A 57,671-nucleotide genomic window follows, 5' to 3' on the forward strand; every position below is an offset into this window, starting at 1 on the left:
CTTGGGCTTCATCAAGCAGCGCATCAATATCGTCGCCTGCCAGCTCATCGCTTTCTTCTTCCAGCTCCGGCGTATCGTCTTGGGCTTCATCAAGCAGCGCATCAATATCGTCGCCTGCCAGCTCATCGCTTTGTTCTTCCAGCTCCGGCGTATCGTCTTGAGCTTCGTCTAGCAAAGAATCAATGTCATCGGCATCAACCAGGTTTTCGCTATCGAAATTGCCGTCAAATTCTGGCTCATCATCGAGGTTACCTTCGAGAATATCATCGATATCATCATTGGAGGCAGTATCATCCCCCCCTTCTTGCTCGTCGGCTAACTCTTCACTTAACGCAGCAAGGGCATCGTCGCTAACATCAATCTCTTCATCCTGCGATTCATTAAATAAGTCATCGAGATCATCATCGCTGAGTATATCGCCATCATCTTTTTCTTCGCTATCAACATCCAATGCCACTTCATCGCTTGAATCATCGTCGAAGTTTTGTTGCATAAAGTCGTCATCGTCGTTGTCATCATCAAACGAGATGTCTTCGTTGAGCAGGCTGTCGAGCTCATCTTGATCCAGCGAGTCATTGCCTTCTTCAAAATCGTCATCCAATGAATCAAAGGTGATGTCATCGTCCTCAGGCAAGATGTCGTCATCCAGCTGTACGCTGCCACCGAGTGGGTCTTCATCGTTACTGTCACTGATATCGAGTGGGTCGGGTTCGGATGCCGCTGCTGCACCGGCTGTGGCTGCGGCGGCCGCAGGCGCTGCAGGTGATTGTGGTAAGAAATCGTCGTCATCCGCGTCTGCTTTCGTGATGTTTTTTCTGCGTAAAAACATCACTAAGCCAGCAATGGCCAGCAAGGCGGGTAAGGTTGCCAGCAGTGCAATACCAAGTGGGGAGGTAAAAAACGAGGATAAGCTGCCTTCTTGCTCCGCTTCGGCTTTCGCCGCCTGCTGCTGAGCAATCATTTCATTTTGCAGGTCAATAACAGACTTCAGTTGCTGTTGTATTTCACTGTCTCGGCCCAATTGCGTTCGCACCGACTGCAGCTCGTTGGTGATGTCTCCTAGTTGCTGCTTCAGCTTAGTATTTTCAGAGAGGATCTCTTCAACATTGCGTACTGATGACTTGAATTGTTTCTGCAAGTCTAGCAAGCGCATGTCTTGTTCCATTTTCAGCGAGCGTAACTGGTTGGTTAAGTCTTCTCTGGCTTGCTCAACATCCTCTTTACGAGCCTGGGTGACGCGTTTCTCTGCGGCATTAATGTCGCTGGCTTGAAGCTGGCCGTTACGTTTCATTTCCCATAACTTGTCGTCTTGGTCGGACTTTTGTTTAGCCAGCTCAGGGTTAACGCTGCGTATTTCTGCCAGCGTAGGAATTTGTAGATAAGCGCCATCGCGCATGTGGTTTAGGTTTTTGTCTAAGAAGGCGGTGGGGTTTTTATCGTACAACGCCTTCATCACCTGATAAATGGTGACAGAAGAACCATCGGGGCGAACCTTTTGGGCAATACGCCATAAGGTATCGGTTGGTTTTATTGGACCAATTGAGCGACCCTGCGCGCCATAATCAACCCCTTTCGGGCCCTTTAACACCGTCCCCTCTTCGGAGTGAAGTGGTGTGGCAACCAATGCAAAGACAAAGATACTAAATAAGGCTAAACCGCGCATGCCGATCCTTTACTCATATGTTCAACACTCGTTAAACGACATTTATTATTATGGCTCTGAAGCAAGCTCTATTCCAAATGCAAACTATAAACCAGATATGCCGGAATATCCATTGCAACGTATTGAAAGTTAAGATTGTTATAATGCTTTGTTCTGAGAGGGTAAAAGTAGAAAAGTGATTGTGTAGTCAAGTAATTGACAAAACGGCAAAGTTCTTGGCAGAAGTTTGCCGTTTTCCAGGTTTAATGGTCGCGAGCGTTACAAATATTGAGCAATTAATGCTTCAGCTATTTGCACGCTGTTAGTGGCTGCACCTTTTCTGGTGTTATCCGACACCACCCAAAGGTTCAATCCCATAGGGTGAGAAATATCTTGCCTTACGCGGCCAACATACACAGTATCGTTACCGCTGGCGTCCGTTACCGGCGTTGGGAAGTCTGTGTCATCTGCAATCAACTCAACACCTGGAGCATCTGCAAGCAGTTGCTTTACGTGCTCTAAGTCAAATGGCATGCGCGTTTCTAGGTGAATGGCTTCCGCATGACCAAAGAACACCGGCACTCTTACCGCAGTAGGGTTAACCAACACGCTAGAATCACCTAAGATTTTTTGCGTTTCCCACACCATCTTCATTTCTTCTTTGGTGTAACCATTGTCTTGGAACGCATCAATTTGCGGGATCACGTTAAAGGCGATCTGCTTAGCAAAAATATCGTTTTCCATCGGTCTGGCGTTCATTAAGTTTGCCGTTTGTTTTGCCAGCTCATCCACCGCTTCTTTACCGGCACCCGATACCGCTTGATAGGTAGAAACATTAATGCGGTCAATACCATAGGCATCATAAATTGGCTTAAGCGCCACCATCATTTGAATGGTAGAACAGTTAGGGTTGGCAATAATGTTACGGTTTCTGAAATCCGCCAAGCTAGATTCATTGACTTCAGGCACCACTAATGGCACATCAAAGTCGTATCTAAAGTGGGAAGTATTATCAATCACCACACAGCCAGCCTCAGCAGCAATTGGCGCGTACTTTTCAGACACCGAACCGCCCGCAGAAAACAGGCCAATGTGGGCATTAGCAAAGTCAAACTCTGCCACATCGAGTACCGTTACTTTTTCACCCATATAGTCAATTTCTTCACCGGCACTGCGGCTACTTGCTAATGGATAAAGGTTATCGACCGGGAACTTACGTTCAGCTAATAACTCAATAATTTGCTTGCCAACTAAACCCGTTGCGCCAAGCACCGCCACATTAAACTTTTGCGACATTGTGTTTCCCCATTCTTGGTTACTTTCTTGACTCTGCCAACCTTGTTACTTGGAAAATCCTAAGTCAGCCAATGCTTGGCTAATCGGTGAGTCACTGTTGATCGTTATGGTACTAAATTCTCGTCGCACTGGATACGTTTTACGAAGCTTATCGAAGCCATATTGAGCCAAATTGGCTTTCATAATGCCATCATCGCGGCGAATATCGTAAACCATGTGCACTAAGTTCGTGATGTCTTGCTCGTTGGCGGTTTGTTCTAGCTGGCAGCGGCTAATACTGGGTTTAGGTAAAAAGTCCGTGATTGACTTGTGCGCGGCCACTCCTAGGGTATTACACAGCGCTTCATAGAGCATTTGGGTGCCGCGTGCTTTGCCTTCTAGAGTGTGGCCGGCAATATGCACCGAGGCAAAGCGGGTGTATTGCAGTAGCGGCTCTAAAATATGCGGTTCGTTTTCCCACACATCGAGAATAAGCTCGAGTTGTTGCCCAGACTCCATCGCCTGTAAAAGCGCGTTATTGTCAATCACATCACCGCGGCTGGCATTAATGATCACCATGCCCGGCTTCAGCGCGGCAATACGCTCGGCATTTAACAGATGGACGGTTTTGCAATCGCCGTTTTTCACCAATGGCACATGAAAAGAGACAATATCCGCTTGTGCCAAAGCCTCATCTAACTCGACATGGTTATCCAAGCTACCATTTTTATGACGCACAGGGTCGCACAGCACAACGTTCAGCCCCAATGCGCTTACTTTATCGCGTAATCGAGAGCCAATATTGCCCACCCCAACAATGGCGATGGTTTTACCGCGTAAGCGAGTATTGGTTTGTTGGGCGTACGCCAATAGGCCACTAATAACATATTCTGCTACGGCAATCGCATTGCAACCTGGAGCGTTACTATAGGCAATCCCCTGTTGCTGGAGAAATTCAGTATCAAAATGATCCATGCCAATGGTGGCGGTACCCACAAACTTTAACTGCTTGGCTTGGCTGAGCAATGTTGAGTTGACCTGAGTGACTGAGCGGGTAAGCAAAACATCTGCTCCAGCCACATCCGCAGCATTAATTGCACGGCCATCAAACCGCTCCACTTCCCCCATGTCGGCAAAAAATGCCTCCACTAGAGGCATATTTTGATCTGCTAAAATACGCATATTAGTTCCTAAACACTTCACCTAATTAAAGTTTATCATGGCAAAGCAGAGGACTAATAATAAAAGCGTTTGCTACTGGCAGATTTTTCACAGCCAAAGGCGATACCAAAAAACATCACACAAGCAACAAACACCGCAGCGCCTTTAAGACTGAGCCACCCACTGGCATCCATCAAAGGACAAAACATCATCGCCAAGACATTAATAGCACAAAGAAGAAGCGCCGTGCGGGTAAAGGCACGATAACCCAATACCGCCGCCACTAGACCGGAAAAGAGGTTGATAACCACAGCCTCAGGCAACGCATAAAAACACGCCACCATGGCTACAAAAGCAATAAAAATTACACCATAGATCATACTTAGCTGCATCTTGTTTCTCCTTAAACTGAGGCAACGTAAACGGTGGCCTTAGGCAGTAAGCCAGCATAACTGAATACGGTAATACAGACACTCCTTGCCTAGACCGCTTATACCAATTCACTTGGTTACTTGGCCTGTTTGGGCAAGCAATGAATGCAGATTGGTATTATGTCTTTCAAACACACTTTCAAGCATAGAAACAGCGCCATTATTTGCAAGTAGATTGCAGCAGTAAATGGTGGCAATAAAGTTTGACGCCAAGTCGATTATTACGCGTTTTGCTTGCTACGCTGGTTACTCAAAAGCACAGTTGCCAGCTACACTAATATGAAACCCTGCTGGTTATTTGCGCAGCAGCAACAAAAATGATCCGACTTAATGAGCCAGACTTATCATAAGTAAGCCGTTATGCACTCTTTTGACCTGTGGTTAAAGGTAAATATTTTGTCATAAAACAATGCAAATAATTTACCGCAAACGCTTCAAGATGCTTGAAATAACAGCGTCAACAAGCTAGTCTAACCAGGTGGTCAGACCTCTTATAAGGAAGAAAAACATGACACTAATATTCATTCTTGCTTTGTTAGCTTTGCTCAGTGCAGCCAGCTACCATCGCGCAAGCTGGAATACTGCTCTTGGCATTGCAGCTGCAACCATGCTGGTAGGTACCTTTGCGGGTGCTTTTGGCATTATCTCTTGGCTGATCTTTTTGGTCATCGCCATTCCTCTTTCTGTAACCAACATACGTCAGCAATACATTGTTGCCCCGGCATTTAAAGCGTTTAAAAAAGTTACGCCAACCATGTCAGAAACAGAGAAGTCGGCCATCGATGCTGGTACCACTTGGTGGGAAGCCGATTTGTTCTGTGGTAACCCAAACTGGGATAAGCTTCATCAATTTCCAAAGCCTCGCTTAAGTGTCGAAGAGCAAGCGTTTCTTGATGGCCCAGTAGAAGAAGTCTGTGCCATGTTAGATGATTGGGAAGCGACCCATGAGCTTACTGACTTGCCTCAAGAAGTATGGCAATACTTAAAAGACAACAAGTTCTTTGCCATGATCATTAAAAAGCAATATGGTGGTCTGGAATTCTCAGCTTACGCGCAATCGTGTGTGCTGCAAAAGCTAACCAGTAAATCAACCCTGCTTTCTTCTATCGTTGGGGTGCCAAACTCGTTAGGCCCAGGCGAATTACTGCAGCATTATGGTACTGAAGAACAAAAAGATCATTACTTACCTCGCCTTGCAAATGGCGACGAAATCCCATGTTTTGCTCTAACTTCACCAGAAGCTGGGTCGGATGCGTCTTCTATTCCTGATTTTGGAGTGGTGTGTAAAGGTCAGTGGCAAGGCGAAGAAGTGTTAGGTATTAACCTAACGTGGAACAAGCGCTACATTACTTTAGCCCCAGTTGCTACGGTACTTGGCTTGGCGTTTAAGCTACGCGATCCAGATGGCCTTTTAGGTGATAAAGAAGAGCTCGGCATTACCTGTGCGTTGATCCCTACCGACACCGATGGGGTTAAAATTGGCCGCCGCCACTTCCCACTAAACGTGCCATTCCAAAATGGCCCTACTCAAGGTGAAAACGTATTTGTACCACTGGATTTTATCATCGGTGGTGAAAAAATGGCCGGTCAAGGCTGGCGTATGCTGGTTGAGTGTTTGTCTGTGGGCCGTGTTATTACCTTACCGTCAAACTCTGCCGGTGGCATTAAGTCTTTGGCCATTGCCAGTGGTGCCTATAGCCGTATTCGTCGTCAGTTCAAATTACCGATTGGTAAAATGGAAGGGGTTGAAGAAGCACTTTCTAAACTCGGTGGTTACGCCTACAGCTCAGACGCTGCGGTGACTATGTCTACAGGCGCCGTGGATTTAGGTGAAAAACCTTCAGTGGTGTCGGCCATTTTGAAATACCACCTTACTGAACAAATGCGCGCTTCCACCATTCATGCGATGGATATTCACGGCGGTAAAGGTATTTGTTTAGGCCCTAATAACTACGTTGGCCGTGGTTACCAAGGTGCACCAATTGCCATCACGGTAGAAGGTGCCAACATCCTTACCCGTAATATGATTATTTACGGTCAAGGTGCAATTCGTTGTCACCCATTTGTACTGGCTGAGCTAGAGGCGTGTTCGATTGCCGATAAGCAAGAAGCATTGGATAGCTTCGACAAGTCGCTGATGGGTCATATTGGCTTTACCATTTCAAACTTGGTCAGAACTAAGTGGCTAGCACTGACTGGCGCACGCTTCACCAAAGTGCCATTCAACGACGAAACCGCGGTCTTCTATCGTAATGCAGCGCGCTACAGTGCTTCATTAGCACTGATGTCAGATATTTGCATGGCGGTATTTGGTGGCTCACTAAAACGTAAAGAGCGTATCTCTGCTCGTCTTGGTGACTTACTAAGCTACTTGTATTTGGTTTCTGCAACGCTGAAGCGCTACAACGATGAAGGTCGCCGTAAAGAAGACTTACCGTTTGTGCAGTGGTCATGTCAGGAGCACTTGTATCTATGTCAACGTGCACTGGCTGACTTAATTAACAATATGCCATCTGCAGCATTGCGCGGCCTGTTAAAAGTGTTGCTGTTCCCATTTGGTCGTCCAGTACGTAAGCCTACGGATAAGCTAGAGCATAAAATTGCCAAAATGCTACAAACACCAAATGACTCACGTGAGCGCTTAGCAGCCAATATCTATCTTAAAGATGAGCCGCTTTGCTTACTTGGTAAACAAGAGCAAACACTGAAAGACATTCTTGAGGTGGAGCCTTTGTTTGAAAAAGTCTGCCGTGGTACAGGTAAAAAGCTGCCATTTATGCGTCTTGATGAAGTCGCTGCGATGGGGCTAGAAGCCGGTGTGCTTAGTGATGAAGAAGCCGCGAAATTGAGTGCGGTTGAAGCTAAGCGTTTAGCGGTTATTAATGTCGATGACTTTGACCCAGAAGAGTTGCTCGCAGGCAAAGCTCGCAGCAAAGAGTCAAGCAAAGCCGATGCGGCATAACAGTTTTGCAGCCAGCTGACCAACGGTCACTGGCGCATAATACCATTGTGCTTAATTAAGTGGCCTACTTTGAGGCGAGAAAATCTTGTCGATAGCAAGACAAAAATTTTGCTATTTAGTTATTCTAAATAAAAAATTTTTAACGCAGCTAGCGTCAGATTTAATCCCTCAAATTGTTCAAGTATTAAGTCATAATGGTATCAGCGTGGATATAAAGGTCAGATAACTCTGACCTTTTTTCTTTTGGGCAGACTGCAAATGATGCAGGGGTTGGGATTAAAACTGATAGCGTACTTTAAAAGTTAATAAGTCTTGCAGCGGCTGCTGCCAGAGATCCACGGCTCCTCCAAACCAGTCTCGATTTCCTACTTGTTGTCCAGTGGCAACTATGTCTTTGCCACCTCGTTGGTATACTAAGAAAATATCGGAATAAGCGCCCATGCGGTAACGTAACTTCAACTGACTGGCAAGACGGCGGTCGTCAAAGCTGGTATCGACGGCAATAGGGTTTAAGCCGCTGTCAGTGACCTCATAGACTGAGTGGCTTACCGCTTCTAATACGGTCCACTGTAAGGTGGCGCTCAGCTCAAGTCGTTCAGTAATGCGGCCATTGATTTCCAATTTATTGGCAAACTCTTGACGATCATATTCACTAATAACGTTGTGGCGGTTTGCCACTAACCAGCCATCGCCATCGCGATAAAAATTACTGAGTTTCAAGTTCCAGTTATAATGTGGCATCCACGTTAAATCTAAAGCGTATTGTTGCGCTTGGCCCGATAGCCCTTCTTGGTCAAACTCCACACTGGCAGCCCAGCTAAAACTGCCAATATATGGGCTTTGATAAAACACCCGCGACTGCCAGCGCTCTGGGGTGGCAAAGGCCTGAGTTTGCCAGCCTAGATTATCCTCAATACCGCGAATATGACGCTCAAGCCGAAGATTCAGCTGACCACCGTTGTACAAAAGTAACTGGGCTAAGTAATCTTGCTTATTAAATCGGGTAAGACCTGACTGATTCTGCTCACGGCGCCACGTTAATGACTGCTTTAAACGCGTTACCCAAGCGCCTTGGCCATGACTGGCGTACTCGCCATAAAGCTCCTCGACACGCCAATTGTTGCGCTTAATATAACCTAGATCACGGTTATCAAAGCCATCATCAACATCAAAATAGCGTGCCGCGAACTTAGTCTGATCCGAGAGCTGGTAAGCTAAGTCTAGCGAAACGGCATTGCCACGCTGACGTCTCTGTGGCGTATCTATATCCGTTCTTAACCAAGATCCCGCAAAGGACCAAGAATTACTGCGGTATTGACCGTCAAGGGCATAACTTAAGGCGTTTCGCTGCAAAAATGGCCGCTCTGTTTTGGTCGTCAGTGCGCCTACCTGCCAAGCCTTTGCTTGATAATTGGCTCTGCCGGCAAAAAAGCGCTTACCAATGTCTGCTGAAAAGTCATTTTCTGTGACCGCAAAGCCACCAGCCTGAAACGACTTTCCTTTGTGAACAAACCGTAACGCGCCATCGATGGGGGTAGTGGCTAACTCACCGTCGTCACTGAAAGCCCCAATCCTACGCGTGTGGATAAGCTTGGTGTGCTCTAATACAGGTATCTCGAATAGGCTAATATCTTGGGTGAAAAATGGCCGCTTATCGGTTCTTAATGTTTCTACCGCAGAGTAATTAACATCGACATCATCAATATCCACTTGGCCAAAGTCGGGATTAACAGCCAAACTCAGCTTTTGTTGATGCGAAGGCTTATAAAACAAATCAAAGCCTACGTCAGACTGATGCTGCTGCTGGGAACTCGACGTCGAAACCGGAGCAAATTGTGCTTGCTGACTAAAATAAGGGATAAAAGTGAGTTGCGACTGCTGCCCAATGGCTGCTGAGATCCTTGGCATAGTTAAGAAAAAGTCACTGTCGGCAGTAGTGTCTTGGTGGTTGGCATAAATAAAGTTGTTCTTTAATTCATACAGCTGAATTGAAATGGCCAGCTCTGCTAACGCTTCATCATCTCCAGGTTGAAAAGAAACCGTGTGCCAAGGGATCATCATTTCGGTGGTCCAATGGTCATCGCGAATGTGGTTAGCAAACAGCCACTCACCATCCCAATCATAATCCGCTTTTAGGTTAGAAGTCAGTACCGCGTCTTGCGAGCCGCCACCTAGAGTGACCGAGAACTGATAAGCACTACTGCCATCGCCGGAAAAATCCACCACCACGCGATTAAAATCCGCCTGCATAAAGCGGTCGTGAATATTAAACTGACGCTTACGCTGGCCTTTCGCTTGCAAATTTTTGATGCCAATATACACCCCATCTTTACCGGCAAAAGCCCAAGCCTTAACCTTATGGTTCGCGTTATTTAGGGTGACAGGCACCACTTGATAAAAGTTCTCAAACTGTGTTGCTGAGCGCCATTGTGGCTCTGTAAGTTGACCATCAATGACAATGTTACTGGCAAGGGCGCCCTGGCTTATTACTGCACCGCTGAGACCCAACCAGAGTATGTGACTATTTTTCATCTTGCTGTTTCCTTTGTATCGATGTCAGCCATTGCAACAAAAAATACTCTGAAAAGATCTGAATTTTTTCTGAATAAACCTGATTTAACCTTTATAAACATTGACTTAATCTGAATAAAAGCTAACTTAAACGCACTAAAGGTAAACTTGAATCAATTATGGCAGTGCAGCAATCACACTATTTCTTCGGTCAGTGGCAGTTTGACAGTGACCAGGATACCTTGACTTCAACCTGTGGAAAGGTAATAAAACTAGAGCCGCAAAGTGCTCGGCTACTGCTGCTGTTACTAAGCCACTCGCAGCAAGTGTTAAATAAGTACTGGTTATGCGAGCAGATCTGGCCAGATACCATTGTTGATCCCAACAGCCTATATCAGTTAATTACTAAATTACGCAAAGTGCTTGAGGATAATCCTCGCTCAGCACTGTACATCAAGACTATTCCAAAAAAGGGCTATCAGTTTATTGCCCCACTTAAGTCACAAGCCGCACCACTGGAAACCGGCTCCTCCTCAGCGCCACCAAGTAGCAAAAAGAATGGCCTTATGATATTAGCAACCACCATGATGGCACTGCTGTGTTTTGGTGCTATTGCCTATTTCAATACTGCTCCTGCAGAGAAACCAATGCTGCAATACCAAACCAGCAACTTAAGTCATGAGTTGGGGTTGGAGTTTGATGTTGATGCCCACCAAAGGCAAAACTTATTAGCTTATGTTAAGGACTTTACTCAGCTCGTCATTGCCAATAAACAAGGCGATAAATTGCGCAGCCACCAATTTGATACTCGTGTGGCGGCTCCCAGCTGGAGCCCAAGCGCCGATAAACTGGCCTTTTGGCAATATCAAGGCAATGGCTGTCAGCTTCACGTGATGACCGCAGCTGGTCAGTTTTACCATAGCTCTCGCCTATTTCGCTGCGAGCTTGGGGTAAAGCCGGTGTGGCAAAACGACGAAGAACTAATACTGGTGTATGGCCCAAATAAAGCCCGCACAGCGTATATTTATCGCCTTAATAGCCAACAACTGGTAAAACTGCCATTGCAGCTAGCGCGTGGTGAGCAGCTGAAAATGGCCATTCGTGGTTGGGGCAATAAAGTCTATTATTTGGTGCAAACCCAGTCGCGCCAAAGTCGTTTACAGCAATTAGATGGCAGCATTGCCTTGCAATGGCAAAAACCGGTGACCTCAGTGGCATTCGACACTCACCACCAAAGCATATTGGCCAGCCAACATGGACAGTTACAACGATATTACCTTGATGGCAGTAGTCAAAGTGTGAAAACCACAGAGCTGGGACTGTTTACCAGCTTCTCTAGCGATGAAAATGGCGATATCTTCGCTGCTCTAGAAAGTTTTCAAGTGAATATTAAAGACCGAGACAACCTGCCGCTGTTTTCCAGTTCGAGCATTGACTACTTACCGTTAACCAACAAACTGGGTGAGACCGCCTTTATGTCTCGGCGCAGTGGTGTGTGTGAGGTGTATTTGTACCGCAACGACCAAATCAGTCAGTTGTCATTTCATCAAGGTAACGAGTACGTCCATTTCTTACAGTGGAGTCCGGCACTGAATTACCTCGCTTCAAATCGCGACAGCAAGCTTGTGGTTTACGATAGAAAACGGCCACTGCAACAGTTTGATAGCCAGCTTGAACATGCCGTTGTCAGTATGGGCTGGATTGACGAACAAACCCTCTGGGCCTTTGATGGCAACACACTGAATCAATATAGTCTCTCTGGAGCCTTAGTCAGTAGCCAGAGTGTTAATGCCCAGTCAGTATTTTATCACCCGCAGCGGCAAACCTGGTTTTTATTACAAGACAATCAACTACTGGAATCAACCACAGTCCTGAGTGCGGCGGAGTCGACGCTAAACCGCCACACACTGACACCACAGCAAGCCAATCAGTTTAGTAATCTTAGGATCCGTGGTAACCAAGTGTATTGGCAGTCGACCTGGTCGCAACAAGATTATATTTGGCGGCTAGCGCTAAGCGGCAACCAAGCCCCTACACTGCAGAAAACAGGCCACCTTATCTGGCATTATGATATTGACCCATTAGGTAACCTATTAATAGCCAAAATGGAAAGTGTCGAGGGCGACATTAAAAAGTTAACCCTGCTCCCCAATACCGCCATTACAGATTAAGCAGCACGGTATAGCACACCACCAAGGTGCTTAGCCATGCCACGGCTAGCTGTCGCGGGCTCTTTAAGGCTGCCAATATCATTACCGGTAGGAATAAAAAAGGCAGAAGATGGCTCAGACTTGGCGGTGTGAGTAAATACACCGGCGTGGTAAAAAGCACAGCAGTCGTCAGTAAGATAAGCCAAAGGCTAAGCCGAGCTTGTTTGAGTCGATTAATGCTTTGCCAAAACGCGCTTCTTTGCGTCACTTGAGGCCGTAGATCTAAGCCCAAACTGGCCCAGCAGAGTAAATTCAAACTCATTAAGCCGGGAATGTAGTGAGCGATTAAGTCTGCACGCTCGGCATTTATAATGACCCCAAACCAAATTACCAATAAACTCAATACCGCCCGCCACAGCATCACAAAGTAGTGATTCGCCGCATAGCTTAGCCAGAACGAGCAAAGACCACTCACAGAGACACTCAGCGTTATTTCTGGAGGTAAAAAACGGTTTGCCAGCAACACCAGAATATTGACGAGCAGTAAAAAATAACCGAGATCATGGACTACTATACTCAACAACAAAGAAGCAAATAACGCAATGAAAGTTGCCAATGGTCGATACACACACGCTAAGGCAACGATTAACTGGCTCGCCGCAAATACCCACAACGGCCAAGCTTGAATAAAGTGCTCGTAACCAATGGCAACCCCCAGGACTAGAGACATATGCAATAACACGTGAGTTGCCAACAGCGCGGCGACGTCTGCCACTTTTTGATGCCAGCTATTGGCGAGAATGGTAATGTGATAGCGACGGTGAGCACTGTCTAAAATACCATGGCGCAGTTGCAAAAACAGTAAGCTTTGCGCCAGCAGTAACATAATGGCTACGTTTACTTGTGTGCTAGGATTATCACTGGCGACCAGTCGTCCAAGGGCTAGAAAAAGTGCAGCCACCAGCCCCACTACATACGCTTGAAACAACAAGCCTATCATTAGACCAAACTGAGAAAGTTGCAGTAGAAGCTGCCGCAAAGACAAAAATAAGCTGTCTTTGCGATATAAATAATAACGCCACATCCGCGTTACGCCTCTGCAAATAAAGGTACTAAGGTAAAACCAGCCGCTAAAAATGGCTCAGGTTCATGGCTGGTAATAATCATTTCCCCTGGGTATTGGTTCAGCACATCAAATAAGAACTGCACTGCCCCGTGGTCCAATGTGGCAGTGGGCTCGTCTAATAAAAGGTATGGCGTTTGTCGCATTAAGGCATTGATCAATTGTAGCTTCTTTTTATTGCCGGAAGACAAGTCGGCATAAGTGGTATCAAGAAAGGGTGAGAAGTGAAAGCCAGCAATGAAGTGTTCAGGAAATTGGCATTGCCATGCCTTAACACACAGCATCAGTAGATCGCGAGCACTAAGAAACTCAGGGAATGGAATACAATCAGAAGCTAACGCAACCAGATGATGACGCTTAACAGCGCGTGTGTGCTGCAGCACTATTTCTCCTTGGCATGGCTCATCGAGCCCGGCAATCATACTGAGTAAGGTAGTCTTACCGGTACCATTATCAGCGGTAATGCACACTTTTCCGCCGCTGAATTGCCTTGAGTAGTGCTCGAACAACACTAAGTCACCAAAACGCTTAGTTAATCCATTTATTATTATCATATTGATCCCTATCGGCTTATGATCGCTACAAGTAATTGCATCTGCAAGCTAAAGTAAACCGAATTACATTTAAAATCAAATAGTTGAATTTTTACTGCCCCCCATGATGGTACTTTTGCAAAGTGCTTACAGTTTTAAACAGATCCACACAATATCAGTGCATTTAAAAACACCTTGCTCTTGTATTCTAACTTGCAACCAATAAGACCGTGCAGTGGCCGTATTTGCAGGTCTATCGCTATGCCTGACCACCGTAAGATTGATTTAAGGAGAATTTCATGACCTACCGTAACGCCCTAGCCCTGCCCTTGGCAATGATACTCACCGCCTGCTCCTCCGAGGACATTGAGACCGCCAACTTTGGCTCCAGCATCAACAAAAACCAATACAACTTGGTGAATGCCAGTCAGTATGAAATCGCATTTCATATGGCCAATACAGAGATCGATGGTGACGAAAGAAACGTTGCCAATGATAAGTACCGTGTAAAAGTGCTTGCTGCAGGAATGGAGCCCAGCCGTATTAGTCATGAGCACAATGTTAATCGTGAAATCAGCTTTTTTGCCAAATCGGTTAATCAGCTGGGGTTATCTGAGCGACGTAAATTTAAAGTCAGTCACGACCAAGATTACCACTTTGTTGTGCAACAAAATAACCGTGACACCCTGGATATTGCCGTGGTTGAACGCCAGCGCAATGATCAAGACAGTGTCTTTAGTATGCGTATTTTAGCTGCCGCAGACATGACCCTAAGCATTAACGGTGACACCCACCATTTTAATCAAGGTCAGGTAAGTGGCTGGTACCGGATTGATGATTGCAATAGCGATATTTTACTGGAAGGCGAGCCACTAAGCTTATGCCAAGCTTCTTTTGATCGCTCCTATTTAGTTGTGGTCTCAGAGCAAGGGCTACAAGCCTTGATATTGGAATAAACAGCGCTGACCAATAAACCTGGTCAAGGCTTGCAACATCAAGCCTTGACCAACCATAGCGGCTAATGACCACTGTGCACCACTCCAGTACGATTATCTCGACAAGCCAACGCAGAACATTTAGGTTATACTGATAAAAACGACCTTAGGAGTGAGTTATGCGTTACTTCATGGGGTGCGTAATAGGGATATTGTCGGTGTTTAGCGCCTTTGCTGCGATGCCTAGCAAAGTTGATATCTACACTGAGCATTTTCCCCCTTATCAAACCAAGCAGCAAAACGGCGCCATTGCTGGCTACGCCACCGATATAGTGCGCTTAATCATGTGGGAAGCCCAGCTCAACTACCAGATTTTTATGCTACCTTGGTCACGGGCACAACGATTTGCTGAGCAATCTCGCTATGCCTTACTTTATTCCTTGGCCCGCACCGAAGCACGCGAGCAAAGCTATATTTGGCTTACTCCCTTGTGTGAAATGCATATTGCTTTTTTTATCCGCCCTGAGCTCGACCTTGAGGAACAAGACTGGCACCTCAATAAAATTAAGCGCCATACGGTGGCAGTGGCGGCTAATCAACCCTCAGAACAATTTCTGCTTGAGCGTGGTTTTGAGCCCGATGACAACTTACTGAGCGTTTCCAGTCTCAGTCAAGCTGGCGAGCTTATGCAGCGTCAACGCATTGATTTTATTTTCGGTGCGCAACGCTTTGTTGAGCAGCTTGCCAGTAGCATGGGCGTTACCCACTCTTGGCGAAAAGTATTGGTGGCGCCAACATTAAGTAAAACCTTATATTTAACCGCCCACCCCAGTGCCCCTGAAGACTATGTTAAACACCTAAGGCAAGCGGCCCAGCGTGTCTTACCGCAGCAAGAAAATCTGTTGGATTGCCAATAACTCGGTCCATTACAGTAATAAAGGTTTGCTAAATCAATCAAAAGCTGGCTACAGTAGAGTTTTCAGGAAAGTAGCTTGCTGCTGATTATAATAACAAAATATAGACTATGACTTGGCTTTACCGTATTTACCATTGGCTCTTAAAAATGATTGTGATTGTGGTGGGGATCCCCAACCCCCAGCTTTATCGCGGTCGTAAAGGGTTAGCTTTGGCCATTGCCAACTTAGGGCTTAGCCATGGCGATAAGGTATTAGTGGTTACCGACGAGGTATTAATGCGTTTAGCCTTGCATAAAGTCGTGGATGAAGCGCTGCAACACGGCAACCTTAACGCCGTTTACTTCAACCAAGTGCTGCCTAACCCAACCATAGATAATGTCGAGTCTGGTCTGAGTGTATACCAGCAACACCATTGCCGTGCCATTATCGCGTTAGGCGGCGGTTCGGTGATGGATTGCGCAAAGCTCATTGGCGCACGAGTAGTAAAGCCCAACAAATCCGTAAAACAGCTTAAAGGGTTGTTTAAAGTGATAAAGCGCCTTCCTGCTAATATCGCCATTCCTACCACCGCAGGTACCGGCTCAGAAACCACCGTCGCCGCTGTGGTCAACGACCCTGATGTTGCTGAAAAATACGCTGCCACTGATTTTTGTTTAGTGCCCCACCATGCCGTATTGCTACCAGAACTGACTCTCAGTATGCCAGCGCAGATTAAAGCCACCACCGCAATAGACGCCCTCACCCATGCTATCGAAGCTTTGCTGAGCATCAACTGCTTGTCTTTTAGTCGCGCTCGTGCGCTCAGTGCATGCCAAGCCATTTTTACTTACCTACCCAAAGCAATGACAGATAGCCAAGATGAACACGCGGCTGAGGAACTGTTATTAGCGTCACATTATGCAGGCCAAGCTTTTACTCGTACCTCGGTGGGTTACGTCCATGCTATTTCGCACCAACTCAGTGCCCAGTACGGTACTCCTCATGGCTTAGCCAATGCGGTGTTGCTGTTGCCAGTTTTACATTGGTATGGGGATGCTATCCACCCCACCTTGGCTGCCATCGCAGATCATTGCCATATTGGCTCAACCAATGCTCCCCAACGCCAACGTGCTGAGGCTTTGCTAGCGCACATCGACACCTTGTTAACTGAGCTTAAAATCGTTCGAACCCTGCCAGAGATACAGCCGCAAGACGTTACCCTGCTGGCGCAGCATGCTTTGAACGAGGCTCATCCCGACTACCCGGTTCCGAAATTTATGAACTTATCGCAATGCCAAACCATTATTGCCGGCATTGCTAGTGGCGATGACGGTCTTTCGGCAAATACTTAACGCCATTGATCATTGCCGACACTAAGGCACTGCGCTGGCGTTTCTCCGCGATCACCACGCCAATGATATGCAAGGGGATCAGCACTAATAAGGCATAGAAAGTGTATACATGCAAAGTGATAAAAGGACTTCGGAACGTTCGCATTGCTTGATATTCCTCAGGGTCAACATTGTCCTTGGAATAGGGCTTAATCAAGTCAACCTGCGTTTTATCTAGCGCAACACTGTGAGCAAAGTAATCGCCAAAAGGCGGGTAATAAATATCCGTCCCCGCCAATACTAATCCTGATGTGGCTTGGACGGTCAGCAATAAAAACAGTGCCCCTACCATAAGTTTGCCCAAAGGGTTATGGCCTTGATACGCCCGCTCAGGGTCTTTTTTAAAGGCGTGCAACTCGGCGGTAAACCCTGAAAAAAATGGCAAGGTTTTACTAAAGCGTTCGTAGCCTTTACCTATTAAGCCAAATAACAGCCTGACCAGTAGGTTGGCCACAAACACATAGCCCACCAGCACATGCACTGTCTTCAGTAATACTTTTCCGTCACTGCTGACACCAAGCAGCTTAGCATTCAGAATCATAATGCCAATAACAAGCAGCAGTGTTATAGCAATCACGTTAAGCCAATGGAACACCCGGATCTTTTTACTCCAAACATACACCGCTATTTTTTCATTGCTCATCAGCTATCTCCTCGTTATTAAGGTGACCGGTGTCGTTTACTATCACACACCAATATCTCACCCTTTGGTTTGATAATAACCTTGCCAAGCTGGCTTTTAATTGCGCTAGCTCAACACTTGATACAATCACTTGAAATGACGCCTGCTGGCGGTACCCTTTTACTTGCTCTGCAATATCGAAACTACTGTGGTATTTTGAAAAGCCCTTTATAGGCACGATACTAAACCCTGAGATCGTTTCATAAGTCATTAAGTGATCAATCACTCGTTCTTGTTGTGATAGATTCACAACAAAATTAAACTGAATATTTTGCTCTGACACGAGACTGCTCCACGAGTTGATAGAAAATAGGCAATAAATACAAAGTGGTAACGGTAGAGGTAATGAGACCACCAATAACCACTATGGCCAATGGTTTTTGGATTTCGGCTCCAGGGCCCACAGCGAACGCTAGAGGCAATAAGCCAAACATAGCAGTTGTAGCGGTCATCAACACAGGCCGCAAGCGTCTTTTAGCTCCATGCAATACTCTGCTTTGAATACATGTGTAGTGAGATTTACTTTGCTCAAAGTAGCTCACCATCACCACCCCATTCAACACCGCGACACCCAGTAGTGCGATAAAACCAATTGAAGCTGGAATGGATAGATATTGCGCAGTTATAAATAACGCAAAGATCCCGCCCATCAAAGCAAAAGGTATGTTGGCCAAGATTAAAACCGCTAGCCTTAACGAGCGGAAAGTGCTGAATAAAATAACAAATATTAACAGCAAGGCGACAGGGATCACGACCATCAAGTTATTCATGGCACGCTGCTGATTCTCAAATTCACCACCATACTCGATTCGATAACCACTGGGGATAAGTATTTGCTCACCAATACGCTGCTGAAGCTCTGCAACAAAACCAACCACATCACGGCCCGAGACATTGGTACTAATGGCTACGAAGCGCTGAGCATTCTCACGCTCAATCAATAAGGGTTCATGTTTCACGCTAATTTCCGCAAGATTTTCTAAAGGTACCAACTTGCCGTTCGGTAATAACACGGGCAAGGAGCTAAGCTCAGCCACGGATTGGATCTGCTGTCGCTCAGGCAGCGACGAGCTGGCAAGTAAAATGTCCGTTGATTTATTAGCATGAGTCACTTGGGAGATCACACGACCCTCAATAAAAGGTTTTAAGTAATCACTGAGCTGAACCACAGAAAGACCGAGCCGGGCAGCCACTTCAGGCTTGAGTTTAATACTGAGGTACTTTCCTCCGGCAACCAAGGCCGTTTGAGTATCTTTACTTCCAGTAGTTGCAGTCACTTGTTGTTCAATGTGAGCCGCCAACTTTGTCAACTGCATCACATCGTTACCGAATACCTTAATCGCCACATCGCCTGTGCCACCGGTGAGCATTTCAGAGACTCGCATCTGAATGGGTTGGGTAAAGTTAATATTGATACCAGGGTAATCATTTAATACTGTGCGGATCTCTGAGATTAAACGGCGCTTACTATCGAAGCGCCACTCATCTTGGGGCTTTAACTCCATAAAAACATCCGTTTCATTAAGGCTCATTGGGTCTAGGCCTAACTCATCAGAGCCCGTTCTAGCAACCACTTGCAGCACTTCAGGTATACGTGCCAACAAGGCACTTTCTATGGCCGTGTCTATCTTAGTTGACGCCGATAAATTAATAGCTGGCGACTTTTCCAGCTGCACGATTATGTCGCCTTCATCTAAGGTCGGCATAAAGCTTTTTCCTAACCCACCAAAGAGCCATAGACTGCCTCCTAAACATGTCATGGCAATGACAGTCAGTAACCGAGCTTTAGGTATCGCAATACGAAGAGTGTGATAGTAAAACGATTGCAAACGGGTGATAAATTTCGGTTCTGCTCCTATCTCTTTATAAAGCAGGATAGAGGCCAACATCGGGATCACAGTGAATGCCATTATAAGTGCAGCGATCATGGCAAATACAATGGTAAGCGCTACGGGAGAAAACAGTTTACCTTCAAGACCCTGCAGCGTGAGCAGTGGAGCAAAAACAATAATCACGATAAAGGTGCCAGAAATGGTTGGCGTAGCCACTTCTTTTGCCGCTCGATAAATAATATGCAAACGTGGTAATTTTTGCTGCTGTGATAAATGATTAACGGTATTTTCCACTACCACCACCGAAGCATCTACCAACATACCAATGGCAATAACCAGTCCTCCTAGACTCATTAAATTGGCAGAAATCGAAAAGAAGTCCATGAGTATAAAAGTGGCCAGTGCAGCCAGCGGTAATGAGAGGGAAACCACCAAAGCAGCTCGGATATTGCCCAGAAAGACCGCCAGCAGTATCATCACCAAGATAATCGCCTGGAATAATGCATTGGTGATGGTATTGACGGCTTTTTTAATAAGAATAGACCTATCATAGAAAACATTAATATGAGTTCCCTTGGGCAAGCTTGGTGCTAGCTGCTTTAACTTGGCTTTAACCGCAGCCACCACAGCATCCGTATTCGCGCCTTTTAGCGCGATAACTAACCCTTGAACCGCTTCCTCACCATCTTTGCTCACCGCACCATAACGACGCAAATGACCAAAATTAACCGTAGCCACGTCAGTTAAAAAGACAGAGCCACGACTATCCGAGCGGATCAATAATTGCTTCAGATCTTCAAGCTCACTCAACTTACCCTGAGTTCGCACCACTATGCTATCGCTGCCTTTGTTAATACGCCCCAAACCACCATTGATATTATGTTCAACAATCGCCGCTTCGATTTCTGCAAGCGACACATTAAGCGCTTGCATAGCTTGAGATTTTGGGGAGACCTCGTATGTTTTCACATAGCCACCGAGGCTGTTCACATCAGCCACCCCAGCAACACTGCGAAGTGCAGGTCGGATCTGCCAATCAAGTAACTCACGACGCTGTTGCAAAGAGAGGGCGTCATTGGTTACTGTGAACATAAACATTTCACTTAGCGGCGTACTCATTGGTGCTACACCACCGGTTACGTTTTCCGGTAGGCTGGGAAAAAGCGCCAAAATTCGCTCATTCACCTGTTGCCTTGCCCAATAAATATCAGTGCCGGCAACAAAATCGATGGTGATATCCGTAATGGCGTATTTTGTGGTGGAACGCAATGTTTGTTGTGACGGGATCCCTAGTAACTCAGTTTCCACTACTCGAGTAACTTGCGTTTCTATTTCAGAAGTCGTCATTCCTGGTGCTTTCAACACCACCTTAACTTGGGTCGGTGCGATATCAGGAAAAGCATCAATAGGTAAGTTTAGCCATGACCGGATACCTATACCAATAACGAGTAAAGTAAGTAGTGAAACAAATACTCGCTGCATCAGTGAAAAGCGGATGAAGAAATCAAACATAGTTACTCCCCTAAGCCGAGGAATAGGCCTTGAGCTATACTCACGGAACTGCTTAGTACAGATGCATCGAGTAGTGGCTCATTACTGTTTACCACGTAATGCGGCCCTTGCTTTGCCGTAATTGTTACTGCCACCAAATTCAACCTTTGTCCTCGTTTGATAGCCACATAATTGCTATCATTTAGCTCGAACACAGCAGTAATAGGCACTAGGTATCCGGGCATTGTCACCACAGGCTGTAGCATCAATTGCTGTCCAAGCCGCAATTTACATGGTGTCTGAGCTGTTAACCACACCGTTTGATGAAAGTCTTGTACAACCTGCTCAACGGCTATTAGTTGCAAATCACACCCTCCCGTTAGATTGACCACTGACTCTAGAGTATTTGCTTGGGATGTGGGAAGCTGTGCTCTCACCACAATGTCACTGTTTGCCACCACCGAAAATAGCGCTGATGACGATGTGGTGTTGATACTTATTACCCCAGTTTTGGGACTTAATATCTGCACTTGCCCCTGCTCAGTAATAGTGAGCAATTCATTGATGTGAGATAAATGCTCATAATGTAACTTTGCTTCAAGGTGACGCTTGTTTACCGCTAACCACTCGCCGCGCTTTAAGGTTTGGCTATCAGCATAATGTTGAATGTTTTGCAGGTGTTTCGCGGACTCTAAATAAACGGTTTTCGCCGCTTCAAGTTGCTTGAAAAAGTGCTGAACATCCAGCCCATCAAGATAGGCTACCGCTTGACCCTGCTTTACCTGCTGCCCGGCAACAGGGAGGAACTGGGTTTGTTGTGGCGTAAATGGCAAAACGACTTGATAAGTCGAACCTGGCCTAGTGGTAACAAAACCGCTGACCGCCCTAGCTTTCACTTGTTTAACGGCCATAACTTGACTAAATTGCTTTGGGTACTGACCCAGCGCCGACAACGCGATAGATTCTTCGGCAATGGCGATGTTGATACTGAAAATAACAGCAACAGGAAAACAAGCTAAAAACTGGCAAAAAGAAAAATGGAACTGACGCATATGTCCAACCTAATTAATCGTGCCGCAAAGTGGCGACAACCTGGTCAAAATCAGGGTAAACTATGGCAGGTCTTATCACAGGTGGCATCGGGCAAAGGCGTGTTTCGGCTTAGACACATGTCCCATAATTAAAACTAACCTATTGAAATAAAATGAAAGATATTTTTATTGCAATCTTACTTGGCATCATCATGGTGCTTAATTTCTTTGATGTCATCACTGACATCTCTTTAGGGGTACCGACCTGGCACATCATTGAAGAAAGCTTAATTGTGTTTGCCTCTGCGGTGGGGTTTGTGTTCTTAATTATTGAAATTAAGCGCCGTACTCAGCATATTGAAAAACTAAAGCTGGAATTAGCTCGCACCGATACCGAGCTTGAGCATATATCGAGCCAAATGAGAGCGGCTCGTAGCCAATACAGTGAACTTATCTATCAGCAGTTTCACGCTTGGCAACTTAGCCAAAGCGAGCAGCAGGTCGCCATGTTACTTTTAAAAGGGTTGAGCTTTCGCGAGATCAGCGCCGTGCGCGACACCAAAGAAAAAACCGTGCGTCAACAAGCATCGAATATATACAGCAAAGCCCAAGTCGATGGCCGCCATGCCTTTGCAGCTTGGTTTTTTGAGGACTTTCTAACGCCAGAAAAATAGCCACTAAGCATGGCCGCTTAATCCCTTGAGCAACAACAAAGGTTGCCCTGCTAAGAGCGCAACCTTTACTCATAAAGCTCAAAGCGACTACAATTTAAAACGCTCTACTAAGGTGGCTAACTGGTGCGAAAAGCGGCTCAATGACTCGCTGCCTTTGGCGAGATTTTGCATTGCTTTGGCGTTATCATCCGCGGTGTGCTCCGCTTCAACCATCGCCTGCTCAATTTGCTGACAATCCGTCGCTTGAGTGTCTGCGGCCTGATGCACCTGCTCACTCAACTCAGTCACCTGGGTTAAGGCAGAAGCAATTTCTTCCATTGCTTGTGACAACGACTCGCTTTGTGCAACGCATAACTCCACGTCTTGCTGTCCTTGGTTTATCGCCTCTGAGGCCTGCTGGGTATCTTGACGCAGTGCGGCTATTTTCTCGTTAATTTCGTTGGTGGACTGTTGCGTCCGTGACGCCAAGGTTCTCACCTCATCGGCCACCACGGCAAAGCCTCTGCCCTGCTCGCCCGCTCGTGCCGCCTCAATCGCGGCGTTGAGTGCTAATAAGTTGGTTTGCTCAGCAATGGCAGAAATAGTATCTAAAATACTGCCAATACTTTCGCTGTGGTTGGTCAACTTCGTCATTGAGTCAACCGCATCAGACATACGGGTGCTTAACGACAGAATATGCTGCTTATTATTTTGGGTAAACTCACTGGCCGAAGATTTGTGCTGATTGGCGCTGTGGATACTGGTTAAACTTTCTGCTGAACGCTCTGACACCGACACCGCACTGCTAGCAATGTCTTGTGCTAATTGGTTGGCGCTTTGCAGCCGCTGCATTTGTTGGTTGGCATTGCTCGCTACTTGCTTGCTCTCGGCTAACGAATCTTCAGACAAACTTTCTAGTTCATGTACTTGATGATTAACCGCTTCTAACAACCCCCGCAAGTTATCTTTCACTTGGTTAATGTTATCGATTAGCTGACCAAACTCATCCTCATGGCGCTTGGCCATTGAGCGAGAAAAGTCTCCTGCTGCCAAGTATTTAAGCATTTTATTCACCGCCGCCAATGGCCCCAGCATAGCTCTACTGGTAGACACCGAGATAAATGCCCCGAGGGCAAAGAAGATCACCACTAAAATAATCGCCATATTTTGCGCCCGAGCGATCAAGGTATCAGTGTACTGTTGCGATGTGTTAAACGTCGAGTTTGCTTGCTGCTGCACTTTCTCTAGCTGATTGATCACCGTTTGCGCTTGCTGCTCAGCTTGGCGGTACATATTTGCTGCTCGCTGTTGTTGCTGTAACTTACTTTCCACAGCACGATACAAAGAGCCGGGTTCCCGCAACAAACGATTAAGCTCGCTCATGGCTTGATTAAATTGCGTTAATAATTCATCGGCATCAATGCCATAGGTTTGGCGCTCAAGAAAGGCCATGTTGGTTTTAATGTTATCCAGTAAAAACAACATGTCTTGCTGGTGTAATTCAATTTGCTCTAGGTTTAAGCTGGCGATTTGCTTACTGTTGTTTTCTAAAGTAAAGAGCATGTCATCAATGCGAATGCCGGTGCCAACCATTTCCTCTAGCTGCCGTGCCTGATCGGTCTCGAGCAACTCGATATCAAGCATGGCATTACTGGCCTGAGTTTTGACTTGCTGTAGCGCTTGAAACTGTGACTGAATGGCTTGCAGCTCGGTCACCGCATTGGCTTTTGCTTGCAGCATTTGTTGCGCCGCGTCACTGAGCTGCTCCCCTACGGCAAAGGTTTGCTGCAATTGTTGAGAGATTTGCGGCATATTGGACGTTAAGCCCACCAGTTGTTGCTGTTTTGCCTGGTAGAGTTGCTGCTGACGACGAAATTTTTCTTGGGCCTGTTGGATTTGCTGGGCGTCATCGTAAGTGAATGCTTGTGAAATCAACTTACTTAATTTAACTTGTTCCAGTTGCAGCTCATCGGCACCCCGTTGAATAGGCAGGGTTACCTGCGCCATATTTTGGTTTGCCGCTTGAATTTGCGCCAATGCGGCATAAGCTAGCACGCATGCCAACACTAGCAGCATGCCTAAGGCACTAAAGCCTAAAGTAATTTTTTGTTTTATTGTTAGTTTACTTAGCATAATGGTATTGCTCACTGTTGAGTAAATAAACTATGTTACAAATTGACTTAAAAACCAAGTAATTACTCTAAATTTCCCCGCTGTTCCTTATTTTAATAGTAGTCGTATCTCATGGTTTAGCTTAGTTTTTATTGTACTTTTGCTTTGTGCTGCCACGGGTTACAATTTCAGTAGAGTATTTATTACAACCGCTCCATTGCAAATCAAGGATTTTACTGATGCGAAAAGCCGCGTTACAACAAGCGCAAAGCCTCTGCGCAAGCCATAACAGCCTATTTTTATCAACTCTATCCAATAATAGAAAAGATTTTCCCTTCGCATCGGTCGCACAGTACCTCTATGGTGAGGATAACCATTTTTATTTATTCATTAGCGATATTGCCCAGCACAGTAAAAACTTAGCTAAGCATCCGCAGCTGTCGTTTATGATCCTTAACCAACAACAGCAAGATGATGCCGAAAACCCGCGCGTCACCGTAATGGCAAACGCTGAAAAACTCACCCGCGACAGCAGCCAAACACTTATCTCTGAATTTGTTGAGCAACACCCAAAAGCGGCGCAGTACGCCGAGTTGGCTGACTTTCATATTTGGCGTTTAACGGTGCAGCGAGTGCGCTATATTGGCGGCTTTGGCCAGGCTTTTTGGCTAGAAAAACAACAATGGTATGAATAACCTACCCCTAACTTCAGCTCCTAGGGCGCATCCGCCAGCGATAAGTTACTCAGTGACGTTATTGCTGAATATAGTGCTCCACTATCTCTCGTAACTGCCACAGCAAGTTAACCGCTTGTATTTGCAAGTCGGTTAGCGCTTGAACATCAATGTCTTTGGTCGCCCCAGTTTCAATGTCTTGTAATACCTTTGCCACTTGAGTAGCGCCAATATCCGAGCACATGCCTTTTAGGGCATGGGCCGCTTTACGCAGATCATCATACGACTCTGCGTTCATGGCCGTCTCTAACTCGGTAATTTTTTCCGGTACTCGGTCTACAAATAACTGACAAATTTGTTTGAATAACTCGGTTTTACCGCGCAAGCGCTGTAGTGCACTTTGTTTATCCCACGCCACCGCAGCAGCGAGCTCGTCACTAGCAACACTGGTGGACGCCGCCTTGGGCTGTTGCGTTGCGGTGTAATTTTTCGCTAAATACTCGGTGACCACTCGCTGTACTTCGTTGAAGTCGATGGGCTTAGTGATGTAATGATCCATACCACTGGCGATGCATTTTTCCCGCTCTCCCGACATGGCACTGGCGGTCATGGCAACCACGGCGACGTTTTCATGGTCACTGCCAGCTTTGCCGTTGCGGATCCGGTGGGTGGCATCGTAGCCAGACAATATTGGCATTTGGCAATCCATTAAGACACAGTGGCAAGGGTCTGCATTGGCCGCCATGTTTTTTAGCTTATCGACTGCCTCCAGCCCATTACTGGCGGTTTTTATGGTGATAGGTAAAGTCTCTAAGGCTCCTTTTGCAATGGCTAAGTTGGTTTCGTTGTCATCGACGATAAGCACATTAGCACCACTGATTTTTTCAATGATCAAGCGTGAGATTTGTTGCTCGACGTCTTCTGGTTTATCTGCGTGTTTGCGGTGCTTTGACCCCGTGAGTAGCTTTAACAAGTCGGTTACCGCTACGGGTTTAGTAAGCTGAACAACGGCTTTGTCGCGATACTTAATTTGCAGCTCTTCACCTGGCGCTGTGAGTAAAATAACTTGCGGTAACTCATCGGCTTGGCCATTTTGAATAGCTTGATAAAAAGGCGACGAAATCAAACAGTCTTGCTCGGCAATAAAGGCATCCACCTCTTTTAGTTGGTAATGAGTATCGTCCTTCGGTAAAGAGTCGCTGGCAAACACCTGGGCACCAAGGTTTTCGAGCGTGTCTTGCAGCCAACTGGCAACATGGCGATTTTCTGCGCAAATGGCAATTCTTTTGTGCTTTAAGGGTTTGGTGACGACTTCATCTTCCTCAGTTTGTTTTACCTTAATGCTAACGGTAAATTCAGAGCCGCGCCCTTGGGTTGAAGCAAACTTAATGTCGCCTCCTAACATAATCGCCAGTTGGCGGCTAATGGCTAAGCCTAACCCGGTACCACCATATTGAATCGCGATATTGGGATTGGCTTGAGAAAAAGACTCAAACAATTTGCTCTGTTGTTGCTCAGAGATGCCGATACCGGTGTCGGTGACGCTAATACACAAATGGCTGTGGCCATCAGGCAGCGGCTCTTCCCACGCCTTGACCGCAACGTAACCTTTGTGAGTGAATTTGCAGGCATTATTAATGAGGTTATTGAGAATTTGTGAGAGCCGGTTTTTATCTTGCTCTACTTGGGCAGATTTCACACCGCTGACATCAATAAACAATTCTAAGCCTTTTTCGTAGGCTTTTATGGCCATGGATTTACACAGCGATTCCACTAAATCCTTTGCTGAGAACTGAGTAGCCACCAGCTCTAATTTGCCAGCTTCAACTTTCGATAAGTCCAGTACATCATTAATAAGCACCCCTAAGGCATCGGTGCTAGTGTCAATCAAATCAATGTAGTGCTGCGCTTTGCTGGTTTGCGGTTCATTACGCAGTAATTTTAACCCACCGATAACGCCATTAAGGGGAGTGCGGATCTCGTGACTGATGCTGGAGATAAACTGGCTTTTAATTTCACTGCTCTTTTGTGCTTCATCCCGTGCTTGCTTTAATTCTTTGGTGCGCTCCGCCACCTCTTGCTCAAGCATCTGGTTCATTTGCTTAATTTCAGCTTCGGCTTGGACTTGCGCGGTGACATCGCGAATAATAATGGCCAAATGACTGGCTCCTGCTTTAGGCGCTATCATGCTTAAGCTTAAAGTTAACTGCTTATCGCCAGAGTGTTCAGTGCCCGGAATATGCCAATCCAAAATACGGTGTTTGTTGTTGGCGTTAGCGAGACCTGCAACGGCTTTTTGCACATCAAACTGGTTAAAGGCAGCTAAAGAGCTAATGGACTCTCCCACTACTTTCGCAGCCGACACCTTAAGTAATGTCTCGGCAGCTTGGTTACAGCTTAAAATATCGCCATTTTCATCGACACTGAGAATGGCATCAAAAGACTGATTAACGATACTGCCGGCCAATTGCTGGGCCTCGGCAAGCTCACTGCTTTTTTGCGCCATACGGCGATAAAAAATCACACCGGCGTAGAGCAGCGCGGTGATCAGCAACAGCACACCATAAAAGGTGATATCGCGCTTAATGACCGCTGCCGTCAAGGCACTTTTAGGTAACATCACCAGCGCTTGCATCACTTGGGCGTCGCCAAAACCATATTTTAACTGTTGAGACAAGCCAAGTAGCTGATTGCCTGCTTGGTCCGTAAACACAGACAGTTCGGTGCCTTGCTCTGCTTGTTGCTGGTAGGTTGCTGTAAAGGTGTGCTGCTCTGCTAAGTACTGCGAGAACATCAAATTGCTATCTGGATGGAGGATAAAATGGTCCGTGTTGTTAATAAGCAACAATTGCTCAGGGGGCTCAAGCAGGGCTTGCATGTTGTTTAGCAGTGGTTGTGCTTTGAGGTTTAGAATAATGACTCCCCAAGGCGTATCGGCTTCATTGTATAAAGGCATAGCAAAACGAATTACCGGCTTGATAGGGTACTCCACTTCGCCGTACTCTTTATTTAACTCAATCGCCGACACGTATACTTTTTTGCGCGGCAACTGCATCGCATTGTTGAAATAACTGCGGTCGGACTTATCTTGCAGGTCAATGGCAGGAGCAATCTGCCCCTCATCGCGCTCAATGCGGATTTCTTCCTCACCAGTGGCTTTAATCACTCTCAGTTGGTCGATATCAGGGTTAAACTGCATGTAAGAAGTGAAGATGGTTTCGAGTCGCTTAACCCACTGTTGGTACTCGGTGCCATCCAAAGGGTCTACACCGGCATTCATCTCGGCCCGATGTAACCCAGAGATTGGCGGTGTGTTAGACAAAAATCCTAGGCCGCGCCGATACCGCTGCAACACCGCAGCGAAATGACTCTCGACTTCTTGAGCATTGTTTTGCAGCTCTTTTTGGTAAAAAGCCGTTTGGCCTGCAGTTTGTTGCAGGTGAAAAAACACCCCACCGGCTAGAAGTAATAGAAAGAACGTGATGTTCAGTCCTGAAAACACATAGGATGTGCGGCTTTTTTTATGGCGTTGTAGTAGTCGTTCCATGGTACCTCCCTTGTGCAGAGACAGTTACTCCTTAGTAAGGAGCGTTTCTGCAGTTATTTCCGTACGGCAATATTGATTTCGCCCTTGCGCTTTGGCTCGGTAAAGCGCTTGGTCGGCAAGCTCCACCAACTCGGTGAGCGCTTGAGTTTCTTTACTGTGCGAGGTGTATGCACCTATGCTGAGCGTGACAGTAGCAAAATCAGATTGTTGATGGGGAATGTCAAGCTCGCGTACTGTGTTGAGTATTTGCTTAGCGATGTTTTCAGCCCCTTTGCTGTCTGTGTTAGGTAACAAACACAAAAATTCTTCGCCACCATAGCGAAAAACCATGTCTAAAGGCCGGCGAGTTTGACTGACGATGGCCTCTGCCACCGCAACAATGCAGTCATCTCCTTGCACATGACCATATTGGTCGTTATAGCGCTTAAACCAATCAATATCTAACAGCAATATCGTCAGTGGCGCCCCCTCGCGTTGACATTGAGCGTAGTGCAGTGGAAAAACGTGACTAAGGTAAGTGCGGTTGTAAAGTCCAGTGAGGCCATCTTTGTAGCTTTTTTCTTGTAGCATTTGCGCCTGAAAGCGCAGTAATAAATGCACTTTTACCCGGTTGGTCAGGGTAGTAAAACTAAACGGTTTAGAAATAAAGTCGACACACCCTGCCTGCCAGCAGTCCTCCAACTCTTCTTGTTCAATGGCGGCGGTAATAAAAATAACAGGAATATCCGCATGCAAGGCCGACTGCTTTATGGCTTTGCAAATCTCAATGCCCGAATGCGGGCCAAAAAAAATGTCCAACAGAATAAGGTCGGGCTTATAGCGGTCAAGCTCTTCGTGGATGTCTGTCATCTCTGTAAGGTGATCAACGTGGCAAAATTGGCCGAGAAAATCCGCCAGAATCAAGCAGCTACTCAGATCGTCATCTAAGACCAACACACGAGCATGAGAAATTTTATTTTTAGCAACAGTTGAAGCAGCGACATCGAGCATTAGATATCCTTATTAACGTTTATTACATTAAAAATATTCAACTCCGTTTAAGCCATGCAATTACTCGTAAAATTGGGCATCGCTAAAGGCTGATAAGACCTTTTAAAGCAATGAGTTATTTTTTAATCCACTTATCGCCTAAAGTTATAGTCGACTTTTCTTGATTTATAAAGGAAATACTGCGAGGCTTTATTAAAGGATGTACAAAAAACCAACCATAACTTGAGCTTAGTAGGTTATATAAGGACGCGCAATGTTGTTCAATGACAGTCAAGAAAAAGAACCGCAACTCTTAGTCATTGATGATGACCCCGGGGGTGATTATTGCACTTAAAGACATACTCTTGCCGCTTGGGCACGTCAGTTATTGTGACAGTGGTGAAGCGGCCATTGAGGGCATTAAAGACAATGAATACGATCTCATCTTGTTAGACATTGAAATGCCCGGCATCGATGGTTTTCAGGTTTTTGATCACATTAAACGCCTAAGTGCAGCCCCCAAGCCCTCGGTGATTTTTATCACCAGTCACCAAGAACGTCATTACGAGCATTATTCATTGGAGCTGGGCGGCGTTGACTTTATTAGTAAGCCCATTGATGCGGTCACTTGCCAGTTACGGGTAAGAAACCATTTACGCTTACGGCAACAACAGGCCGCGATTATTCAAGCCAGAAAAGACTTGCATGAGCTGGTTGCTAAAATCCCGGTGTTTGTGTCGCATTGGGATAAGTCACTAGAGTGCAATTTTTGCAACGACACAACTGGACGCTGGTTTAACCAAGACAGCAGCAGAGTGCACAGTAAGAAGCTTTTTGAGGTGTTCCCAGACGACCTAGCGCATGCTATTAAGAATAACTTAGGGCATAACAATGCCCGCATATTTGATGTCAGCTTAGCGCAACCTAGTAATGGCATAGAGCACATTGAAGTGTCGGTGCAAAAGCGTTTTGGCGAAAGCGAAAGCCACATTATTACTCTAACGGACATCACCGCAATAAAAAATGCCAAGCTGGCATTGCAAGGTGAAAAAGAAAAGCTCAACATCATGTTGCGCTCTATTGGCGATGCAGTTATTGCCACTGACCTTGATGGCCGCGTTACCTTTATGAACCCCATTGCCGAGTCGATGACAGGCATTGTCGCTGCCCACGCTGAAGGGCACGCTATTGAAGAGGTCATGACCTTACAAGATGCTGCCAGTCAAGAAGCCATTGTAAACCCAATAAGAATAGCCCTTAAAGAACAACGTGTGGTGGCCATGGCGCTGAATAGCCAACTGGTGGGTTATGGCGGGCGCATTTATCGCGTAGAAGACTCTGCCGCTCCCATTCACGATGAATATGGCCACCTGACTGGTGCCATCATTGTTTTTCATGATGTCAGCGAGTTTGTCGCCCTCTCCATTAAGATGTCACACCTTGCCAACTACGACCAACTGACGGATCTACCTAATCGTATTTTACTTCATGATAGAATTCATCAAGCCATTATCAGTGCCGATGGCCACGAAAAAAGTGTTGGCTTGTTACTGATTGATTTGGATTTATTTAAGTACATTAACGACAGCTTAGGCCACAGTGTCGGCGACCTCGTTATTCAAGAAGTAGCCAAACGTCTACGCGCTGGGGCCTTGGACCATTACACCGTTGCCCGTATTGGTGGCGATGAATTTGTGGTGTTACTCCCTGACTTAACTTCCTTAGATGAGTGCCTCAATTTTGCCAATCAAGTTTTGCATGACTTAAGCCAACCCTACCAAGTGGAGCAAAAAACCTTAAGATTAACCGTGAGCATTGGTGCCAGTATATACGCCAACGACGCCGACAACGTTGAGCAAATGATGGCTCACGCCGATGCCGCTATGTTTCGCGCCAAGGAGGAAGGCAGAAATCGTTTATCGTTCTTTTCTAGCGAATTAGAAACGCGTATTGAGGCCAGGCAAGCGGTAGAAACCCAACTGCGCGATGCATTAGAAAATCAGCGTGTTGAAGTGCATTTTCAACCTAAGGTGAAGCTCAGCAGTGGTGACATTACCGGTGCCGAAGCCCTAGTGCGCTTACGCAGCAAAGACAACCAGCTGATTTTTCCCGATGAATTTATTGCGGTGGCGGAGCAAACCGGGCTCATTCACCGGCTTGGCGATATTGTGCTAGAGCAGTCTGTGATGCTGGCAAAAGAGTTACAACAACAAGGTGTAACTCTTCGTATTGCCGTGAATATTTCTGCCGAGCAACTCCATAAAGCGGATTTTATTGCCACCACCAAAGCCATTCTTCAGCAGCATCAGCTTAAGGGCGAGGTGCTGGAGTTTGAAATCACCGAAACCACATTACTAGAAAGCTACGATGAAACCAAAGCCCTACTGGATGAATTAAAGGCGCTTGGGATCACCATTGCAATAGACGATTTTGGCACTGGCTACTCCAGCCTGTCGTATATTAAATACCTGCCACTGGATATCCTGAAGATTGATAAAAGCTTTGTCATGGATATGCTCGAAGATAAGCAAGACCGCGATATCGTGCAAACGGTGACGCTGCTTGCGCAATCGTTAGGGCTGGAGCTGGTTGCCGAGGGCATAGAGACCCAAGCACATCAGCAGGCACTTATCGACATGGGCTGCTCTCAAGGGCAAGGCTACTATTTCTCCAAACCGGCCGCTGTTGCGGCGTTTAAAAGCTACCTCAGCAAGGAACTAAATCGCGAGCTCAATTAGTGGTGTTACTGGCTGAACCGTTCTACACGCCGGAGCAGCCTGTTCATGTATCCCCTTTAGTGGGGTGCTAAACCTGCCAAATCGCCTTAAAGGCTTTGCTGGCAAGGTAGAAAAACAGCAGTGGCATCAATAGCAGCTTTAATAGCAGCAGCGACACCACGTTTAAGAAGTCGATAAACAAGGATTCAGCCGAGTGCACTAGCTCATCTATGCCCCCTGAAACCGCCTTAATAGCCCGGCTCCACACTCCTTGCTTGTCGCCTTGAAGCTCATCTTCGAGGCGCTTTATGGCGCTCAGATGGCGATCTTTTTGTTGATTCAATAGGGCGATTTGCGCTTCTAATTTGGCTTTTTCATTGGCCAATTGCTGTTGCTTGGCGATCAACGGCTTGGCCTGTTCAGTTTGGGTGAAGGTTAACCATTCAGACAGGCTCCTATTTGCCTGCGCGGCGGCCACTTGTTGCTCTATGGTGGCAATGTCACCATAGAGTTCACTCGCTTCACCATGCAGTAGAACTTGCTGCTCAGTGAGCTCGGCTATTTGCTGCTGATGTAACTGCTTTTGATTATTCACTTTGGCAGTGATTTTGGTGTGTTGCGCCCGTGTAGTGTGCGCTTGCGTTTGAAACACATCCACGGTGCGCGAAACCACCTGGCTTTGCTTGTCTATTTCTTGGTCTAGTAGTAACTGACTACATAACCCGGTGGCCAATACCACAAAGGGCACCACAAAACGTACCAGTAACATGGTGGCTAATAACCGGCTACTGAGGCGTTGCCACTTTTGATAATATAAACAAAGCAAAAAGCCCAGTGCCGACAAAGTAAAAGCGACACTAAACAACACGTGGGTCGACATGGTATAGAGCATGCGCTGAATAAATAACGAACCTATAGCAATTTGCATAATATCTGATATGTATTCAACCAGATCATTAATGGGATCGAGCAGTTGTGCCGGTTGTATACTTGCCACCCCAATACCTACCTCAGCCGATTGCAATAACGAGATAGCCCCATTGACCGCCCGTGCTGCGGCATAGACCACAGAAGATTGCAGCAACGCCTCATCAATAAAGCGGCTCATCGCCACATTAAACTGTGGCAACCAGCTCAGTAACACCAAACTCAGTACCAATACAGTGATCAATATCGCTTTATTTTTCATCTATTCATGCCTACACGCGCATTGAGCTGTCATCCTAGCCCATATAAGTAATTGCACAATTCGCTATTTCATCATTATCTTCAAGTAAATTAGACACCCACATTAGCGCTCGGTTGAGTATTTTACAAACAAGAAAAGGTACTTAGTGCTTCGCTTTCATTGAGCGTCCAGGCTTTTCTACTAAGGGGTTATCAGGCCAGCGATGTTTAGGGTAGCGGCCACGCATGTCCTTTGCCACGTCATAATAAGAGGTGCGCCAAAAGTTTGCTAGATCACTGGTGGTTTGAATGGGTCGCTGTGCCGGTGATAATAACTCAAACCGCACTGGCACTTGGCCATTGGCGAGCATCACAGCCTCCAGTTCACCAAACATTTCTTGCAATACCACCGCCACCGTGGGCCCTTGATGGGCATCGTAGCGAATGGCAATACGCTTGTTGCTTGGCGTAAGATAAAATTCCGGCGCTTGCTGCTCTAACAATTGTTGCTGTGGCCAGTCCAGCAGCGCTTGTAACAAATTAAAGATATCGACTTGTTTTAACTGCTTGAGCGAACTGACATTATTTAAATAGGGCAGCAACCAAGTGTCTAGCTCGGCAATGAGGGTGGCTTCTGTGATAGCCGGAAACGTCTCCAACTGGCTACCTAGCCATTTTGCTCGCGCCAGCCACGCCTTGCTTTTGGCTGTCCAGTTCAGCATATCTAAGCCTTCAGAAGTCAAAATATCGCGAACACACGCTTGAAACTCGCTATTAGGAATGCTGCTGAGGTTTTGCTGTTGCAAAATTAAGGCCTGATATTTGACCTGCTCACGCCCCACAATAGACTCTTTTTTATCGTCTAAGCGATAGTGGGTGGTTCGTTGTAGGTGCGGTCGCAGCTGGGTCAGCAAACTTTCTTGGCTGATGGCACAGCTTAAAAATACCGTGCCGTCTTTATTTTTGCCATCGACATCACATACCACTAAAAACGCCGATCCTTGCAAGGCGTCACCCTCCCGTAAAGTCACTCCCCTGCCGTTAGCGAGTAGATAGCGATTATCATTGCTCGGACGCTTTTGGGCCACCCGGTCTGGGTAGGCATGTAAGAGTAGTTCGGCCGCCGCCAGCTGCATCTCAGCCAACGGGATGCTGGTGATGCTGTGATTAACGGCCAGTTTAGCCGCAAAAGACTTGGCCAGCTTGAGTACCTGCTCGGCACTACCACGATGCAGCATATGGCTGCTGGCAGTGGATTTCTTTTCGCTGTATTCCCGCACCAGCAACAACCGCTCTATTAGATCGCTACCGCTGGCGTTAAGCGTCACATCGCGCTCGCTTAACAATGCCGCAAGCCAGCAGGCCAGCTGCTTTTCTGTGCTGCTTTTGGCTTGTAGCATCATGCTGGCAAGACGAGGCTCCACCGCCAAAGATAAAGCCCGGTTTCCCATTGGCAAAATCTTATTGTGAATATCCACCAGTCCCAGGGCCTGATTGAGTTCAGTCGCCACCACATAGTGCTGCTTCGGTGGCGGTGTTAACCAATGGCCATCGTGGTACTGGGTGATCCCCCAAGCGCTAAGTTCTAAGGTTAAGTTCGTCAGTTCGGTGGTGACGATTTCTTCCGTTTGAAAGTCACTCAGCCTTTGCTGCTCGCTTTCACGCCATAAGCGCACACAGTGACCGGGTTGCAAGCGCCCTGCACGCCCTGCTCGTTGTGTCGCTGAGGCTTTAGAGATCATCGCGGTTTGCAATCGCGATAGACCACTTTTCACATCAAAGTTAAGACGCTTTTCAAGCCCCGAGTCAATGACCATGGTAATGCCATCTATGGTTAAACTGGTTTCCGCGATGTTGGTGGCAAATATAACCCGTCGTCCTGCTCCTTTTCGACGCCTAAAAACCTTCTCTTGCTCTGCAAGCGGTAAGCCACCATATAGGGGCAGTAAGCGAATATCTGCGTTTACCACTCTTTCACACGCTGCAATACAACGCTTAATTTCTCCTTGGCCCGGTAAAAACACCAAGATGTCACCGTGGTCTGCCAAGCTCAGTGCATACCTAAGTGCACTGCTCACTTGCTCAGCTAGAAAATGCTCTGTTGCTGGCCGATATTCCACCGCCACTGGGTACGCTCTACCAGGGCAAGCTAAGCACTGAGCGCCGGCCAAATACTCAGAAATTTGCTCACTATCAATGGTGGCCGACATCACCAACAGCTTCAGATCTTCACGGTAAGCTTGCTGTACTTCAAAGGTCAACATCAATGCTAAGTCAGCATGAATGGAACGCTCATGAAACTCATCAAAAATAATCAAACCAACATCGGGCAGCTCAGGGTCGGCCTGCAAACGCCGGGTAAGCACCCCTTCGGTAACAATTTCTAAGCGCGTCTGGGCGGAACACTTACGCTCATTACGGATTTGATACCCCACCTGCTCGCCGACTTGCTCACCCAATTGCTGCGCCAAATACGTGGCTATAGACTTTGCCGCAACGCGGCGCGGCTCCAGCATAATGATTTTTTTGCCATCACCCAGATTGCTTTGTAGTAACCTCAGTGGTACCACTGTCGATTTACCGGCTCCGGGCTCGGCTTGCAGCACCAGGCGGTTTGACTCACTTAGAATGGCGTGTATTTGCGGGATAAACTCTTCAATGGGTAACAAAGCGGGCCGTTTCTATTGCTTATTCTTTATGGCCTGAGTATACCAAAGCCGCTTACGAAAGGGAGTCATTCTCAGCGTATTCAGTCAAATTGCAATGCCTTTAGGTTGCTGTTCGCCTTAAGCTGCCCCTGCTGCAGTAAACGCTGCGCTTGTTTGACGAGCTGTTCGGCTGACAACGCGCCGGTGTTACCCGCCGTGATTTCGACCCAAGCATTACGCTGCGAGGCTTTGGCGACATATAACCCAGCGTCCGCCACTTCCAGTACTTGCTCCCAACTGAGTTGCTGTGGGTGTGCTAGATTAAAGGGGTAAGCTGCAAAGCCAATTGAGCAGCTGCAATTAATCGGTTGATCGTTCACCATAAATGGGTAACTCTCAACCTGTTGCCGGATGCGCTCAATGACGGTGGCAACACGCTGGCGCTCGGTGCCGTTCATTACCAATAAAAACTCTTCGCCGCCCCAACGAACCAGTAAATCAGACTCCCGAGTACACTGCTTTAAAATAGCAGCGAAGTCTTGCAGTACGATGTCTCCTGCGGCATGGCCATAGCTGTCGTTGATGGTTTTGAAGTGATCAATATCAATGATGGCAAACACTAAATCGCTCCGACCATCGGGGCCTGCTTGTTGTACGCGTTGATCCACTGCTGCAACGGTACCATCGATCACACTAAAAAAATGATGGCGGTTACTTAACCCCGTGAGGCTATCGGTAAAGCTGAGTGTTTGTAGCCTTTGATTTCGCTCAGCCAACTCTTCAGTGCGCTGCGCCACTTGTTGTTCGAGTAACTTGGTGTAACGGCGATTTTGCCAGCGCCAGTAAAAAACCAGCACCAGCGTAAGCGCTAACACCGCAACTAGCAACCAACGCTGTTGGGTGAGCTGGGCGTTTTCCAGCTGTTGCTGATGGGCTAAAATTTGCTTGGCTTGAATGGCGTTGTCTCGCTCAAGCTCGCTTACGGCTTGCTGCTGTTGCGCTAAGGCGTATTGCGCCTCGAGCTTTAACAGTTTGTTATTACGTTTTTGTAGGTTTAACGCGCGTTTGGTCAATGAAAAACGCTTCAAAAAACGATAGCCCTCAGCGTAGTTACCTAGTTGAGCGTAGGCCGAAGCTAAGGTCCACTGCAGTTGCGATTGCTGCTGTAAGAAGCGCGTGCCTAAGGTTTCTTGTAAACCTTGCTCAGCCATGTCAATCGCCGCGGTAAACTCTCCTGCTTGCAATTGTACCCGTGCCGCTAATAAAGCATTTGTAATACGCATTTGTTGATCCTGCGCCACCGACTCGCTGCGACCAATGTGAGCGAGTAGTGCCTCGGCTTGCGGGTATTGGCCAAGTTCAAGATAGGCTTGAGCACGGGTAAGACGAATGCGATTGGCTGTTTTGTTATCCACTTTTTGTAAATTGATATTGCTGTGTTGCAATGCTAAGCGATAGGCACCTTTATTGACATAAAGTCGCGCCTGCCACAGTGCCACTTGCGCTTTTAGTTGATTGGCTGTGTGCAGTTGTGCGGCCAACTGCGTGGCTTTATTGAGGTAGTCTTGGGCGTGTTTTAGGTTTTCTAAATCAATATCTAAATGCGCAATGGCCAAATACGCTTTAACTTTCAGTGCGGCATCACCTAATTGATTAGCCAATTGCAATGCCTGTTTATGCAGCTCGAGACCGCGCTCATAATCACCATAATGCTGTACAATACTGCCCTCAAGTAACAGCAGCTGGAGTAACAACGCTTGCTGACCTTGGCCTTTTGCTTGTTGTTTTTGCGCTTTAACCTCTGGCAATAAGTGCAAGTCGTAATTTGCCTCGACCTTGGCTTCAAGCTCAACAAATTGTTCCGCTAAGTCTAGCGCTGAGGTATACGCAGACGCCTTTCCAACCAGTAACAACACCGCTAACCAACGTAATGGCATCACTGCTCCTCAACCAACATACTGTGATTAGCCACTTGCCAATTGGCCACTTGGGGATTAATAAAGCCAGACTGCACTAGGGCTTTTTTTAACACACCGCGCTGGCGCAATGTTGCTAAGCCGCGATTTAACGCCGCAAATACCGCGGCACCTTCAGGGTGATTCTTACTCACCACAAAATGGCGAGAATCCGGCAACACCACTTTAATGCCATTAATGGGCACATAGCTTTTATCCGCGTAGTTTAAGGTCAGCTCATCACTGACACTAAAGTTCACCAACATGGCATCCACCAGCTCATTTTCAACCATGGTGAGCATGGTCTCCCAAGGACCAATAAAGCTCACCAAGTTGAGCTCGGTGTTTAATAACGCCCGCCAATCCACTTGCCACCTCGGATTAGACACCACACTTAATTGTTTCAATTGCGAAAAAGGGGTTTGTTGTGCGGCCACATTGTCTTCACTGACATACAAGCCGGCTTCGTAATCACCAAACTCAACCACGGGTTCGGAGATGTACACAGAGCCACGGAAATCAACAATATTTTCATGCCACACAGAGCGGGCCAAAATCAAACTGTCACCCGAAAGTAAGTCAGAAAATTCGAGGATGTTGGTTGCAGGTTTAGGCCGAAATACTACTTCTCGTGTTTCACCGCCAAGAAACAGCGCCTGTTGTAACAGCACCATTTCTACGATTTCGATGTGAGAACCTTTGGTGGAGGGGTAAAAGGTATCAACATCGAGGACATGTTTGCCATTTAAAAACTGCTGATAACGCTGGCTGAAGTTTTCACTGCTAATAATATCAACCACCAGTTGATTATTCGCCCAACTCGGTGCCGACAACAAACAAAATAACCACAACCCCAGTTTTGCCATTATTGTGTGTAGCTCAAATATCGTAATGGATTTTGGCAGTATACTGGAAACACTGTGCTTTTGTTAACCATAAAAACACATAAATTAATAACTTTGGTTGAATGGCTAAACCTCAGTTAGGCCAGTCACAGAGCTCTGAAACTGGCCTAAGCTTATTATTGCGGCTCATAACCAAGGTTTGGCGCCAACCAGCGCTCAGCCTCTGCGAGGCTCATGCCTTGGCGGTCAGCATAGTCTGCTACCTGATCGGCTTGGATCCCGGCTACCGCAAAGTACTTTGACTCAGGATGAGAGAAATACCACCCTGATACCGCAGCTCCAGGCCACATGGCATAGGAGCTGGTCAGCTTCATACCGATACGGTTTTCGACATCTAACAGCTGCCAAATTTTTTGTTTCTCGGTGTGCTCAGGGCACGCAGGATACCCTGGCGCTGGACGGATCCCTTGGTAGTTTTCACGGATAAGTTCTTCGTTACTTAACGCTTCATCCGCTGCAAACCCCCAATACTCTTTACGTACACGCTCATGCAGGTACTCAGCAAAGGCTTCGGCTAAGCGATCCGCCACGGCTTTGATCATGATTTTATTGTAATCGTCTTGCTGAGCATCAAACGCGGCCGCCAAGTCATCTTCTTCCAAGCCCCCAGTCACTGCAAAAGCACCAAAATAATCAGGAGTCCCTTTTGGCGCGATATAGTCAGACAAACAATAATTAGGAAAGTCGCTTTTCTCGGTTTGCTGACGCAGCTGACACGACCTTAATAGCACTTTATCGCGATGCTCATCTTGATAAATTTCAATGTCATCGCCAACGCGGTTGGCTGGGAATAACCCAATGACCCCCAGTGGCTGTAAACGCCCTGACTGCGATAAATCATCCAACATAGCGTTGGCATCGTGGAAGAGCTTTTGCGCTTCTTCTCCTACCACTTCATCGCTTAAAATGCGCGGGTATTTTCCAGCTAACGACCACGTCATGAAAAAAGGAGTCCAATCAATATAATCACGTAACGTCTCGACTGTGACGTCTTTGAACTCAGTAATACCAAGCTTGTTAGGCACCGGAGGGGTGTAGTTTTGCCAATCAATGTTGACCGCATTGTCTCGTGCTCGGGCAAGGGATACCGGCTTGGAGCGGGGCTTTTTGCGCGCCTGTTGGGCTCGCACTTTTTCATATTCAGCGGTGGTTTTAGCTAAAAACTCCGGCTTTTGTGATTGACTCAATAGGTTTGATACCACTCCCACCGCACGGCTGGCGTTATTCACATACACCACACCATGATGGTATTGCGGCTCAATTTTTACCGCGGTATGGGCTTTTGAGGTCGTGGCACCGCCAATTAACAGCGGAATGTCGAAACCACGACGGGTCATTTCTTTTGCCACATGCACCATTTCATCCAGTGACGGCGTAATTAGCCCTGACAGGCCAATAACATCAGCATTTTCATCAATGGCGGTTTGCAGAATTTGTTCTGCCGGTACCATCACCCCTAAGTCAATCACCTCGTAGTTATTGCATTGCAATACCACTCCCACGATGTTTTTACCAATATCGTGAACATCGCCTTTAACGGTGGCCATGATCACCTTACCATTGGTCGCCCCCTCTTCTTTTTCCGCCTCAATAAAAGGGTCAAGGTAAGCCACAGCTCGCTTCATCACGCGCGCCGATTTCACCACTTGGGGAAGAAACATTTTACCAGCACCGAACAAGTCGCCAACCACATTCATGCCGTCCATCAACGGCCCTTCAATGACCTGAATGGGCTTATCAAATTGCTGACGACAAGCTTCGGTATCTTCATCGATAAACTCGGTGATCCCTTTCACTAAGGCATGCTCTAAGCGCTTAGCAACCGGCCAGCTGCGCCACTCTAAGTCCTCTTGTTTCTCGGCTTGCGCCATACCAGAGTACTTTGGCGCAAGCTCCACTAAGCGCTCACCAGCGCCGGGGTCTTTATTGAGGATCACGTCTTCAACCGCATTTCTCAGTTCGCTGGGAATGTCATCATACACCGCCAATTGCCCGGCATTGACTATCCCCATGTCCATACCCGCTTTAATGGCGTGATATAAAAACACCGAGTGAATGGCCTCGCGCACGGGGTTGTTGCCGCGAAAAGAGAAAGACACATTCGACACTCCACCCGATACCTTACAGTGAGGTAAATTCTGTTTTATGCGCCGCGTGCCCTCAATAAATTCCACAGCGTAGTTGTCATGCTCTTCAATCCCCGTGGCCACCGCAAAAATATTAGGATCGAAAATAATGTCTTCTGGCGGGAAGCCAAGTTGCTTCACCAAGATGTCATAGGAGCGAGCACAGATCTCATATTTTCTGTCGGCTGTTTCCGCTTGGCCGTCTTCATCAAACGCCATTACCACCACGGCAGCGCCGAAACGCTTAATGGTTTTCGCTTGTTGAATAAAAGGCGCTTCGCCCTCTTTAAGCGAAATAGAGTTAACAATGGCCTTGCCTTGAATGCACTTGAGCCCAGCTTCAATGACTTCCCATTTTGATGAGTCGACCATAATAGGCACTCGGGAGATGTCTGGCTCAGAAGCAATCAGGTTAAGAAATTTAACCATGGCGGCTTTGGAGTCCAACATGGCTTCATCCATGTTGATATCAATAATTTGCGCGCCATTTTCCACCTGCTCTTGGGCTACTTCCAATGCCGTTTCGTAATCTTCCTCTAAAATCAGGCGTTTAAATCGTGCGGAGCCTGTGACGTTAGTCCGTTCACCAACATTGGTAAATACTGCAGTTTGGGTCATGGTGAAAATCCTAATTTAAGTTACATGCTTCAAGGCCAGCCAAGCGCATCCGCACTTCAAGCGTAGGTAAGGGCCGTGGCGCGGTGTGTTCGAGTCCTTTGGCAAAGGCGCGAATATGCTCAGGCGTAGTACCGCAACAGCCTCCAACAATATTAATAAAACCCGCTTGGCCCCAGTCGATGATTTCTTGCGCCATTTCTTGCGCTTCTAAATCATACTCACCAAACTCATTGGGTAGACCGGCATTGGGGTGCACAGAGGTATAGGTTTCGCAAACACTGGCGAGCTCTTCGACGTATTGACGCAATAAGTCTGGGCCCAGTGCACAATTGAGGCCAATGGATATCGGCTTGATATGGCGGATGGAGTTATAAAACGCTTCTGTGGTCTGCCCCGACAAGGTTCGCCCAGAGGCATCGGTAATGGTGCCAGAAATCATCACCGGTAAAGTAACCCCTGCTTGCTCAAATGCTTCTTCTACGGCAAATGACGCTGCTTTAGCGTTTAGGGTATCAAAAATGGTTTCAATCAAAATTAAATGCACACCGCCTTCAATCAATGCCAAGGTTGACTCGACGTAGGCCGCCACCAATTTATCGAAGGTGATGTTACGAAAACCCGGGTCATTGACGTCGGGAGAAATCGAGCAAGTTTTCGAGGTAGGACCTAAAACACCGGCAACGTAACGCGGCTTATTGGGCTCTTTTGCGGTAAACTCATCGGCCACACTGCGGGCCAGTTTCGCCGACTCAAGGTTGATTTCTCGACTTAAATTCGCCATGTCATAGTCAGCCATGGAAATGGTCGTGGCATTGAAGGTGTTAGTTTCAATAATGTCAGCGCCTGCGGCCAAATAATCGCCATGAATTTGTTTGATGATCTCAGGCTGAGTCAGGCTTAACAGGTCGTTGTTGCCCTTTATAAGCACGTGCCAGTCTTTGAAGCGTTCGCCACGATAATCTTCTTCCTCAAGTTTATGCTGCTGGATCATGGTTCCCATGGCACCATCTAAAATAAGGATGCGCTGACTCATGGCATGAGCCAGCTGCTGACTGATTTGTTCACCGTTCACGGCAGAATTACTCGGCATAATTGTTAGTCCTTACATCTTGGCTAACCAGGTTGATATCGTATGGGGTGGTCTGGTAAACGTAATAATTTAACCAGTTTGAGAATAACAAAAACGCATGGCTTTGCCAGGTTTTTGATGGCGTCCGACTGGGGTCGTCATCGGGAAAATAGTTTTGTGGTAAAGGCGCGTTGGCCATTTTTGCACAGTCGCGCTGATATTCTTTTTCTAAGGTGTCAGCATCGTATTCAGGATGCCCGGTAATATAAACCTGACTGCCTGACTGGTTTTTAAGTAAATACGCCCCCACAGTCTCGGAGCCTGCCAATACCACTAAATCTTCACAGCGTTGTATTTGGGCAAAATCGATGTGACCATAGCGGGAATGCGGCACCAGAAACTCATCATCAAATCCTCGAGTTAAGGCACCATGCTCAAAATAACAATGGTGCTTAAACACCCCACAAAGCTTGTCTTGTTTTAGCTCGCGCTTTAAACCATGGTGATGATAGATGGCTGCATGAGCCGCCCAACACGAGAACAAGGTCGAAGTCACATGATGCTCGGCCCAATCAAAAAAGTCACACAGCTCTTGCCAATACGTCACTTGATGGTATTCCAGGTGCGCCAGCGGTGCGCCCGTGACAATTAAGGCATCGTAGTTTTTGTTTTTGACATCCGAAAAATAGCGGTAAAACATATCCAAATGCTGCTCTGAGTTTTCTGAGCTTCGATGGGTGTCTAGGCGCAGTAAATCGACGTTGACCTGCAGCGGCGTATTGGCTAATAGCCGAATAAACTGTACTTCGGTCTCTACCTTGTTGGGCATCAAATTAAGGATAGCAAGGCGCATCGGACGGATTTCTTGAGTTGAAGCCCGACTCTGCGGTATCACAAAAACATTTTCATGACGTAATTGACTAATGGCCGGTAGTTCGTCAGTAACCGTGATTGGCATACCATGCTCCTGAAAAATCGAATGCCGTTATTATGAACCGAAACCAGAAAATATCAACCTCTAGATGGATGGACGTCTAAATACAGTTGAGATTATTCTGGCCAATCCACGTATACTGCCCGCTGCTAATACATTTTTAATGAGGTACTAAACGACGTATGATTGGACTTGGTGAAGGAGCAGCAATCGCTGCCGCATGTGTATGGGCCTTTTCAACGGTACTTTATAAACGCTTCAGCCACCATCTCAGCCCATTTGAGTTGAATGTCACCAAGGGCGTTATCGCTGTGGCGTTAATGTTATTCGCTATCCTTGTTACCTCAGACACCTTGTTACCCAGCCAACTGTCCAGCTGGGGTTGGCTTATTGCCAGTGGCATCTTAGGCATTGCCATAGGTGATAGCGCCTATTTTGCGGCACTGCGCAATATTGGCCCGGCCAGAACCCTAGTGATTGAAAGTTTAGCCCCGGCCATTGCCGGTATGTTGAATATTGTTATATTGGGCGTTTACCTCAGTGCTTCAGCGTGGCTGGGCATTATTATTACGACCTTGGGCGTCATGCTGGCGATAAAACCGAGCAAGAGCCAACCGGTGATGGATAAAAAGCACTATCTGCTGGGGGTTGTTTTTGCGTTAACTGCCGCCACATGCCAAGCCGCAGGCATGGTGCTGTCCAAAGGCGCGCTCAACCACGAAAACATCAGCAGTTTGTGGGCAGCATTGATAAGACTTGGCTCTGGTACCTTGTTTGTTGCCATGCTGGTAGCGTTTCTGCGCTCGCAAAGCCTTTATCGCGCCCTGACCCTTAAGCAAATTGATGCTAAAAATTGGCTGTTTGCGGCCATCTTTTTTGGCACTTTCGTAGGCTTATGGCTACAGCTTATTGCGGTGAACCACACCGATCCGGCCATAGCACAAACTATTTTTGCCACCGCGCCTTTGCTGGTAATGACTATGGCGGTGATAAAACGTGAGGCCATCACCAAAACCATGATAAGCGGTGGTGTCATCGCATTACTGGGCGTGTTTTTACTGCTACAGGGATAAAAAAGGGGCTGTTTGCCCCTTATTAACAGCGATTAAGTCGCCGCAGTGTTAATAACCAAGTGCTGCGCTGTCGGCACGTCTGGGATCTGAAGCACCAAATATCCCTTTGTCGGTCAACATAATGGATTGCGTAGAGCCCATGGCATTTTTTTCCGACAAGGTATGTCCTTTTGCTTCAAGTAAGCGTCGAGTGTCGACATTTAAGCTGCGCTCAATGCGTATTTCATCTGGTAACCATTGGTGATGAATACGCGGAGCCACGGTGGCCTCGGCAATGTTCAAGCCATGGTCAATGACATTCATAATAATTTGCAACGTGGTGGTAATGATCCGCGAGCCGCCTGGACTGCCTGTAACTAAAAATGGCTTACCGTCTTTCATCACTATGGTGGGTGTCATGGAACTTAAAGGGCGTTTATTGGCGGCAACTGCGTTGGCTTCGCCACCGATCAGGCCAAAGCCATTGGGCACCCCAGGTTTAGCAGAGAAGTCATCCATTTCATTATTCAAAAGTATCCCTGTGCCCGCAGCCACAATACCGGAGCCATAGCTAAAGTTCAGGGTATAAGTGTTACTTACGGCATTGCCCCACTTGTCAACGACCGAGTAATGGGTTGTTTGGTTGCTCTCATAGGGCAGCAGCGTGCCTGGACTAATTGCACTGCTGGGTGTTGCGGTGTCTGGATTAATATCGGAACTGCGTTTTTTTGCGTAGCGCTTATTTATGAGCTCTGCCACTGGCACATCATAAAAATCGGGGTCACCCAAGTATTTACTTCTGTCGGCATAGGCGCGTTTCATCACCTCTGTCATCAGGTGGATGGTGGCAGCACTATTATGGCCAAGCTGTGCAATCGGGTACTGCTCTAACATATTGAGCATTTCGATAATATGTACGCCACCCGAGGAAGGAGGCGGCATGGACACCACTTGATAGCCACGGTAATTGCCCGTTACCGGCTTACGCTCGATCGCGCGATAATTTTTTAAGTCCTCAAGCGACATAATTCCGCCTGCGGCCTGTACCGCAGCAACGATTTTCTGGGCGGTCTCACCTTGATAAAACCCAGCACTGCCGTGTTTGGCGATACGCTGCAACGAGTTGGCTAAATCCGTTTGTACAAGCACTTCATTGGGCTGATAATTGCTGCCATCTTGCTTATAGAAAATGGCTTTTGATGCCGGCACATCTAGCATTCGCGCTCGGATGTAGTCATGTGATAACGAGTTGGCTAAATCCGACGTCACCCTGATACCGTTGCGCGCTAGTTTTATCGCCGGTTGAATGACTTCACTGAGGGTCATGGTACCGTATTTTTTTAGCGCCAGCTCCATGCCCATAACCGTGCCGGGCACGCCCACCGCTAAGCCATGTTGCAGGCTGAGCTTTGAGTTTACTTTGCCGTCTTTGCCAATAAAAATATCTTTATGGGCTCTACTAGGCGCCATTTCTCGATAATCAATAGCGATAGTTTTGTCTTGCTCAGCTAAGTGCACCAGCATAAAACCACCACCGCCAAGGTTACCCGCTCGAGGTAATGTCACCGCAAGACTAAAACCAACAGCCACGGCAGCATCGACGGCATTCCCCCCTTGACGCAAGATATCGACACCCACTTGGCTTGCCAGTGCTTCTTGACTGGAAACCATCCCCTGCTCTGCCCACTGTGGCTGAGCGGTAGCTTTGGAACTAAATATCGCCGTTTCATTGGCGCTCACCCAAGGGGACAACACCATAGCTGCACTCAACAGGCAGCTAGATAACCATCTACTCACGTTAGTCATAAACAAATCCATCTTGCGAATCTCTGATTTCGCTCAGTGTGACATGGATGAAAATAGCCGACAAACGAACAGAGACAAATCGCAGTAAAAACATTTATTTGACAAAATTATCATTTATATTACATTCTAAGCTGTTAATCTGTCGTTCCTTAAAAAGGAAAGCGCTCTAGCTGACAATTAATGAATAATATTAAGCGCACATGAACATGTGTAACATTGCAAAACAAAGGAAATGACCATGAAAATTAAATTAACAAAGAAACCGTTGAAGAACCTTTCGGACAGCAAGTCATTGGCAGATAAAGTGACACCGCAAGTTGGGGGCGGCTATGATATTCCCACCAATCGCCAAGACTGCTTAACGGCTGCAGTGTCTTGCTATGGAGAGCATAACTGTGCCTTTACTAACCGTTATTATATGTGTGATTAATACCCTTTTATAACGATTAAGTAAAAATGCCGACGCAAAGTCGGCATTTTTTCCTTAAAACTCACTGCAGAGTGAACTCAATTAATTTAAGGCTTCTTAAGCACAATATCACTACCAAGCACTAGGCCTTTATCACTGACATCCATGCTTAGCGCTAAGTGCATATTTTGTTTAGACAGTGCTGCGAATTCTTTGGGTAAGGGTTCGCCAGAAGCCGCCAACATAGCCATTAAAGGTTGCATTGCCGCTTGCATGTCAATTTCAAACGCAACCATACCATTCTTCTCCAGTTTCTGGCCGGCCAATTTAGTGGCAACCTGAGTGCTTGTATCGCCACTGAACAACACTAGGTGCTGGCCTTTTAGTGCCAGTTTAACGTCAACGTCCAGAGGCGTTGGCGCTGGAAGGTATTGGCTGATTGATACCGCACTGCCATCCGTAGGAATTTCTAAGTCTGCCAACATTGGCGCCAAGCCTTTAGCTGTGTTGACTAGCATCATAGGATCATCGGCCGACAAGCTGAGCAAGGCATCAAATGCCTTAGGCTCAGGTTCACCTTGCTGATTTTGCTCCAAAGTATAAGCAAAAACCGATGCGCTCATGCCTTTAATGCCATTGGCCATCCCAGTCATCATGGCCACGGCCATGGGGTTATTTTGCTTAGCTTGGTTTTGCAATGCGACTAACTCAGCACATTGAAAGTCAGCTTGAGTAAATTGTCGCCAGAGGGTATTCAGGGTCGGTGCAAGCTGCGCAACATCAATACCGTAGGCCATGCTCATCATAGTGCTATGTTGCTCTTGCTGCTCAGGTATAAAGCCGCGTAGTTTTGCCAGCGTTGACAACATCTCGGTGTTGTTTGCCACCACAATGGTATCAGCATCAATTTCGACTTGCTCTGGGGTGAAATTAAAGGCTTTTACCCCCATCACGGTTGCCGGCCATTGGCTAGCAATATCACTGTAATCGGCCTGACATGCGGGTGTTCGCACAGCAGCAAGCGTCGTGCTATCACCAGAAAGTTCAAGAGCATTATCTAACATTCGAGTGAATGCGGTGTTTTTATTGGCAGTGATGCCGTTGGCAATGGCGATATGGTTAATAAACGCGAGTGCACTGCCATCAAAACCAAACTGCTCAGTGTAGTTTTCTAACTTATTTGTTTCACTTAAAGCTTGTGCAGGCTTGGTAATGCCCAGCGCAACCTCAAGATCTTCAGGGGTATTAAATGGCGTATTAATGGTGGTTGTAACCCAATTTCCTTGTACCGAAGTAATTAGTTCAAGCTCAGCACTGGGTGCTAGCTCTAGCTTGTAACGAGTAATATTAACTCCTTTGATTTGCTCGTCACTAAAGCTAATTTCAGCATCTTGCGCCGCCATTTTAATGGTTGTTAGCAGCGCTTCAGGATCGGCTAGTTCGTATCTGATAGTCGGTAACAACCCAACAGTATAGGCCAGCGCGCGAAAGCTTGAACCAAAACCTAGAATCTGCTGCATACTTTCGGGTGAAGTTAGCGCCAGATTGTATTGCTCCATTAACGTCGCTAAAAAATCTAGGTTTTTATTGTCTTGCTGACGAAATGCCGCTGTTATTTGCTCAAGCTGTTGAATTTGGCGCAACTCTTTTGGCAAATACGTCATGTATTTACTTTGTTCAAAAGGCGCTAGTTGGCCCCAGAAAACGGCAGTATCGGCAGGGACATAATCAAGTTCTGGTAGGCTGATATGAGTATTAGAACTCGAAGGTTGTGTTGCTATATAGGCACCCACGGCAATCGCCACAGCACCAATACCGGCTAATAGTTTAGTATTCATGGTTTTTCCTTTTCGCTATTCATTGTTTTAGCAATGAATAAATTTTCATCCCTTATATTGCACACTCTACGAGCAATTTAGGTAGTGTTAAATGATAATTGTACCCATTAAAAAGCAAATTTACTAATACATCATTGGCTATATCTCTCCCTTAATTCCTGACTACACTACCTGGAGATCTCACCCAATATCCTCAAGATTAAGTGGCTGTCCTGGTTAAATACTGTCACGAGGACAAACCCAGTTAACACTCAACAGTTACGATTTATCACGATAAATAAGCCGCAGTGCTGTAGGCGTTTGACCATACTGTTTCTGGCAAAACTTATTCAGTGCACTTTGCTCCATAAAGCCAAGCTCTGCCACAATTTGGCTAAGTGGGGCCTTGGCAATCAACGCTTCAAAACGCCGCTTACGTTCTTCATCCAGTAAGGCTCTAAAGTTTTGTTGCTCTCTCTTTAATTGCCGCTGAAGTGAGCGCACACTTAAGTTAAATGCTTTCGCTACATCCGTTTGCAGTACCCCTTCTAAGCTCAACTTGGCTTGTAATAATTGCATCACCCTAGGAGCCAGCGGCGGGTGCTGCTGTAACTGTTGTAGATCCAGAGCAGCCATTTGTTTCATGTGCTGGTTAAGTTGTTTATTAGCACTGATAAACGTCATATTTAGGTAATCGCAGGGGAAAGTTAGGGCGTTTCGCTCAGCACTGAGGTGTATGTCACAGCCAAACCAGTCGCTCAGTTGTTGCCGCTCAGAGTCCGTAAGCGCAAAACTCAAACTTAACCCACTCGGCGCAAGTGGCGACTTTAATACTTGCCTTGCGGCACTTACCCAAGCGGTCATATTGCGTAAAATGATTTGCTTGCCCACCGCAGTATTGAGATACCAAACAATAGCCATGTCGTCGCCATCGCTCTTAAGCTTAGCGCAACCTATATCGGCAACCAGAGCGTCATAGCGACATAATGCGTGCAGTGCTTGCTGCAAAGTATCGCAAGTTTCTACTAAGTATCCTAAAACGCCATAGTCAGCCAGTTGAATCTGTCGCCCCAATTCAAACCCAATTAAGGCCTGCTGACTATACTGTGATGCTTGCTCTAACAAGGCATCGTAACTGGAGACTGGCACCCGCTCGGGCCGAGCATCAAGCAAGGGTTGAAAATCGCTTAGCAGCGTATTTCCCTTTGGTAATCGCGGTACCAGAGCTTGGTAGGCACTGTAAAAATAGATAAATGAGGTTGAGTGCATGATCCATCCTGTCGTATTTGGATAAATCTTTGCCGTTTTCTGGCAAGATTGTCAATAGCAAACCGCGTTATGCTCACGCTTAAGTTGCTCATAAATGCATTCAAAATGTTTGATATCACTCTGTTAATGTTGCTTATAAGCCCAGTATTCTTCGTTTGCATCCTAATTGAGTACTGCCGGTACCGCCAGCACTACCATCTTTGGGATTCTATCCTTAATACCCTACTGGCCCTAGCGCACCAATTCGCCGATGCTTTGGCTTTATTACTGCTACTGCCGCTGTTTAGTTGGCTACACCAGTACCGCCTTTTTGATTTTGAACTATCGCCGCTTACTCTGTTGTGTGGGTTTATATTGCAAGACTTTTTATACTACTGGTTTCATCGTGCCTGTCATTATATTCACTGGTTTTGGAGTGCCCATGTGGTGCACCATAGCTCTACCTATATGAACTTTTCCACCGCGTTTCGACAAAGTTTACTCTACCCTGTGGTTGGGATGTGGTTGTTTTGGTTGCCATTGGTTCTGCTCGGCTTCACTGCGGAGTTAGTGTTTACCATTGTTAGCATCAATTTAGCCTACCAGTTTTTTATTCATACTCAGACATTAGGAAAGCTTTGGTGGCTGGAGTCTATTTTTAACACCCCGACACACCACCGTATTCATCATGCCAGTAATCCAGCATACATTGATAAAAACTTCGCTGGGGTATTTATTATCTGGGATAAGTTATTTGGTACCTTTGCTTCTCAGCAAGATGACATTGAGATCCAATATGGGATCCGAGGCTCAGCACCTGAGCCCCACTTTGTTGCCGTCAATTTTGCCCAGTGGTGCCACATGCTGAAGCAAGCACGGCAAGCCAAGGGCATCATAGGCAAGTGTCAGGCTTTGTTTGGTTACCCAACTCATCTACCAGAGCGAAAGCCCTAACCTCGCTATTCATTGCTAGGTAACTGGGGTAATATGAATTGATTGCAATGTTGACGTCGTGACAAAGGAGCACCATGAATTGGTTTTTTACGGGGATGGTTTTATTTGTCGCTATTGCCAGTTTCCTTCCCCTAACACGGCACCCGCACTGGATTGTCCGTGCATTTGAGTTCCCTCGTTTACAGCTCACCGCCATTACGGCAGCTCTTATCCTTGCCGTATGGCTATGGTCTTTCTCGCTTGGCTACTTGGCAGTACTGTTACCTTGCTTGGTGTGGCAATTAAGTTGGATATTGCCATACACGCCCTGCTGGTCAAAAGAAGTAAAAAATGCCAGCGCGGGTTCACCAAAGCTGCGGATTATTACTGCCAATGTGTTACAAACCAATCGCCACTACCAAGCGCTATTAGACATTGTCCGTCACTCTAACCCAGACATTTTAGTGACCTTAGAAAGCGACCAACACTGGCAAGCGCAATTAGACTCTTTAGCAGATATCTTGCCTTACCGTGTAAATTGCCCACAATCCAATTTGTACGGTATGCATGTCTACTCGCGATATCAGTTACACCATACTGCCATAGAATATATCATTGAGGATGATGTGCCCTCTATTCATAGCCAGATCACCCTACCCAATGGCGCTACCATCGACTTTCACTTTTTACACCCAGCGCCGCCCAGCCCCACAGAAAATGAAAGCGCTGAACCAAGGGATGCCGAGTTAGTGGTGGTGGCTAAACGTGTTGCCCAACATCAACGGCCTACCATTATCACCGGTGATCTGAATGATGTTGCTTGGTCACCCACCACACGGTTATTTCGCAAAATCAGTGGCTTATTAGACCCCAGGGTGGGTCGCGGTATGTTTAACACCTTCCACACTCAATTTGCCTTTGCTCGTTGGCCTTTGGACCATTTGTTTTGTAGCCACCACTTTGGTGTCAGCGAACTCAAGCGCTTGGAGAAGTTTGGCTCAGATCACTTTGCCTTATACGCTGAGTTAGCCTACGAACCACAAGAGAAACAACCAGAAAATGGCTTAACGCCAGACCAAGAAGACAGAAAACGCAGTGAAGAAATACTGGAAAAGGTTGAGACACCTTCCTGAATAGAAGTGGTAAAGCAGCCTCTGCTTTACCACTGACTGGCATTAAGCGCCTTTTACTGCTTTTACCCAAGCCTGGACATCCTCTTCGACAAGTGCCAGTGGCCTAGCACCTTTTAGTAACACAACATCATGAAACGCCTTGATATCAAACTGCTGACCGAGTTGCTGCTTCGCCCACTCTCTCAGCTCCACCAGCTTGATCATACCTAACTTGTAACCCAAAGCTTGCCCTGGCCAAGCAATATAGCGGTCAATGGCTGACACCACATCGCTCATGGCCGTCCCCGTTGCCTCAGCAAAGTACTCAATGGCTTGCTCACGAGTCCACTTTTTATAATGTAAACCGGTGTCTACCACCAGTCGCGCCGCTCGGTATGCTTCTGCTTGCAATCGCCCTAAATCCCCAAATGGGTCATCTTTGTACATTGCCATTTCGAAGATCAACTTTATCAACACAGTGAAACATGAGGTGTACTGATAAGCAGTAAAAAGTCAAACGAAACACAGTGACTCATTGCTCGTTTTACTCCGTACACTGGATCACAACCTTGCTATATTGTAACCACAGGCTCTGCCACTAAAGCAGCTTGCTGCGCTGGCTGCTCGCTTATTTTACTGCGTACCCTGCCGGTTAATTGATCAAAAGTGAAGCTCGGGCGTTGGCTTGATTCAAACATTAGGCTAATGGAAATGCTCAAGCTTTTTGGTAACGCTTGTGCAAGTACATCCTTAGAGGCCTCAATAAACATCACCTCATCACGGCTTAATTGATGAAACTGGTTGAATGCCAAGCCACAATGTTGACCGACTTTAAGATCTGGCCGGCATTGGTACTCATACAATTGTGCTGCACAACCAGGACCAAAGTAATTTGTTGTTAAAGAAGCGAAATTATAGTCTCTAAGAGTGGGTTCATTATTTTTTAATGAACCGCGTTTTGGGATGGGATGCCAGATCTGCGCACAGACTTTAAAAAAGGGCCGTTGGTTTTGGTATAAAATATAAAGATCGTCGTTATCTAACAGCCCATTGCTATGGTGCTGATAACTTTTGCTTAATGAGACCTGAGACGCTAAAAACTTTTTATTCTGCGCCAGTTGGTAGAGCATTTCGGCAAGTAAATGTAAGGTATTTGAATCTAAACTCTCCGGTCCGCTGTACAAGCTTTTCACGCAGTTTATGAAATGGTCAAAGCTCAAAACCTCATGACTATAAAAGTTACTAAAAAATTGTGCCATCATTCTTCCTTGTTGCTATTCACTGTTAACCTGGCTTACACCCTACTGACTAAATGAGCCAACATCAGTAGGTTTTTGCCAACGATAATCATCACCAGGCGGTGCTTTACTCCTTGCAACCACCGAAGCGCTAATAAGTACCGCAGTATGTGAGTGATAGAAGTTACACTCTTTATATGCTCAGTAGCGCATATATTTCGAACTGCTTACTTAAACTTAATTGCTAACAATGAATTTTCAACAAAAAAATTACAATTAATTTAAAATTAAAACTGAGGTTGTGGTGCAGCAGGCTGCAACATGAGGCTGCCTTACAAAAGTTAGCGAGACAGTTATTATAATAGGAAACCAGTAAAAAAAGTTGAGCGATGAAAAACGGCTAACAGATCTAGTTTTGCTTTCTCTTCTGCTGTTTGATTTCAGCTCCCTCTGTTGTGACAGGTGGCTTAGACTGTGCTGAAACACTATGAGCATCAGTGGTTTGGATCAAAATAATAAAAGAAATTGTGGCAACGGCAAACACTAAATTAAGCGTTTTTCTAAAAAATCGAGTTTTTAGCATCGTCTCAGCTCCCGCTATATGGGTTCATTAAGCTTAGACGACTTTTTCTTTTATTTGGTTTAAAGCCGCTTAATTTTTTTGATAAGCCTGAGTGCCCCACAGCGGAACCGTAGATAAACTATGCTTAAAACTCCCTGAGGTTTCTTTGGTGGTATAGGCAAGGTACATCAGAGTTTGATTTTTGGCGTCATAAATACGTCGCACCTTCATCGATTTAAAAAAAACACTTTTCGATTTTTTAAATACCACCTCACCAGAGTCACTTTTATCGATATTGGCTAACATCTGCGGTGTGATCTCACTGGTTTGACGGCAGGCTATAGAACTGTCGCTCGGATCCGCAAAGCTGAGGTTGTCTTCAACGCTGGCAATATGACAGGTTACTCCAGTTACTACAGGGTCAACCATTGAATCAAGCTTAATGTCTTTGAGAGTAAATAACCCTAATGACACATCACCAACTTCGCTATCGGAGCAGCCCATAATGGCAAGCAGCATTAAGCTTACTATTGATTTTTTCATTATAATTCCTGAAATTAAAAACTCCACCTTAAGCTATTTTAGTCATCAAGCAAAGCTGCCAGTCGCTTATTTTACTGAACGACCAATTTGTTTTACTGAACGATCAATGCGTTTTACACTTGCTCACTGTCCCTCTTAGTGCTACTTTAAGTTGTTGAAGGAACAATCTATTTTCGGAGACAATTATGAAGTCTGTTGTGCTTGCAATCCTATTTTTAGCTTTAACGTCTTGTACACCAAAAGACATTAACCAAGCAAAAACACAGCTAGACTCAGCACTGCAACAGCGTGACCTAACGCGCCAAGTCAAAATTTTGAATACTCTTGCACAACACCAACAGCAATGGCAACAACAAGCACAACAAGCACAACATGCAGAGCAACTATTGCATCAAGCAAGACAACAATATGAACAGGGTGCATTCGTTGAAGCCCAGCTAACCGCAGCAAAGTCAAAGGCGCTTAATAACTCTTTTCAAATAGATGATCTACTTCGCGAGCTTGGGACGCAATATCCATTAACAGAATTAGTTAACGAATTGCGACAGCTACATAGTGAAACATCACGCTCACAACTAAGTTTGCAAGCATTTTTTGATTTACCTGTGTCAGATTGGTCGATTGTTGATTTAAACAAGAAGCTGATGCTTATTAACCAAGCCATTGCCAATGTAAATAAGCATATTTCAGAAGCTGTCAACAGCAATAGCTCACACCCTGCCTATCAAAATGTACTTCAAACAGCGCATAATGAAGTCGATCGCTTGCATAGACAGCAACACTTACTACTTAAGCAACTACAGCAACAAGTTAGTAAAAGCCACCTTAATAAATTCAAGCAGTTACACCATAGTGCCAGTGAAAAAGTGCGCAACTTTAATGAACGCGTGGTGTACAGTATGATTAATAAAAAACATACGGAACTTATCATAGCCCTACACCATGAAAGCGAGCTACTCTACAACGTTAAAATGATACTAGATAGTATTAACCCCAAAGCCATGCCAATGTTTACCCCTTATTATATGGCCTACACCCAATTACTAAACAAGCCTCGAGACTACAATGACTATGTTAAGGCTGGACACTCTGCTTTGACTACTTTGCAAACAGCGTTAACAGAAAAGTCCATAGCAAAGCAGTATGATGTACTTACTTCACAGCCAATGTCGCTAGATTCAAAATACATAGCCTTTGCTGAGTCACAAAATAAATATCGATTTTTATATCGCCCTTATTAAAGCTGAGCACTGCCCCACCACAGCAATAACATCATGGCGGTTAATGCTAGCACCGCCTTAGTTTTGTGCTGTTTGATAATTTTTTCGGCCTGATCTCCGCCATAGTAGACCACCAAGGCGAGGCCAAAGTAACGCAATGCTCTGGCAATCACAGTGGCTAATAAAAACAAACTTAACGAGTATTGAGCGGCGCCAGCACCTAGCATCGCGAGCTGAAACGGTACCGGTGCCACCCCTAAGGTTAAAACAAACCAAAACCCTTGTTGCTGCAACTGCTGCTTTACTTCTGCAAATTGCTCCGGGGTTGAAACAAGCTCAACCAAGGCAGTGCCAAATATATCAAATAAATAATAGCCAATGGCATAGCCCACTGCAGCCCCGAATACACAGCCCAGTGTGGCAAACGCAGCAATATGCCATAATTTTTCTCGCCGCGCCTGCATCAAGGGCACCATTACCGCTTCAAGAGGAATGGGGACTATGGTTGACTCCAAAAAAGAAGCCACGGCAATGGCACGACCCACATGACTCGATGCCACCAGCTCTTTGGTTTTTTGCTTAATCCTTTGCGACATAACAATCTAGCTCCCACTAATTTGCACTGCATTTGTAACTTGCACCTTAACACACCTAGTTGGCTGCAAGCTGAATTATCTACAACGAGCGTCAAGGCCTGAGACTATCTTTTCAGTTACTGAGACCATATACTTAAGGCATTATTTATATACAGGTAAGTGCACCCATTCATAATGAAACAGCTCGGCATAACCACTTCTTTGTGCTTCTTTTTGTCCGCATTTACCGCCATGGCCAAAGTCGACTTAGATGCTTTGCAACATCTGCTCCGAGACTCCCCCAATCAAGCTTTGACCACCATAGAGCAGCAGTTAACACACACAACCCACGAGACCTCGGCAACTTATTTTCAGTTGCACCTACTGTATATTGACGCGCTGATAAAAGTGGGAAAATATCAAACTGCCAAGCAGCACATTTCTGAGTTACACACCACGCTCGAGAGTGTTCCCCAGCCAGACCAACAAAGCCTGCTTTTACTGCGCCAGGCTAACCTGTTACAAAGTCAAAATAAAATCACAGAAGCCGCTGACAAGCTAAATGAAATATTGGCTCTCAACCCTTCAGATGAATTAGTAATTGCAGATGTTTATTCTAATTTGTCCCAAGTTTATCGCCTCAGAGCAGACTACAAAACTGCGCGAGCCCATGCCGAGCGAGCCATAACCATCGCAGAGCAACACCAAGATGATAGCCGTTTGGCAAACTTTTATAACCAACTTGGTATTGCTCTAGATTACATGGGAAAAATTGAATTAGCACTCAATGCTCATGAACAGTCGCTACAAAAGCAGCGGGTGCTAAATAACCAACAAGGCATTTCCAATTCACTTTACAATATTGCTGAACTGTACCGCGATTTAGAAGAACTTGAACGTGCGCTGTCTTATTTTCGCCAGGCGCTCAAAGTTGATCTTACCTTAGGTAACCCTCGCCACATTGCCAACAGCTATGGCAAAGTAGGACAAGTCTTATTTCAGTTGGGTCAACACAC

General features: G+C 46.3%; 41 protein-coding genes and 1 pseudogene (1 of these 42 running past the window's edge). 14 read left to right on the forward strand and 28 right to left on the reverse strand.

The window, feature by feature from the left end; genetic code table 11:
- From ACNKW2_RS08945 to ACNKW2_RS08960, 4 genes are all read right to left on the reverse strand, one after another.
- Positions 1-1,663 (reverse strand): FimV/HubP family polar landmark protein (locus ACNKW2_RS08945; RefSeq protein WP_419148245.1); only part of this gene is annotated, 1,663 nt, incomplete at its 3' end.
- 258 nt (positions 1,664-1,921) lie between these two features.
- The gene (locus tag ACNKW2_RS08950) at positions 1,922-2,938 is read right to left on the reverse strand and encodes an aspartate-semialdehyde dehydrogenase (RefSeq protein WP_419148246.1); all 1,017 of its coding nucleotides are present in this window, start codon (positions 2,936-2,938) and stop codon (positions 1,922-1,924) included.
- Positions 2,939-2,983: 45 nt separating this feature from the next.
- Positions 2,984-4,099 carry a 4-phosphoerythronate dehydrogenase gene (locus tag ACNKW2_RS08955; RefSeq protein ID WP_419148247.1) on the reverse strand — a complete coding sequence of 372 codons (1,116 nt, stop codon included), beginning with the start codon at positions 4,097-4,099 and terminating at the stop codon, positions 2,984-2,986.
- A 53-nt stretch (positions 4,100-4,152) separates the two neighbouring features.
- On the reverse strand, positions 4,153-4,470 hold the full coding sequence (locus tag ACNKW2_RS08960) for a DUF6419 family natural product biosynthesis protein (protein ID WP_336565632.1): 318 nt from the start codon (positions 4,468-4,470) through the stop codon (positions 4,153-4,155).
- Between the two features lie 547 nt (positions 4,471-5,017).
- Between ACNKW2_RS08960 and fadE the strand changes: the two genes are divergently transcribed.
- A complete protein-coding gene (gene fadE, locus ACNKW2_RS08965) occupies positions 5,018-7,471 on the forward strand; it encodes an acyl-CoA dehydrogenase FadE (protein ID WP_419148248.1) in 2,454 nt (817 codons plus the stop codon).
- A gap of 276 nt (positions 7,472-7,747) precedes the next feature.
- On the opposite strand, the gene ACNKW2_RS08970 is transcribed toward fadE, so the two are convergent.
- Positions 7,748-10,003 (reverse strand): DUF5916 domain-containing protein, encoded by a 2,256-nt coding sequence (locus tag ACNKW2_RS08970; RefSeq protein ID WP_419148249.1) that lies wholly within the window; start codon positions 10,001-10,003, stop codon positions 7,748-7,750.
- 158 nt (positions 10,004-10,161) lie between these two features.
- Here ACNKW2_RS08970 and ACNKW2_RS08975 point away from each other — a divergent pair, with 158 nt between their 5' ends.
- Positions 10,162-12,153: a winged helix-turn-helix domain-containing protein gene (locus ACNKW2_RS08975; RefSeq protein ID WP_419148250.1), complete on the forward strand. Its 1,992-nt coding sequence runs from the start codon at positions 10,162-10,164 to the stop codon at positions 12,151-12,153.
- Here the strand turns inward: ACNKW2_RS08975 and ACNKW2_RS08980 are convergent.
- Positions 12,143-13,216 carry a DUF6136 family protein gene (locus tag ACNKW2_RS08980; RefSeq protein ID WP_419148251.1) on the reverse strand — a complete coding sequence of 358 codons (1,074 nt, stop codon included), beginning with the start codon at positions 13,214-13,216 and terminating at the stop codon, positions 12,143-12,145. The genes ACNKW2_RS08975 and ACNKW2_RS08980 overlap by 11 nt on opposite strands.
- 5 nt (positions 13,217-13,221) lie before the next feature.
- Positions 13,222-13,809, reverse strand: a complete 588-nt coding sequence (locus ACNKW2_RS08985; RefSeq protein WP_419148252.1) for an ABC transporter ATP-binding protein — start codon at positions 13,807-13,809, stop codon at positions 13,222-13,224.
- Between the two features lie 278 nt (positions 13,810-14,087).
- On the opposite strand from ACNKW2_RS08985, the gene ACNKW2_RS08990 reads away from it, so the two are divergent.
- From ACNKW2_RS08990 to ACNKW2_RS09000, 3 genes are all read left to right on the forward strand, one after another.
- Positions 14,088-14,744: a hypothetical protein gene (locus ACNKW2_RS08990; protein WP_419148253.1), complete on the forward strand. Its 657-nt coding sequence runs from the start codon at positions 14,088-14,090 to the stop codon at positions 14,742-14,744.
- A 158-nt stretch (positions 14,745-14,902) separates the two neighbouring features.
- Positions 14,903-15,640: a transporter substrate-binding domain-containing protein gene (locus ACNKW2_RS08995; protein ID WP_419148254.1), complete on the forward strand. Its 738-nt coding sequence runs from the start codon at positions 14,903-14,905 to the stop codon at positions 15,638-15,640.
- 107 nt (positions 15,641-15,747) lie between these two features.
- Positions 15,748-16,971 (forward strand): iron-containing alcohol dehydrogenase, encoded by a 1,224-nt coding sequence (locus ACNKW2_RS09000; RefSeq protein WP_419148255.1) that lies wholly within the window; start codon positions 15,748-15,750, stop codon positions 16,969-16,971.
- Here ACNKW2_RS09000 and ACNKW2_RS09005 read toward each other — a convergent pair.
- The 4 genes from ACNKW2_RS09005 to ACNKW2_RS09020 are packed head-to-tail and all read right to left on the reverse strand — an operon-like array spanning position 16,937 to position 22,067.
- On the reverse strand, positions 16,937-17,653 hold the full coding sequence (locus ACNKW2_RS09005) for a cytochrome b/b6 domain-containing protein (RefSeq protein WP_419148256.1): 717 nt from the start codon (positions 17,651-17,653) through the stop codon (positions 16,937-16,939). The two genes, ACNKW2_RS09000 and ACNKW2_RS09005, sit on opposite strands and share 35 nt — an antisense overlap.
- Positions 17,643-17,975 (reverse strand): DUF3240 family protein, encoded by a 333-nt coding sequence (locus ACNKW2_RS09010; RefSeq protein WP_419148257.1) that lies wholly within the window; start codon positions 17,973-17,975, stop codon positions 17,643-17,645. The genes ACNKW2_RS09005 and ACNKW2_RS09010 overlap by 11 nt, the downstream gene beginning before the upstream one ends.
- Positions 17,950-21,036 carry an efflux RND transporter permease subunit gene (locus ACNKW2_RS09015; protein ID WP_419148258.1) on the reverse strand — a complete coding sequence of 1,029 codons (3,087 nt, stop codon included), beginning with the start codon at positions 21,034-21,036 and terminating at the stop codon, positions 17,950-17,952. The genes ACNKW2_RS09010 and ACNKW2_RS09015 overlap by 26 nt, the downstream gene beginning before the upstream one ends.
- Before the next feature lie 2 nt (positions 21,037-21,038).
- Positions 21,039-22,067 carry a hypothetical protein gene (locus ACNKW2_RS09020; protein WP_419148259.1) on the reverse strand — a complete coding sequence of 343 codons (1,029 nt, stop codon included), beginning with the start codon at positions 22,065-22,067 and terminating at the stop codon, positions 21,039-21,041.
- A 152-nt stretch (positions 22,068-22,219) separates the two neighbouring features.
- Between ACNKW2_RS09020 and ACNKW2_RS09025 the strand changes: the two genes are divergently transcribed.
- A complete protein-coding gene (locus tag ACNKW2_RS09025; protein ID WP_419148260.1) occupies positions 22,220-22,720 on the forward strand; it encodes a helix-turn-helix transcriptional regulator in 501 nt (166 codons plus the stop codon).
- 87 nt (positions 22,721-22,807) lie between these two features.
- On the opposite strand, the gene ACNKW2_RS09030 is transcribed toward ACNKW2_RS09025, so the two are convergent.
- Positions 22,808-24,832 carry a methyl-accepting chemotaxis protein gene (locus tag ACNKW2_RS09030; RefSeq protein ID WP_419148261.1) on the reverse strand — a complete coding sequence of 675 codons (2,025 nt, stop codon included), beginning with the start codon at positions 24,830-24,832 and terminating at the stop codon, positions 22,808-22,810.
- A 218-nt stretch (positions 24,833-25,050) separates the two neighbouring features.
- Here ACNKW2_RS09030 and ACNKW2_RS09035 point away from each other — a divergent pair, with 218 nt between their 5' ends.
- Positions 25,051-25,506 (forward strand): HugZ family pyridoxamine 5'-phosphate oxidase, encoded by a 456-nt coding sequence (locus tag ACNKW2_RS09035; RefSeq protein ID WP_419148262.1) that lies wholly within the window; start codon positions 25,051-25,053, stop codon positions 25,504-25,506.
- 58 nt (positions 25,507-25,564) lie between these two features.
- Here ACNKW2_RS09035 and ACNKW2_RS09040 read toward each other — a convergent pair whose 3' ends face one another.
- On the reverse strand, positions 25,565-29,032 hold the full coding sequence (locus ACNKW2_RS09040; protein WP_419148263.1) for an ATP-binding protein: 3,468 nt from the start codon (positions 29,030-29,032) through the stop codon (positions 25,565-25,567).
- Positions 29,033-29,056: 24 nt separating this feature from the next.
- Positions 29,057-30,022: a GGDEF domain-containing response regulator gene (locus tag ACNKW2_RS09045; RefSeq protein WP_419148264.1), complete on the reverse strand. Its 966-nt coding sequence runs from the start codon at positions 30,020-30,022 to the stop codon at positions 29,057-29,059.
- A 302-nt stretch (positions 30,023-30,324) separates the two neighbouring features.
- On the opposite strand from ACNKW2_RS09045, the gene ACNKW2_RS09050 reads away from it, so the two are divergent.
- Positions 30,325-32,739 carry an EAL domain-containing protein gene (locus ACNKW2_RS09050; protein WP_419148265.1) on the forward strand — a complete coding sequence of 805 codons (2,415 nt, stop codon included), beginning with the start codon at positions 30,325-30,327 and terminating at the stop codon, positions 32,737-32,739.
- A 67-nt stretch (positions 32,740-32,806) separates the two neighbouring features.
- Here the strand turns inward: ACNKW2_RS09050 and ACNKW2_RS09055 are convergent, their stop codons facing one another.
- The 7 genes from ACNKW2_RS09055 to ACNKW2_RS09085 all read right to left on the reverse strand — a co-directional run bounded on the left by ACNKW2_RS09055 (position 32,807) and on the right by ACNKW2_RS09085 (position 44,164).
- On the reverse strand, positions 32,807-33,907 hold the full coding sequence (locus tag ACNKW2_RS09055; protein WP_419148266.1) for a hypothetical protein: 1,101 nt from the start codon (positions 33,905-33,907) through the stop codon (positions 32,807-32,809).
- Between the two features lie 142 nt (positions 33,908-34,049).
- Complete coding sequence (gene hrpB, locus ACNKW2_RS09060; protein WP_419148267.1) at positions 34,050-36,554, reverse strand: ATP-dependent helicase HrpB; 2,505 nt, start codon at positions 36,552-36,554, stop codon at positions 34,050-34,052.
- 80 nt (positions 36,555-36,634) lie between these two features.
- The gene (locus ACNKW2_RS09065) at positions 36,635-38,470 is read right to left on the reverse strand and encodes a GGDEF domain-containing protein (protein WP_419148268.1); all 1,836 of its coding nucleotides are present in this window, start codon (positions 38,468-38,470) and stop codon (positions 36,635-36,637) included.
- Positions 38,470-39,354, reverse strand: a complete 885-nt coding sequence (locus tag ACNKW2_RS09070) for a type 2 periplasmic-binding domain-containing protein (RefSeq protein WP_419148269.1) — start codon at positions 39,352-39,354, stop codon at positions 38,470-38,472. The genes ACNKW2_RS09065 and ACNKW2_RS09070 overlap by 1 nt, the downstream gene beginning before the upstream one ends.
- Before the next feature lie 155 nt (positions 39,355-39,509).
- A complete protein-coding gene (metH, locus tag ACNKW2_RS09075) occupies positions 39,510-42,137 on the reverse strand; it encodes a methionine synthase (protein ID WP_419148270.1) in 2,628 nt (875 codons plus the stop codon).
- Positions 42,138-42,147: 10 nt separating this feature from the next.
- On the reverse strand, positions 42,148-43,227 hold the full coding sequence (locus ACNKW2_RS09080; RefSeq protein ID WP_336569210.1) for a homocysteine S-methyltransferase family protein: 1,080 nt from the start codon (positions 43,225-43,227) through the stop codon (positions 42,148-42,150).
- Positions 43,217-44,164, reverse strand: coding sequence for a homoserine O-succinyltransferase (locus ACNKW2_RS09085; protein ID WP_419148271.1), 948 nt, complete (start codon positions 44,162-44,164; stop codon positions 43,217-43,219). The genes ACNKW2_RS09080 and ACNKW2_RS09085 overlap by 11 nt, the downstream gene beginning before the upstream one ends.
- 158 nt (positions 44,165-44,322) lie before the next feature.
- Here ACNKW2_RS09085 and ACNKW2_RS09090 point away from each other — a divergent pair, with 158 nt between their 5' ends.
- On the forward strand, positions 44,323-45,213 hold the full coding sequence (locus ACNKW2_RS09090; protein WP_419148272.1) for a DMT family transporter: 891 nt from the start codon (positions 44,323-44,325) through the stop codon (positions 45,211-45,213).
- A 48-nt stretch (positions 45,214-45,261) separates the two neighbouring features.
- Here the strand turns inward: ACNKW2_RS09090 and ggt are convergent, their stop codons facing one another.
- The gene (gene ggt / locus ACNKW2_RS09095; protein ID WP_419148298.1) at positions 45,262-46,950 is read right to left on the reverse strand and encodes a gamma-glutamyltransferase; all 1,689 of its coding nucleotides are present in this window, start codon (positions 46,948-46,950) and stop codon (positions 45,262-45,264) included.
- Between the two features lie 286 nt (positions 46,951-47,236).
- Here ggt and ACNKW2_RS09100 point away from each other — a divergent pair, with 286 nt between their 5' ends.
- Positions 47,237-47,428 (forward strand): hypothetical protein, encoded by a 192-nt coding sequence (locus tag ACNKW2_RS09100; RefSeq protein WP_419148273.1) that lies wholly within the window; start codon positions 47,237-47,239, stop codon positions 47,426-47,428.
- An 86-nt stretch (positions 47,429-47,514) separates the two neighbouring features.
- Here ACNKW2_RS09100 and ACNKW2_RS09105 read toward each other — a convergent pair whose 3' ends face one another.
- Positions 47,515-49,245 carry a hypothetical protein gene (locus ACNKW2_RS09105; protein WP_419148274.1) on the reverse strand — a complete coding sequence of 577 codons (1,731 nt, stop codon included), beginning with the start codon at positions 49,243-49,245 and terminating at the stop codon, positions 47,515-47,517.
- Positions 49,246-49,503: 258 nt separating this feature from the next.
- The gene (locus ACNKW2_RS09110) at positions 49,504-50,493 is read right to left on the reverse strand and encodes an AraC family transcriptional regulator (RefSeq protein WP_419148275.1); all 990 of its coding nucleotides are present in this window, start codon (positions 50,491-50,493) and stop codon (positions 49,504-49,506) included.
- A 105-nt stretch (positions 50,494-50,598) separates the two neighbouring features.
- On the opposite strand from ACNKW2_RS09110, the gene ACNKW2_RS09115 reads away from it, so the two are divergent.
- Complete coding sequence (locus ACNKW2_RS09115) at positions 50,599-51,426, forward strand: sterol desaturase family protein (RefSeq protein ID WP_419148276.1); 828 nt, start codon at positions 50,599-50,601, stop codon at positions 51,424-51,426.
- 74 nt (positions 51,427-51,500) lie between these two features.
- Positions 51,501-52,538 (forward strand): endonuclease/exonuclease/phosphatase family protein, encoded by a 1,038-nt coding sequence (locus ACNKW2_RS09120; RefSeq protein WP_419148277.1) that lies wholly within the window; start codon positions 51,501-51,503, stop codon positions 52,536-52,538.
- Between the two features lie 42 nt (positions 52,539-52,580).
- Here the strand turns inward: ACNKW2_RS09120 and ACNKW2_RS09125 are convergent.
- The 3 genes and pseudogenes from ACNKW2_RS09125 to ACNKW2_RS09135 form a co-directional block, all read right to left on the reverse strand.
- A pseudogene (locus ACNKW2_RS09125) lies at positions 52,581-52,982 on the reverse strand (DUF885 family protein); the annotation flags it as partial.
- 107 nt (positions 52,983-53,089) lie between these two features.
- Positions 53,090-53,776, reverse strand: a complete 687-nt coding sequence (locus tag ACNKW2_RS09130) for a transposase (RefSeq protein WP_419148278.1) — start codon at positions 53,774-53,776, stop codon at positions 53,090-53,092.
- A 631-nt stretch (positions 53,777-54,407) separates the two neighbouring features.
- Positions 54,408-54,860, reverse strand: coding sequence for a CreA family protein (locus ACNKW2_RS09135; RefSeq protein ID WP_419148279.1), 453 nt, complete (start codon positions 54,858-54,860; stop codon positions 54,408-54,410).
- A gap of 185 nt (positions 54,861-55,045) precedes the next feature.
- Between ACNKW2_RS09135 and ACNKW2_RS09140 the strand changes: the two genes are divergently transcribed.
- The gene (locus ACNKW2_RS09140; RefSeq protein WP_419148280.1) at positions 55,046-56,101 is read left to right on the forward strand and encodes a hypothetical protein; all 1,056 of its coding nucleotides are present in this window, start codon (positions 55,046-55,048) and stop codon (positions 56,099-56,101) included.
- Here ACNKW2_RS09140 and ACNKW2_RS09145 read toward each other — a convergent pair.
- Complete coding sequence (locus tag ACNKW2_RS09145) at positions 56,098-56,682, reverse strand: YqaA family protein (RefSeq protein ID WP_419148299.1); 585 nt, start codon at positions 56,680-56,682, stop codon at positions 56,098-56,100. The genes ACNKW2_RS09140 and ACNKW2_RS09145 overlap by 4 nt on opposite strands.
- Before the next feature lie 168 nt (positions 56,683-56,850).
- Here ACNKW2_RS09145 and ACNKW2_RS09150 point away from each other — a divergent pair, with 168 nt between their 5' ends.
- On the forward strand, positions 56,851-57,671 hold the beginning of the coding sequence (locus tag ACNKW2_RS09150; protein ID WP_419148281.1) for a tetratricopeptide repeat protein. 1,330 nt of this gene lie beyond the right edge of the window; only the first 821 of its 2,151 coding nucleotides appear in the window; the start codon lies at positions 56,851-56,853; the stop codon falls past the right edge of the window.

It is taken from the genome of Pseudoalteromonas 'SMAR' (assembly GCF_048515945.1).
Lineage (GTDB): Bacteria > Pseudomonadota > Gammaproteobacteria > Enterobacterales > Alteromonadaceae > Pseudoalteromonas.

Coding starts and splice junctions, on each gene's coding strand:
- ACNKW2_RS09050 (WP_419148265.1), top strand. CDS start 30,325: ATGATGACCCCGGGGGTGATTATTGCACTTAAAGACATACTCTTGCCG.
- ACNKW2_RS09045 (WP_419148264.1), bottom strand. CDS start 30,022: ATGCTCGATGTCGCTGCTTCAACTGTTGCTAAAAATAAAATTTCTCAT.
- ACNKW2_RS09090 (WP_419148272.1), top strand. CDS start 44,323: ATGATTGGACTTGGTGAAGGAGCAGCAATCGCTGCCGCATGTGTATGG.
- ACNKW2_RS09005 (WP_419148256.1), bottom strand. CDS start 17,653: ATGAGCAATGAAAAAATAGCGGTGTATGTTTGGAGTAAAAAGATCCGG.
- ACNKW2_RS08970 (WP_419148249.1), bottom strand. CDS start 10,003: ATGAAAAATAGTCACATACTCTGGTTGGGTCTCAGCGGTGCAGTAATA.
- fadE (WP_419148248.1), top strand. CDS start 5,018: ATGACACTAATATTCATTCTTGCTTTGTTAGCTTTGCTCAGTGCAGCC.
- ACNKW2_RS09080 (WP_336569210.1), bottom strand. CDS start 43,227: ATGCCGAGTAATTCTGCCGTGAACGGTGAACAAATCAGTCAGCAGCTG.
- ACNKW2_RS08975 (WP_419148250.1), top strand. CDS start 10,162: ATGGCAGTGCAGCAATCACACTATTTCTTCGGTCAGTGGCAGTTTGAC.
- ACNKW2_RS08950 (WP_419148246.1), bottom strand. CDS start 2,938: ATGTCGCAAAAGTTTAATGTGGCGGTGCTTGGCGCAACGGGTTTAGTT.
- ACNKW2_RS09100 (WP_419148273.1), top strand. CDS start 47,237: ATGAAAATTAAATTAACAAAGAAACCGTTGAAGAACCTTTCGGACAGC.
- ACNKW2_RS09000 (WP_419148255.1), top strand. CDS start 15,748: ATGACTTGGCTTTACCGTATTTACCATTGGCTCTTAAAAATGATTGTG.
- ACNKW2_RS09025 (WP_419148260.1), top strand. CDS start 22,220: ATGAAAGATATTTTTATTGCAATCTTACTTGGCATCATCATGGTGCTT.
- ACNKW2_RS09105 (WP_419148274.1), bottom strand. CDS start 49,245: ATGAATACTAAACTATTAGCCGGTATTGGTGCTGTGGCGATTGCCGTG.
- ACNKW2_RS08960 (WP_336565632.1), bottom strand. CDS start 4,470: ATGCAGCTAAGTATGATCTATGGTGTAATTTTTATTGCTTTTGTAGCC.
- ACNKW2_RS09120 (WP_419148277.1), top strand. CDS start 51,501: ATGAATTGGTTTTTTACGGGGATGGTTTTATTTGTCGCTATTGCCAGT.
- ACNKW2_RS09065 (WP_419148268.1), bottom strand. CDS start 38,470: ATGCCATTACGTTGGTTAGCGGTGTTGTTACTGGTTGGAAAGGCGTCT.
- ACNKW2_RS08990 (WP_419148253.1), top strand. CDS start 14,088: ATGACCTACCGTAACGCCCTAGCCCTGCCCTTGGCAATGATACTCACC.
- ACNKW2_RS08985 (WP_419148252.1), bottom strand. CDS start 13,809: ATGATAATAATAAATGGATTAACTAAGCGTTTTGGTGACTTAGTGTTG.
- ACNKW2_RS09040 (WP_419148263.1), bottom strand. CDS start 29,032: ATGGAACGACTACTACAACGCCATAAAAAAAGCCGCACATCCTATGTG.
- ACNKW2_RS08955 (WP_419148247.1), bottom strand. CDS start 4,099: ATGCGTATTTTAGCAGATCAAAATATGCCTCTAGTGGAGGCATTTTTT.
- ACNKW2_RS09085 (WP_419148271.1), bottom strand. CDS start 44,164: ATGCCAATCACGGTTACTGACGAACTACCGGCCATTAGTCAATTACGT.
- ACNKW2_RS08980 (WP_419148251.1), bottom strand. CDS start 13,216: ATGTGGCGTTATTATTTATATCGCAAAGACAGCTTATTTTTGTCTTTG.
- ACNKW2_RS09130 (WP_419148278.1), bottom strand. CDS start 53,776: ATGGCACAATTTTTTAGTAACTTTTATAGTCATGAGGTTTTGAGCTTT.
- ACNKW2_RS09140 (WP_419148280.1), top strand. CDS start 55,046: ATGAAGTCTGTTGTGCTTGCAATCCTATTTTTAGCTTTAACGTCTTGT.
- ggt (WP_419148298.1), bottom strand. CDS start 46,950: ATGGTGTTGTCCCCTTGGGTGAGCGCCAATGAAACGGCGATATTTAGT.
- ACNKW2_RS09030 (WP_419148261.1), bottom strand. CDS start 24,832: ATGCTAAGTAAACTAACAATAAAACAAAAAATTACTTTAGGCTTTAGT.
- ACNKW2_RS09115 (WP_419148276.1), top strand. CDS start 50,599: ATGTTTGATATCACTCTGTTAATGTTGCTTATAAGCCCAGTATTCTTC.
- ACNKW2_RS09020 (WP_419148259.1), bottom strand. CDS start 22,067: ATGCGTCAGTTCCATTTTTCTTTTTGCCAGTTTTTAGCTTGTTTTCCT.
- ACNKW2_RS08995 (WP_419148254.1), top strand. CDS start 14,903: ATGCGTTACTTCATGGGGTGCGTAATAGGGATATTGTCGGTGTTTAGC.
- ACNKW2_RS09055 (WP_419148266.1), bottom strand. CDS start 33,907: ATGAAAAATAAAGCGATATTGATCACTGTATTGGTACTGAGTTTGGTG.
- ACNKW2_RS09035 (WP_419148262.1), top strand. CDS start 25,051: ATGCGAAAAGCCGCGTTACAACAAGCGCAAAGCCTCTGCGCAAGCCAT.
- ACNKW2_RS09015 (WP_419148258.1), bottom strand. CDS start 21,036: ATGTTTGATTTCTTCATCCGCTTTTCACTGATGCAGCGAGTATTTGTT.
- ACNKW2_RS09110 (WP_419148275.1), bottom strand. CDS start 50,493: ATGCACTCAACCTCATTTATCTATTTTTACAGTGCCTACCAAGCTCTG.
- ACNKW2_RS09070 (WP_419148269.1), bottom strand. CDS start 39,354: ATGGCAAAACTGGGGTTGTGGTTATTTTGTTTGTTGTCGGCACCGAGT.
- metH (WP_419148270.1), bottom strand. CDS start 42,137: ATGACCCAAACTGCAGTATTTACCAATGTTGGTGAACGGACTAACGTC.
- ACNKW2_RS09135 (WP_419148279.1), bottom strand. CDS start 54,860: ATGAAAAAATCAATAGTAAGCTTAATGCTGCTTGCCATTATGGGCTGC.